Raw genomic sequence first — 54,975 nt, 5'->3', positions numbered from 1 at the left:
ATCGTCGACCTGATCGAGGCGTCGCTCCCCGCCTGATCCCGCTCAGCGGCGGGCGCGGGGCGGAGCACGCCGCCCGTCGCGGCTCAGCGGTCGCGGAGCCCCAGGGCCGAGCGGGCGTCCGCGGGCTCGACGCCCTCGGGGCAGACGATGTCCGAGACGTCGAACGGCGTCGCGCGCGAGAACGGGATCATCTCGATCCCGTCGACGTGGCGCAGCAGCACGAGGCCGCCCTCACCCTCGCGCAGGCTCCGGCGCACCTGGCGCAGGAAGATGCCGGCCATGTCGAGCTCGACGACGAAGGAGCGGCCGCTCACGTCGATCCGGCAGCCGATGACCGGCTGGGAGCCGACGGAGACGGAGTCCGGCACGCGGCGCGGCTCGATCGGCTGCTCCTTGCGGAGCGTCCGCACCGGGGTGAGGGTGGGCAGGCCGGTCGCTCGCGCGGTGTCCGTCATGGTCGTCTCCGTCCGTCGACGTCCGCCGATGGTTCCGGGGACGTCTTCTCGACGGTACTTCGCGTCCCCCGCAGAGGGGACGGGGTTGACGGCCGTGCGATCAGGGGGCAGCGGGGCCCAGGAGCGGCGGAGCTCAGGAGCCCTGGCGCTGCTCCTCGGGCTCCGGCAGGACCGAGAGCTCGCCGTGCATGCTGGCGACGCTGAGCATCTGCTCGATCCACGCGCGGTTGAGCTTGGGCTGGTGCGCCTCGGTGAAGCGGAAGTGCAGCGGCACCGACGGGTGCAGCCAGACGGAGCTCCGGCCGTGTCCGGTGGAGGCGTCCTCCATCCACGAGAGCGAGAAGGCTTCGTTGCGGCGCAGCTTCGAGAGGACGGCGACCTTCAGGTGCGCGAGGACGCGCTCCTCGAATTCGATCTCGAGGTTCTGCGGTCCGTAGATGAGCGTGGCCACGGGCCCCCTTCGTTCATCGGGCCGGCCCTGGCGGACGGCTCCTCGGGGGACGGTATCCGCTCGGACCCCGGTGCGGGGAATCGGGCGGGAGACACGCCGGACCCCCATTGACAGTCCCGCGGACGGGACGTAGCACTGCCGGGCGTGCTGGGCGCCACGTTAGCCGACGCATGTAGCGAGAGTCGATGCTCCGTCGCGGATCTCCCGTCGGCCGGGGCCGGCCCGGGAGCGAGCGCGGGCACCTCCGGCTGCCGGCCGCGCCGCTCAGGATCCCGTCACGGCCCGGCCGGCGCGTCCCACCCCTCCTGCGGAGTCGCGCAGGTGCCGCGGAAGACGTAGTGCGACGGAAGCTTCCGCTGGTGCGAGGACCAGTCGATCGCCGGCCGCCGCTGCTCCGGAGGCAGGTAGCCGAGCCGGTACACCGCCATCAGCTCCAGCTCGTCGGGCACGGCGAGCAGCGACTCGATCCGCGCCCACGCTCCCGGCACCTCCATCGGGAACGACACGAACTGGATCCCCATCCCCAGCTCGACCGTGCTCAGCCAGACGTTCTCCATCGCGGCGCCCATGCTGAACACCGAGTAGAAGGAGGAGAGCTCGCCCGGCCGGTACTCGGAGCGGTCGAGCATCACCCCGAGCAGCAGCGGCGATCCCGCGACGAGCCGGCGGTTCTCCTCGCCGAGCGTCTGCGGGACGCGGAGGGAGTTCATCAGGAACTGCCCGCGCTTCGTGAAGACCTGCTTCGTGAAGGGGCGGAGCGGAGCCGGCAGCTTGTCGAACAGCATCCCGTCGCGCCGCTGCTCCATCTCCTCGCTGCTGAAGCGGAAGTAGGGCTTGTACCGCTCGAAGAACGTGCCGTTCGACATCGCGGTGGTCATGCTCTCGCCGCTGATCGCGGCGATCCGGTCGATCGTCTCGCGCTCCTCGACGAGCACGAACCGCCACGGCTGGCTGTTGAGCTGCGAGGGCGCCCGGCCGGCCACCTCCATCAGGAGCCGCTGGTGCTCCTCGGATACGGGGTCGGGCAGGAACGCGCCGTTGGTGGTCTTCCGGCGCCGGACGACATCGAGGAACTCCATGCCTCGATCCTGCCCCGATCGATCGCGCAGAGGGGGGAGCGGCGGCGGCCAGGGGCGCGCGCGGTAGCATCGAGGGTCCTGTGCAGGCTCGAGGGAAGCGGTGGAACGGTGAAGACGAGGGTCATCTTCTACCTTCTCGGAGGTGTGTTCGTGCTCGGCGCGGGCATCAACTCGGTCGTGGGCAGCGGCTTCTCGGTGCCGAACCTGCTGACGATGCTCTGCGGCGCACTGATCCTCGCGATCGCCGGCTGGCAGGCGCTGCGCTCGTACCGCTCCGACCCCGACCGCGACGTCGAGCCCCCGCGCTAGAAGCCGGGGCGCGTCAGCGCAGGGCTGACCCGGCCCTGAGACGCTGGAGCACTCCTCGGCGCCGCGCCGGCCGCCGCGTCCGCCCGAGAGCGGCGAGCACGAACGGAGCCGCCGCCAGCGCGATCGCCGGGTGCCGACGTCCGTGCGTCCCCGCGAAGGGGATCACCGCCAGCGGGACGGCGGCGGGAGCCAGCGCGGACGCGGCGCGGGTGTCCGACCGTCGCAGCGTCGCCCAGGCCAGAGCGGTGAGCGTCGACGTGCAGATGTAGAGCGCGTGGTGGATCCAGTGCCAGCGGCCCGTGCGGAGAGCGCCGGTGGCGACGGCGGTGCCGAGGGCGCAGTTGGCGGAGTAGCTGACAGCGGCGGCGCGCAGCCAGAGCGGACCGGAAGCGCTCGCCCGCCGCCGCGTCCTCACACCTCGCCCCGCGCGAGCAGCAGCCGGTAGGGCGCCGCGCGCTCGACCCCCCACCCCTCGGGCGCCACCGCGCGCAGCTCGGCGGCGGTGAAGCTGCGCCGCACCGACAGCGACCCGTCGTAGTGGAGGAACGAGCCGGCCGCGATCGGTCGTGTGGCCAGCAGGTAGGCCGTGTAGGCCAGCCGCGAGCGCTCGATGTCGTTGTGGAGGGCGCGCGGGGCCAGGCGCTCACTGTCGGCGAGCAGGTCGGCGAGCGACTCCGGCGACAGGTGGTGCAGCACGTGGTTGGAGGTCACCAGGTCGAAGTGCTCGCCCTCGGCGACCAGGTCGGCGCTGCTCGCGCGGCGGAACTCGACTCCGGGCGGCGCGGGCGTGGACGTGGCGAACGCGGAGGCGCGCTCGTCCGGATCGACGGCGGTGATCGCCAGGCGGAGGCCGTCCTCGTGGGCCCAGCCGGCGAGGGACCGGGCGACGTCGCCGCCTCCCGATCCGATGTCGAGCAGGCGGAACGGCTCGTCGGGCCGCAGCAGCGGACGCAGGCGCGAGCGGTAGAGGCCGCGCCACCCCGAGACCAGCCGGTTCACGGTGCCGAAGCGGGCGTAGGTGGCATCGAGCAGGGTCCGGTCGCAGTCCGGGTCGTCCATCAGCTCCTGCTCGGAGACCTCGCGGTGGCGCAGATCCGGCGCGAGAGGGGCGCGCGGAGTCACTCCCCGCCCCGCTTGGTGAGCAGCGCGAGCTCGACGGTGAGTCCGGGCCCGAACGCCATCGCGCCGATCCGCTCGCCGTCGGCCGCCTCGCCGTGCAGCAGGCGCCGCAGGATGAAGAGGACGGTCGCGCTCGACATGTTGCCGTTGGTCCGCAGCACCTCGCGCGACGGGGCCAGCTGCTCGTCGCTGAGGGCGAGCGAGGCCTGCACCTTGTCGAGGATGCTGCGGCCGCCGGGGTGGATCGCCCAGCGCTGCACGTCGCTCCGCTCGACCTCGGCGCCGGCCAGCAGCGGGGCGACGGCCGCCTCGATGTTCGCTCCGATGATCGAGGGCACGTAGGTGCTCAGCCGCATCGAGAAGCCGTGGTCGCCGATCGTCCACGCCATCTCGGTCTCGCCCTCGTCGGTGAGCGTCGTGGCGAGCGCGTCGAGCTCGAGCACCGGGGTGCCGGGCGCGGCCTCGCGGGCGGTGACGACGGCCGCCGCACCGCCGTCGGCGAAGACGGAGGTCGCGACGATCTGCTCCGGGTCGTTGGAGCTCGTGAGGTGGATGGTGCACAGCTCGACCGCGACGACGAGGACGACCGCCTCCGGGTCGGCCTCGCAGAACTGGCGGGCGGCGCGCAGACCGGGGAAGGCGCCGTAGCAGCCCATGAAGCCGAGGTGGAAGCGCTGCGTCGAGGGCGCGAGGCCGAGGCGGCGGACCAGCTGGTAGTCGGGCCCCGGGGCGTAGAAGCCGGTGCAGGAGACCGTCACCACGTGGGTGACGTCCTCGGGGGTCATCGACGCGGACGAGAGGGCGCGGCGGGCCGCCTCCGTGAAGAGCTCGGGAGCGCGCTCGGTGTAGACGGCGTTGCGCGCGGCCGTCCCCGGGTCGAGCACCAGGCCGCTCCCCGCGTCGTAGAAGACGCTCGCACCCTCGCGCTCGACCCGGTCGAGCTCGTCGACCACCGTGCTGCGGGTGTCGATCCCGGACGCGTCGAAGGCCGCGCCGATCAGGCGGGACCCGAGCCGGGTCATCGCGGGCTGGGACGCGAAGAGGTCGCGCACCTCGGACTGGCGCAGGACCGTGGTCGGCACCGCCGTCTCGATGCTGCGGATGTGGACACTCACCCGCAGGAACCTATCGCGGAATCCTGCGGGTGAGCGGTGCCCTGGAGCGTGATCAGAGGATCGGCTTCCCGCCGGTGACGGCGATCGTCGACCCGCTGATGTAGCTCGCCTCGTCGGAGGCGAGGAGGACGTAGGCGGGGGCCACCTCGGCCGGCTGCCCGGGGCGGCCCAGCGGGACCTGCTCGCCGAACTCGGCGACGGCCTCCTCCGGCATGGTCGAGGGGATGAGCGGCGTCCAGATCGGGCCGGGCGCGACGGAATTGGCGCGGATGCCCTTCTCGCCGAGCGCCTGCGCGAACGAGGCGGTGAGGCTGAGGATCGCCGACTTCGTGGCGGCGTAGGGGAGCAGCTGGTACGACGGCTGGTCGGACTGCACCGAGCTCGTCGCGATGATCGATGCGCCCTCCTTCAGGTGGGGCAGCGCCGACTTCACGAGGTGGAAGTAGGCGCTGATGTTCGTCGCGATCGTGCGGTCCCACTCCTCGTCCGGGATGTCGGTGACGCTCTCGCGGCTCATCTGGAAGGCGGCGTTGCTGACGAGCACCTCGAGGTGGCCGAAGCGCTCGACGGTCTCGGTGACGACGGCGCGGCAGTGCGCCGGGTCCTGCAGGTCGCCGGGGAGGAGCAGCGCCTCGCGGCCGGCCTCCCGGACCCACGTCGCGGTGTCCTCGGCGTCGTCGTGCTCGTCGAGGTACGAGATCGCCACGTCGGCGCCCTCGCGCGCGAACGCGATCGCGACGGCCTTGCCGATGCCGCTGTCGCCGCCCGTGATGAGGGCGACCTTGCCGCTGAGGCGGCCGGTGCCGCGGTAGCTGGTCTCGCCGTGGTCGGCCTTCGGCGTCAGCTCGGCCTCGGTGCCGGGCGGTGTCTGCTCGGGGGATTCCGGAGTCATGACTCTCCCTCTCGTGTCGTCGGTCGGTGCCTCCATGCAAGCGGGTGGGAGGGAGGGGGCGCAGGGGGTTGACGCCCGGACCGCTCCGTCGTGTCGTCAAGCCCGCGACACCGAGGGCTCCCTGGGTCTTGACTGAGCGTGTCGCCCTTCTTCGGGGCGCTCGGCCAGGAGGTTCGACATGAGCACGACAGACAGGGATCCGGCTGACGGCGGACTGCCGCGACGCGCAGAGGGCTCGGCGGCGGGCGGCACGGCGCGCATCGACTCGGCGGGGGACACGGGAGCGGCTGCGGCGACGGACCGCTCCGCGACTCCGGACCGCTCCGCCTCCTCGGACCGTTCCGCCTCGACGGACCGCTCCGCGACTCCGGACCGCTCCGCCTCCTCGGACCGTTCCGCCTCGACGGACCGCTCCGCTTCGACGGACCGATCCGACTCGGCCCACTCGGCTCCCGAGCACCGCGGGCCCGTCGACCCCGACTCCGCCGAGGCGAAGCAGGCCCGTGCGGCTGCGCGCAAGGACATCCACCAGCGCGAGCGCGACCGCTTCGGCGGCTTCAAGATCGGCTGCGCCTTCTTCGGCTGGCTCGCCGCCACCGGACTCGCCGTCCTCCTGACCGCCCTCGTCACCGCGATCGGGGCCGCCGTCATCGGCACCCAGGACGTCACCGGCGACCTCGCGGCCGACCCCGCCGCGTTCGGCTGGGCGGGCGCGATCGCACTGCTGGTCATCCTCCTCGTCGCCTACTACTGCGGCGGCTACGTGGCAGGCCGCATGGCCCGCTTCAGCGGAGCGAAGCAGGGCGTCGGAGTGTGGGCCTGGGCGGTCGTCGTCGCGATCGTCGTGGGCATCGTCTCGGCGATCACCGGCGGCAGCCAGGCGCTCTCCGCGGTGAGCGGCTTCCCGACGATCCCGCTCGACGCCGGCGACGCCACGGCCGCGGCGGTCGTGACGGCGCTCGCCGCCCTGGTCGTCGCGCTGGTCGGCGCCGTGCTCGGCGGTCTCGCCGGCATGCGCTTCCACCGCCGCGTCGACCGCGAGGGCCTCTCCGGCCTCTCCGTCTGACGCTCCCGTCCCTCCTCTCTCCGCGAGACGCCGCTCCGGTACGCCACGCAAGCCGTGCAGCGCACCGGAGGGGCAGCTCCCGGAGGGGAGGTAGGGTCCTTCGCGTGACGGGGGAGCGAGGGACGCGGCTGGCGGGCGAGCTGCGGGAGTGGGACGCGGGCGCGCTCGCGGACCTGCGGGACGAGTACCTGGCGTTCCTCGAGCAGCGCGGCGAGTCGGCGCTCGAGCGCGACGGCGGCCCCGAGCACGTCACGGCGAGCTGCTTCGTGCTCTCGCCGAATCTGGCGCAGGTGCTGCTCTGCTTCCACCGCAAGGGCCGGTTCTGGGTGCAGCTCGGCGGTCATGTCGAGCCCGGTGACGACTCCACGGCCGACGCGGCCCTCCGCGAGGCGCAGGAGGAGAGCGGAGCGGCACGGCTGCAGCCGCTCGGCGTCCTGCCCCTCGACCTCGACCGGCACGCGCTCGGCGACGGCTTCGGCCGCTGCTCCCGCCACTGGGACGTGGGCTACGGTGCGATCGCCGATCCTGACGCTCCGGTGAGCGTCAGCGACGAGAGCGACGACGTGGCCTGGTGGCCGGTCGACGCGCTGCCCGCCGAGGTGCCGCCGGGGTTCGCCGAGCGGCTGGCCGGGGCGCTCGCCGCGGCGCGTCTCCTCCGCGGTGCGGGGTCGCTCGGCGGCTGATCGAGGCCCGCCTCCACCCACTCCGCGTCCCGGCAGCGCGCCTGCGACGAGTCCTCCCCGTGACTCCGGCGCCGTGCGGCACGATGGGGCGATGAGCAGCACCGCTGACCCCGTCGTCGTCCTCGCCGGTGCGAGCGGATTCCTCGGGACGGACCTCACCCGCCGCTTCACGGCAGACGGCTGGACGGTGCGGAGGATCGGCCGCTCCGGGCCGGACGCGCGCTGGGGCGACACCGCCGGCATCACCCGGGTCCTCGACGGTGCGCGCCTCCTGGTGAACCTGGCCGGCAAGAGCGTCGACTGCCGGTACACCGCGGCGAACCGCGCCGAGATCCTCCGCTCGCGCGTGGCGACCACCGCGGAGCTGCACCGCGCGGTCGCGGCGGCCGCGACTCCTCCTCCGGTCTGGATGAACGCGAGCACGGCCACGATCTACCGGCACGAGGAGGAGCGGGCGAACACCGAGGACGAGGGCGTGCTCGGCGAGGGCTTCTCGGTCGACGTGGCGCGGGCGTGGGAGTCGGAGTTCTTCGCCGGGGAGACGCCCGGCGTGCGGCGCGTGGCGCTGCGGATGTCCATCGTGCTCGGAGACGGTCCGGCGACGGCGATCCTGCTGCGGCTGGCGCGGCTCGGGCTCGGCGGTCCGCAGTTCGACGGGCCGTGGCCCTCGACGCGCGCGCGCCGCGAGGCCGGCGTGCACCACGAGCACCGGCGCACCCGCGGCCGTCAGCACTTCAGCTGGATCCACGTGGAGGACGTCCACCGGTCGATCCGCTTCCTCGAGGAGTCGACCCTCGACGGGCCGGTGAACCTCGCGTCGCCGAATCCGAGCGACAACACCGAGCTCTCCCGGCTGCTCCGCGCCGCCGTGGGCCGCCGGATCGGCGTCCCGGCCCCGCGCTTCGTCCTCGAGCCCGCGACGCTCCTGCTCCGCACCGAGTCCGAGCTCCTGCTCAAGTCCCGCTGGGTCGTGCCCGCCCGCCTCGAGGACGCCGGCTTCACCTTCGCGCACCCCCACCTCGCCGAGGCCCTCCGCACCCTGGCCTGACCCGCCCCCCGCGAGGCGACCGACCTCCGCCGCGAGCCCGTGTCGCGGAGGTCCGAGTCCGAGCGCGGATCCACCCCACCCCGGCCACCCTCGAGGCGTCGACCGGAACGCGTGCCGAGCGTTCTGGACGCGCCGACCGCGCCCCGCTCTCCGAGTACCCGGCCGGTCTCTGAGTCGACCGCGCCACGCCGCGCGGGGAGCGGCGTGGCCGACATCACGTCGGAGGTCGCGCTACTGCGCGACCTTCGCCGCGATGTCGCTCCGATACAGCCCGCCGTCGAGGTGGATCAGGTCGAGCGCGCGGTACGCCCGCTCCCGCGCCTCGGCGAAGTCGGCGCCGCGCGCGACGACGTTGAGCACGCGGCCGCCGGTGGCGACGAAGCTCCCGTCGACCAGCTGGGTCGCCGCGTGGGCGATGGTGACGCCGGGGACGTCCGCCGCCGCGTCGAGTCCGGTGATGGTCCGTCCGGTGACGGCGTTCTCGGGGTAGCCCTCGCTCGAGAGGACGACGGTGACGGCGACCTCGTCCGTGAACGCGGGCCACGGGACGGAGGCGAGCGCGCCGGTGGCCGCCGCGTGCAGCAGCGCGGACAGCGGGGAGGCGAGGCGGGGGAGTACGACCTGGGTCTCGGGGTCTCCGAAGCGGGCGTTGAACTCGATCACGCGCAGGCCCGCGTCGGTCACGATGAGGCCGCAGTAGAGGAGTCCGACGAAGGGGGTGCGCTCGCGCTCGAGCTGGCGGATGGTCGGGATGGCGACCGTGTCGATCACCTCGTCGACGAAGGCGCGCTCGCTCTCCCAGCGGTCGGCGAGCCAGGGGAGCGGGGAGTAGGCGCCCATGCCGCCGGTGTTCGGCCCCTCGTCGCCGTCGCCCAGGCGCTTGAAGTCCTGCGCGGGGGAGAGAGGGACGACGTCGTGGCCGTCGGAGAGGAGGAAGAGGGAGACCTCCTGGCCGGCGAGGAACTCCTCGATGAGGACGTCGCCGGACTGCAGCCAGAACTCGGCGTGCGCGATCGCGGCGCTGCGCGACTCCGTCACCAGGACGCCCTTGCCCGCGGCGAGGCCGTCGGCCTTGACGACCGAGGGGAGTCCGTACTCGTCGATGGCGCGGGTGGCGTCGACCAGGGTGGAGACGCGGGTCGCGCGGCCGGTGGGCACGCGGGCCATGTCCATCACGCGCTTCGCGAAGGTCTTCGAGCCCTCGAGTGCGGCGGCGGCCCGGTCGGGGCCGAAGGTGGGGATGCGGCGCTTGCGGAGCGCGTCGGCGACTCCGGCGACCAGGGGCGCCTCGGGGCCGATGACGACGAGCTCGATGCCCTGCTCCACCGCGAAGTCGCTGACCAGCCGGGGGCTGTTCGTGTCGAAGTGGATGACCTCGACGTCACGCGCGATGCCGGCGTTGCCGGGCGCCGCGATGATCTCGTGGTGCTCCTCCTCCGCGAGGAGAGCCGTGATGATGGCGTGCTCACGGGCACCCGAACCGAGGACGAGGATCTTCACCCTGACAGGATAGGGCGCCCCGCCCCGGGGCTGGTCCCTGTGACGTCCTCCTCCGCAGGGCGGCGCTGCGGACGCCGACACGCCGGGCGGAGCCGGCGGGAGGCCTCCGGGAGCGAGCGGCGGCGGCAGGATGGATGCATGGCCAAGGGCAGGATCGACGAGGCGAGCGGGCAGTCCGCGGTGCGGGCGGCGCTCGCCGGAGGAGCGGACCGGAACACGACGGCGACGGCGGTGCGGTTCCTCCTGCAGATCATCGAGACGAACGTCCCCGGACGCAGCGTCGAGGTGCGCGTTCCGCCGTTCGGCGCGGCCCAGTGCGTCGAGGGACCGGGCCACACCCGCGGGACTCCGCCGAACGTGATCGAGATGGACGCGGCGACCTGGCTGCCGCTCGCGACCGGCTCCCTGCCGTGGAGCGAGGGTCTCGCGAGCGGGCGGATCCACGCCTCCGGAGTGCGCGCGGACCTCACGCCGTTCCTCCCCATCCTGCGCGTCGGCTGAGCGTCGGCGAGTTAACTTCTCGTAAACGCGGCGGCGAGCCGTCGTCGGATCGTTTGACCTGGGGTCCGCCGTCGGGTTGTCTGGGAATAACCCCCTCACGCGGCACGAATCCTCTCCGGATCCACCGCTCGATGCTTGGAGTCCCCTTCACGATGCGCAGTACTTCCCCGGGCCGACGCGGCCTCACCCGACTCCTCTCCGCGACCGCCGTCGGCGCCGTCGCCGGAGCGGCCCTCCTCGGCGCCACGCCCGCCGCGGCGGCCGAGGGCGATGTCGCCATCGACATCCTCTCGATCAACGACTTCCACGGGCGGCTCGCCGCCGACCGCGCCGTCGCCGGAGCCGCCGTGCTCGCCGGTGCCGTCGACTCCTACCGCGCCGCCAACCCGAACACGCTGTTCGTCTCGGCCGGCGACAACATCGGCGCCTCGACCTTCGTGTCGAAGGTGCAGGGCGACATCCCCACGCTCGACTCGCTCAACGCGATGGGCCTCGACGTCAGCACGCTGGGCAACCACGAGTTCGACCAGGGCCGCGCCGACGTCGACGGCCGCGTCGTGGACGCTTCGGCGTTCCCGTACGTGAACGCGAACCTCTACGACACCGCGACCGGCGAGCGCGCCTACTCCCCGTACGTGATCACCGAGCAGGACGGCGTCTCCGTCGCCTTCATCGGCGCGATCACCGAGGACCTCGGCAAGCTCGTCAGCCCCGCCACGATCTCGACGCTCTCCATCGAGCCGATCGCCGAGAACGTCAACGAGGTCGCCGCGCAGCTTCAGGACGGCGACGCCGCCAACGACGAGGCCGACGTGGTCGTCCTGCTCCTGCACGAGGGAGCCGACGCCGACGCGGCCGAGCTGAACACTCCGGAGGCGGACCCCAAGTTCGGCGCGATCGTCAACGAGGTCGCCCCGAACGTCGACGCGATCGTCTCGGGCCACAGCCACCAGGAGTACGACGCGGGCATCGACGCGGGCCGGGCCTTCCCGACCGTCGTGTCGCAGACCGGCAGCTACGCCGAGAACATCGGCCGCATGTCCCTGACCGTCGACCCGGCGACCAAGCAGCTCACGTCGCTCACCAGCGAGGTCGTGCCGCTGACGAAGGTCGTCGACGACCCGACCTCCGACGACCCGGCCAAGACGATCGTCGTCGGCGCCTTCGAGCCCGACCCCGAGGTCGAGACCATCGTCGCCGACGCCCAGGCCGTCGCCGTCCGCGAGGGCAGCGTGAAGGTCGGCACCATCACCGAGGACATCTCGCGCGCCTACCGCCCGGACGGCACCACGACCAACCGCGGCTCGGAGTCGACCCTCGGCAACCTCGTCTCGGACGCCCAGCTGTGGGCCACCCGTGAGCTCGGCACGCAGATCGCCTTCTCCAACGCGGGCGGCCTGCGCGACGACCTGTCCTACACCGCGACTCCGGACCAGCCCGGCGACGCGGACGGCGTGGTCACCTACGCCGAGGCCTCCGACGCCCAGCCCTTCGCGAACACCCTGGTGACCCTGCAGCTGACCGGCGAGCAGATCTCCGACCTGCTCGAGGAGCAGTGGGTGGGCAGCTCCAGCCACCCGCAGCTGAACCTCTCCACCTCGAAGGACCTCACCTACGTCTTCGACGCGACGGCGCCGGAGGGCTCGCGCATCTCGCAGGTGTTCTTCCAGAACGAGCCGATCGACCCGGCCGCGACCTTCACCGTCGTGACCAGCAGCTTCCTCGCGAGCGGCGGCGACGGCTTCAGCACCTTCACCGAGGGCACCGGCACGGCCGACTCCGGCCGCATCGACCTGGACGCCTTCGTCGGCTACATCCAGGACCTCGGCACCGTCAGCCCCGACCCCGTGCAGCGCACGATCGGCCTGACCGACAACGTCCCGGACTCGGGCGAGTACGCGGTCGGCGACACGATGACCGTCGACCTCTCCTCGCTCCTGTTCAGCACCGGAGCCGCGGCCGACACCACCGTGACCGCGAGCGTCGACGGCACCGTCGTCGGCACCGCGACGATCGACCCGACCCGGGCCGTCACCGACGACTCGACCGGTCGCGCCTCGTTCTCGGTCCCGATCGACGAGAGCCTGGCGGGCGGCGCGCACACCGCGACGTTCGCGCTCGACACCACCGGCACCGAGATCAGCGTCGGCTTCGCCGTCGCGGCCGGCGCCGGAGCGGGCACCCCGACTCCCGGACCGACCACGGAGCCGACGCCCGCGCCGACCACGCCGCCCACCACGGGCCCCGCGCCGACGCCGACCACTGCTCCGGTCGCCGGCTCGCACCACCTCGCCGAGACCGGAGTGGACGCGACCCCCGCGTTCGCCGCCGGGATCGCCGCTCTGCTGCTCGGTCTGGGCATGACGGTCGCGCGCTTGCGCCGCCGCACCGCCGCGAAGTAGCCGCACCGCACACGACGACGGGCCCTCGACTCCGGTCGGGGGCCCGTCGTCGTGTGCGGGGCGAGCCGATGGTCGACCCCCGGGAGCCGCGGCGGGGAGGCGCTCCCCGAGGAGCGGCACCAGCCCCCGGAGACGCGAGAACGCCGCCTCCCGGTCGGGAGACGGCGTCGGAACGCGATGAGGTGCTGTCGCGGAGCGGCGGGGCTCAGTGCTGCGCGGGGACCTGACGGTAGCCGTCGCGGCTGGCGACGAGCACCGTCGACACCGTGCCCCATGCGGCGAGGCCACTGAGGACGACGAGGATTGCGATGCTCATGAGTGTTCTGCCTTTCGTTGCGGCGGCTTCTGATCCATCCGCCGGGATGCTGTGTACAACGTCCAGTGTCCGGCCTTGTGTTCCGTAGGACAATCGAACTGTTCTTGCCCTGACGTGTAGTTTCTCTACATGGACGTGCGACGGCTGGAACTGCTCCGCGAGCTCTCGATGCGCCGCTCGATCACGGCCGTGGCGGAGGCGACGCACCGCACGCCCTCCGCGGTCTCGCAGCAGCTCAAGGTGCTCGAGCGCGAGGCCGGCGTGCCGCTGATCGAGCGCTCCGGCCGCGGCGTGGTGCTCACGGCGGCGGGACGCGAGCTCGCCCGGAGCGCCACCGAGATCGCGATCGCGCTCGAGCGGGCCGACGCCGTCTGGCAGACGTTCAAGAACAACCCGATCGGCGAGGTCACCATCGCGACCTTCCCCACCGCGGGCCAGATGCTCCTCCCGAACGCGCTGGTCGCGCTCCGCAGCGTCGAGGGACTCGTCGTGCAGTGCGAGGACGCGGACCCCGGCACCGACGAGTTCGCCGACCTGACCGCCGACTTCGACATCGTGCTCGCCCACTCGCCCACCGGCAGAAGCGCCTGGGCCGGTCGCGGCCTCGCGATGGCGGAGCTGATGATCGAGCCCCTCGACATCGGCCTGCCGGCCGGGCACCGCCTCGCGGACCGGGCGACGGTGTCGGCGGCGGATCTGGTCGGCGAGACCTGGATCGGCGTCCCGGACGGGTTCCCGTTCGAGCGCGTGATGCAGGACATCGAGACCGCGTCCGGCGAGGCGGTGCGGGTGGAGCAGCGCTTCGCGTCGACCCGCGTGACGGAGGCGTTCGTCGCGGCGGGCCTGGGCATCGCGGTGCTCCCGCGCTACACGGCGGGCGGCGCGGGAGTGGTGGTGAAGCCGCTCCGCGGGGTGAACTCCGTGCGGCACATCGTCGCGCTGATGCGGCCGGACCGGGCGGAGCGGCTCTCGGTCCGCACCGTCGTCCGCGAGCTGCGCGCGCAGGCGGGCCGGCTCGTGCACGCGCTCTGAGCGATCACGGTGCCGTGCCCTCGCCCGCGCGGGGGAGAATGGAGGCATGAGCGATCCCGCCCGCCCCGAGGTCACCCGCGAAGAGGTCGACGTCCGCCGCTCCCCGCGCGTCTGGCGCATCCTGACCCTCGGCGTCGGGCTCGGAGCGATCGCGGCCTTCGTGCTGACCTTCGCGCTGCCCGAGACTCAGGGCTTCTCCCGCGGGCAGGTCTTCGGCTTCAGCCTGCTGCTCTTCGTGACGCTGTTCGGCGCTCTCGCGGGGCTCGTCGTGGTGCTGCTCGACCGGGTCGTCGGCCGGAAGGTCGTCCGGACCACCGCCGAGCGGATCGTCGAGCGCGAGGACGCGGCCGAGGAGCCCGTGGCCGAGGAGGCCCTGCCCGACGCGCGGACGACGTCCGACGAGGACGACGCGCAGACGGGGTCCGACCGGGTCTAGCCGGCGGAGGCGGGCCGCATTGCGGCCGCGGCACTCCGCCCTGCGCTGAGTGTCCCGCCCGCGGCTCGCGCTCGCGGACGGGACCGCGGCGTCAGCGTCCCCGGCGCGACGAGGAGCGGCGGCTGCTGCTCGGGGTGGACGTCGGGCGCTTGGCGGCGGCGCGCTTGGCCTTCTGCGACTTCGAGATCTTCTTGGCCACGAAGGTGAGCAGGAACGGCAGGATTCGGTAGATCACGGGGACTCCTCGGGTGCATGCGCGCGGGGCCGCGCACCCTCCGATCATGGAGCGGCGCACGGATCCGCGGCACCCGTTGCGCCGCGCCCGGCGCTGTGCAGAGCTCAGCTCAGCTGCGTGCGCTCCACCCAGTCGAGGTACTCCGGGGTGACGGTGCCCGTGACGTACTCGCCGGTGAAGCAGCTGGTCTCGAGGTCGGTGACGTCCGAGCCCTCGAGGATCGCCGCCTTCATGTCGGCGACCTCCTGGTAGATCAGCTGGTCGGCGCCGATCGCCTCCGAGATCTCGGGGATGCGGCGGTTGTGGGCCACGAGCTCCTGGCGCGAGGGCATGTTGATCCCGTACACGTGCGGGTAGCGCACGGGAGGCGCGGCGGACGCGAAGGTGACCGTGTTCGCGCCGGCCGCGCGGGCCATGTCGACGATCTCCTTGGAGGTGGTGCCGCGGACGATCGAGTCGTCGACGATCAGGACGTTCTTGCCCTTGAACTCGCTCGACATCGCGTTGAGCTTCTGACGCACCGACTTCTTGCGGACCGCCTGCCCGGGCATGATGAACGTCCGGCCGACGTAGCGGTTCTTGTAGAAGCCCTCGCGGTACTCGATCCCGAGCTTCTGCGCGACCTGCATCGCGGCGGGGCGGGAGGAGTCGGGGATCGGCATGACGACGTCGATCGCTCCGCCCGGGGTGTACTGCGCGATGGTGCCGGCGAGCCGGTCGCCCAGGCGCAGGCGCGCCTCGTAGACCGAGATGCCGGACATCACGGAGTCGGGGCGGGCGAGGTAGACGTACTCGAACGAGCACGGGATGAGTCGCGGATCCTTCGCGCACTGGCGGCTGGCCATCCGGCCGTCGGGGGTGATGAAGACCGCCTCGCCGGGAGCGACGTCGCGGACGATCTCGAAGCCCTGCGCCTCGAGCACGAGCGACTCGGAGGCGACGACCCAGTCGTCCGGCGCGCCGGTGTTGCTGCGGCGGCCGACGATGAGCGGGCGGATGCCGAAGGGGTCGCGGAACGCCAGCAGCCCGACGCCGGCGATCAGCGCGATGGTGGCGTAGGAGCCCTCGACGCGCTCGTGCACGCGGGCGACGGCGTCGAACACCTCGTCGGCGTCGAGGTCGCGGCCCGACATCGAGGCCTGCAGCTCGTTCGCCAGCACGTTGACCAGCAGCTCCGTGTCGGAGGTGGTGTTGAGGTGGCGGCGGTCGATGCGGAAGAGCTCCTCGGTGAGCTCGCGCGTGTTCGTGAGGTTGCCGTTGTGAACGAGGATGATGCCGTACGGCGCGTTCACGTAGAACGGCTGGGCCTCCTCCTCGCGCTCGGCGTTGCCCTTCGTCGCGTAGCGCACGTGGCCGAGGCCCATGGATCCGAGCAGCGAGCGCATGTCGCGGGTGCGGAACGCCTCGCGGACCTGTCCCGCGGCCTTCTTGATGTGCAGGGTGCTGCCGTCGGCGGTCGCGATGCCGGTCGAGTCCTGGCCGCGGTGCTGCAGGAGGGAGAGGCTGTCGTAGATGGACTGGTTGACCGGTCCGGAGGACACGATCCCAACGATTCCGCACATGCCGGAGGGGCTCCCAAGGGGATAGCAGGGGGGTTTGACGGTCCATCCTGGCACGCGGGGGACTCATCCCCTAATGGTTCGCCGTGGGCGGATCCGTGGTCGCGGGGGTGCTCAGGGCGGCGTCGACCGGCGGATCGGCCGGGCGGTCGGTCGGGGAGCCGCGCGGCCGCTCAGCTGCTCGGAGCCGTCCAGGCTCCGGCGAGGCTGCGGTCCAGGACGCGGCGCCAGCCCTGCGGAGCCGCGGACTCGCGGCTGGTCGTGCCCGCCATCCAGAGCAGGGCCATCAGGTCGTCGTGGGTGAAGTCGGGGGAGAGGGATCCGTCGCGGTGGGCGGCCTCGACGAGATCCCGGCCGAGCTCGATCGAGCGGTCGCAGGCGTCGATGAGGGCGACCGCGTCGGGGAAGCGGCGCAGCATCGCGTCGTTGAGGGCGGGGTCCTCCAGCTGGAGGTCGATCATCCCGGAGACGAAGCGCTCCAGGCGTCCGCGGGAGGACCGCTCGGCGAGAGCGCGCTCGGTCAGGCCCTTCAGCTTCTCGCCGGCGACGGCCGGGATGACGGCGTCGATGAGCTCCTCACGGGAGCCGACGCGGTTGTAGAGGGTGCCGATGCTCACGCCGGCGTGACGGGCGATGTCCTCGAGGGGCGCGGCCAGGCCGCGGGAGCCGAAGACCTCGAGGGCGGCGGCGTGCAGCTTCTCGACGTTCCGCTGCGCGTCCCGGCGCAGGACCTTCTGCTCATCCATGCGATCCTCCCGATGATCTTGAGGCGCCACTCAAGTGATGGTCCAATGAGTCTTGAGGCTGACCTCAACTTAGCAGCCCCGCTCATCGCGCCCCGGTGCGCACGACGACAGGACCTCCCATGCCACTTCTCACCGTCATCGGCGCGGGCCCCGGCCTCGGCCTCGAGATCGCCCGCGTCTTCGGCCGGGCCGGCTTCACCGTCGCCCTCGTCTCGCGGAACCAGGAGAAGCTGGACGGCCTGGCCGCCCGCCTCGCCGAGGAGGGCATCGAGGCGACGGGGTTCGCCGCCGACATCGCGCAGCCCGAGACCCTGACCGCCGCGCTGCGGGCGATCCGTGCCGACCTCGGTCCGATCGACGTCCTCGAGTTCTCCCCCGCCGACTCCGCTCTCACCCCGGTCGGCGTCCTGGACGTCACGCCCGAGAACCTGCAGCCGCAGATCGACTTCTACCTCGGCGGCGCGCTCCGCGCCGTCGGCGAGGTGGTTCCGGACATGATCGCCGCCGGCAGCGGGACGATCCTCGTCACCACCGGCGGCGGCTCCGTCTCCCCGCACGCGGCGCTGGCGAACATCAACATCGCCGCCGCGGGCCTGCGGAACTGGGTCCTCAACCTCCACTCCGCGCTCGAGCCCCGGGGCGTCTACGCCGCCCACGTGGCGATCACCGCGCTCATCGACGGCGGCCACCCGGACGCGGCGGCCGAGGTCATCGCCCGGTCCTACCTCGACCTCCACCGCAGCCGCGACCGCGCCGAGCTGCACTACGTCGCCTGGGACGCGTGACCGAGGGCGCGGAGCGGGAGCCGCCGGTGCGGCGGACCCGGATCCGCGCCGCGGCGGGAGAGGGCAGTCGGTAGGGTCGTCGCGTGAGTGATGAGACGAGCAGCTACGCCCGCGCAGGAGTCGACACGGCGGCGGGGGACCTCGCCGTCGAGCTGATGAAGTCGGCGGTGTCGGCGACGCACGACAGCCGGGTCCTCGGCGGGGTCGGCGGCTTCGCGGGCCTCTACGACGTCTCCTTCCTCCGCGACTTCCGAGCCCCCCTCCTCGCGACCTCGACCGACGGCGTCGGCACCAAGGTCGCGCTCGCCCAGGCGATCGACAAGCACGACACCATCGGGCAGGACCTCGTCGGCATGGTCGTCGACGACATCGTCGTGGTCGGCGCCCGCCCCTTCTTCATGACCGACTACATCGCGTGCGGCAAGGTCGTCCCGGCTCGCATCGCCGACATCGTCGCCGGCATCGCGCGCGCCTGCTCCGAGACGGGCACCGCGCTCGTCGGGGGCGAGACGGCCGAGCACCCGGGCCTGCTCGGACCCGACGACTACGACGTGGCGGGCGCGGCGGTCGGCGCGATCGAGGCCGACCAGGTGCGCGGCGCCGACCGCGTGCGCGACGGCGACGTCGTGGTGGCGATGGCCTCCTCCGGACTGCACTCGAACGGCTACTCGCTCGTGCGCCACATCCTCGCCGAGCGCGGCATCGGCTTCACCGACCGCTCCGAGGAGCTGGGCGGCGTGGTCGGCGAGGTGCTGCTGGAGCCGACCCGCCTCTACACCCGGCCCCTCCTCGACCTGCTCGACGACGCCGAGCTCGGCCCGGCCGTCCACTCCATCAGCCACGTCACCGGCGGCGGGATCGCGGCGAACCTCGCCCGGGTGCTGCCGCGCAGCTCCTGGGTCGAGGTCGAGCGGGCGAGCTGGAGCCCGTCCGACGTGTTCCGCGCGCTCGCCGGGATGTCCGGCGCGACGCTCGAGAGCACCGAGGGCACCTGGAACCTCGGCATCGGCATGTTCGCCGTCGTCGCGGCGGAGGCGGCCGACGGCGTGATCGCGCGCCTCGAGCGCTCGGGCGTCCCGTCGTGGGTCGCGGGCCGCGTCTCGACGGCCGCGCGCGGTTTCGAGGGCTTCGAGCAGGGCGCGAAGGGCGTCGACGGCGGAGCGGTCCGCCTGGTCGGGTCCTACGCGGGCTGATCCCCGGAGGTGCCGCGGATCAGCGCGGTGCGGCGTGCGCGCGCTCCCAGGAGTGCTCGTGCCGGGTCAGCAGCCACGAGCCCGCAGCGCAGAGCGCGCAGGCGGCCGCGGTGGCGAGCAGGGCGGTCGCCCAGGTCGGGGCGTCGCGGCTGACGAGCAGGTTCGCACAGGCGACCAGCACGCCGAGGCCGGCGCCCGCGCTGGTGCCGAGCACGAACGGGCCGTCGCGGCGGCTCGCGACGCGCACCGCGACCATGCCGGCGACCGCTCCCGCGCCTCCGACGACTCCGATGCCCGCGCCGGAGGCCGCTCCCATGAGCAGGCCGAAGCTCACCAGCCCGGGCGGGCCGTCGGCGGCGAGGACGCCGGGCAGGTAGAGGACCAGGGCGACGGCGGCGCCGACCGCGCCGCCCACCAGGATCGCGCCGACCAGCAGGGCGGCGGTGACGTAGCCGACCCGCGCGACAGGCCGCGCGGATCCTCCGGGTTCGAACATTCGCGGCTCCATCGACGCGGCCCGCGGGGCAGCGGGCGGTCCTCGGACAGTACGCCCGAACGCCCCTCGGCGGAACCGCCGTCGGGGATCGGCGGGACTAGCGCCGGAGGGTCTCGCTCGGGAGCTCGCCGAACCGCGTCGCGTAGTGCTGGGCGAAGCGGCCGCCGCTGATGAACCCCCAGCGTGCGGCGACGTCGCCGACCACCAGTGAGCCGGCCGACCCGGACACGAGCTCCTCGTGCGCGCGCTCGAGGCGGACGTCGCGCAGGTAGTGCCGCGGGGTCTCGCCGAAGGCGCGCTGGAACGCCAGCTGCACGCCGCGGACCGTGAGCCCCGCTGCGTCGGCGATGTCGGCCACTCCGAGGGGCAGATCGGCGTTGGCCTGCACGAACTCCACGGCCCGGCGGAGGCGCCGCGCGCTGACCGAGGGCGGCACGGCCGGCAGCGGGGCGATGCGGTGGGCGAAGGTCTGCAGGGCGGCGAGCGCGGCGATGCGGGCGACGCCGTCGCGCTGCAGCACGGTGGGCGTGTGCGCGGAGGCGAGGGTGTCGCGCAGGAGCCGGATCGCCGCCCACCAGGCGGTCGTGTCGCGCGCCACAGGGGCGAACCGCAGCGGGCCGGGCTCGGTGCCGTGCAGCTCCGCGGCGATCGCCTCGAGGTGGGCGGCCTCGAAGTGCACGAGCGCGTCGCGGTACTCGAGGGCCTCGAAGCCGAAGGGCCGGCCGCTCGGGAACATGGCCGGGCGGCCGACGACGAGGCGGTGCTCGTCGCGCCCCAGATCGAGGGAGGCGCGCCCGGCGGTCAGCCAGAGGGCGACGTAGACGTCGCTCGGGGCCACCGTGCCGCGCACCCGGCCCAGGAAGGAGGCGGAGTGGAGGCTGACGGGCCCGGGCCCGGTCGTCGTGTAGCGGAACGCGAACGGCACGACCGAGCGTTCGGCCCGGAAGCCGGAGCCGTTGTACGAGCCGGCGTAGAAGTCGCGCGCCTCGTCGAGGTCGTTCCCGCGACGCTCCGACTGCCACACGGGCAGCCGTGCGGACGGGGAAGTGCTCATTCGGTCAGTGTCCCAGGGGGCACCGACATTCTGCACTCAGTGGCGGAAAGCGGGAGAACGTGCTCAGCCGAGCGACCCGCGCTCCAGGTCGGGTCCCTCACCCGCCGGATCCCCGTCCGCACGCGAAACGGGGCCGCCCCGAGGGAGCGGCCCCGATTCACGGGAGGAGTCACGCACGCTTCTGGTGCGGCTCCTCGACGAGGTCCGTGTCGTCGCCGTCGTCCTCGGCGTCGATCCACTTCGAGTAGTCCGGCTCGTCCGGGTGGCTGAGCTCGCGCTCGAGCGCGCTGTAATCGACCGCCGGGCTGAACGACTTCAGCTCACGGGCGATCTTGGTGTTCTTCGCCTTCTGACGGCCGCGCCCCATGGGTGACCCCCTCACGATGACAGGCCAGACGGGCAGTGAGCCGGCTGGGGAAAAGAGCAGACAGGGAAAGTTGAAATCTACGCGGTAGTTTAGCAGACGGGGGACACGCCACCCCGGGCCTCGATCTGCCGGACGGCCGCCCATCCTCGACCGCGTCAGGAGTACCGTGGACAGCGTCGCCCCACCGCGTCCCGTCGTGGTGATCGGCGCGGGCCAGGCGGGTCTGTCCGTGGCCTACTACCTGCGCCGTCTCGGCCTCGTCCCCGGGCGCGACCTGATCGTCCTCGACCGCGGTCCGGAGCCCGGCGGGGCCTGGCAGTTCCGCTGGGAGGCCCTGCGGCTCGGCTCCGCGCACCGCGTGCACGATCTCCCGGGCATGGAGCGGATGGGGCTGTCGTTCCGCACGGCCGATCACCGGCGACCGGCACGGGACGTGGTCCGCGAGTACTACGGGCGCTACGAGGAGGAGCTCGGTCTCGAGATCCGCCGTCCGGAGTCGGTGCGGCGCGTCACGAGTGCGACGCCGCACGACACGGGGTCGCCGCTCGTCGTCGAGTCCGACCGCGCGGTCGAGCGCGCGAGCCTGCTCGTCAACGCGACCGGCACCTGGGGATCGCCCTTCGTACCGCACTACCCCGGGCGCGACCGCTTCCGCGGCGTGCAGATCGACCCGACCGAGTACGTCCGCGCCGAGGACTTCGCCGGGAAGCAGGTGCTCGTGGTCGGCGGCGGCACCTCGGCGATCGGCTTCCTGCTGGAGCTCGAGCGGGTGGCGCGCTCACTGACGTGGGCGACGCGGCGACCGGTGGTCTACCACGACGGCGAGCAGCTGGCGATGGAGTCGGCGGTGGAGGCGGTGGCCGAGCAGGACCGCGCCGCCCGCGCCGGGCTGCCCCTCCCGAGCATCGTCGGCGGCACGGGCGTGCAGCGCACCCGCCGGGTGGTCGCCGGGATCGAGCGCGGGCTCCTGCACGAGCGGGGGATGTTCTCGTCGATCGAGGAGGAGGGCGTGCGCTGGCCGGACGGCTCCTTCACGCGCGCCGACGCGATCATCTGGGCGACGGGCTTCCGGCCGGAGCTGCGCCACCTCGCTCCGCTCGGGCTGCGCGAGCGCGAGGGCGGCATCGCGGTCGCCGACGGAGCCTCGCTGACGGATCAGCGCGTCTTCTTCGCCGGCTACGGCCCGACGGCCTCGACCATCGGGGCGAACCGCTCGGGCCGGCGCATCGCGCGCGCGGTCGTGGCGCGCCTGCCCTGAGCGCGCCTGCCCTGAGCCGGCCTGATCTGAGCCGGTCCGCCCTGAGCGGCGCGGCGCCTCAGATCCTGCCGTCCCAGTCCACCGGCACCACGGAGCCGCGGTAGCGGATCCCGTCCACGCGGATCGGCCCGGCGAGCGCGGGCGAGAGCGGCGCGACGACCAGGGTGTCGCCTCCGGGAGCGAGCCCCAGCGCCGCCGACAGCACGGCGACGGAGGCGGCCGCCGACCAGGCCTGCGGTCGGCAGGCCGCCGGGTACGGCACCGGCGCGTGCACCTCGGCGGCGGGGTCGCCCGAGTGCAGCTCGGGCATCCGGTAGCCGAAGCCCTCGGCCGCGGCGATCAGTCCGCGCGAGAGGGTCGTCGCCTCCGCCCCGAAGCCCTCCCGGGCGAGCCCGGTGACGGCGATCGCGGTGTCGTGGGCCCAGACGGAGCCGCCGTGGTACGACAGCGGCCAGTAGCCGCCCGAGCCGGTGTCCAGGGTGCGCAGGCCGAAGCCCGAGTCGAGCCCGGGGGAGACCAGCAGCTCGGCGACCCGGGCGGCGTGCTCGGGGGAGAGGATGCCGGTGCCGAGGAGGTGGCCGAGGTTGCTGGTGATCGTGTCGACCGGGCGCCCGGCCGCGTCGAGCGCGATCGCCGGGTAGCCGCCGTCGGCGTCGTCGATCCAGAACGCCTCCGCGAAGCGCGCCTTCAGCGTCGACGCCGCCTCGCGCCACTCCGAGCCGTCACGGCCGAGGTGCTCGAGCAGCGCCGCTCCGCCTGCCATGGCCTCGTGGGCGTAGGCCTGCACCTCGCAGAGCGCGATCGGACCCTCGGCGAGCGTGCCGTTGCGCCACTGGATCGAGCGGCCTGTTCCACGCCGTCTACGAGCACGGCATGACGGGCGTGGCGCGGTCGGAGGACGAGCGGCTGCGAGCCGTCGACGGATCCGCTCGTGCTGTCGTGGACGCCGTCACCGCGGTCTTCGACAGGCACCGGGCCTTCCTCCGTGCGGTGATGGTCGCCTCGTCGAGCGATCGCGCGCTGCTCGAGCGGGGCGCCCAGGAGTCCCGCCGCTTCGCGGACCGGGTGGCGCAGGTGCTCCCGACCGCCGACCCCGAGGCGGGGCGATCGGCCGCTCGGGCGCTCTACGAGGCGAACTCCTTCCGCACGCTGCACGGCGATGCGTTCTGGAGCCCCGGAGGAGAGCATCGAGACGCGTTCATCGATCGGACGACCCGGCTCGTGGACACGATCCTCGGCTGACGCGCTCCTACCGCCGGACCTGGGCAGGCCGTTCGCCGGACCTCGCCGTGCCCCGACGCCCCTCCTGGGCTGCTCGACCGGCAGAGGCCGCTCACGCTGATCGAGCAGCGCGCGCAGCGCGCGTATCGAGATCCGCTTGTGTGCAGCGGATCTCGATACGCCCCTGCGGGGCTGCTCGACCAGCATGCGGGAGTGCCGCCGCTACTTCGCGAGGAACTCCAGGACGACGCGGTTCCACTCCTCCGGGTGGCTCACGGTCACTCCGTGCGGGGCGCCGTGGACGACGTGCAGCTCGGAGCCGGGGATCGCCGCGTGCGTGCGGGCGCCGGAGCCCTCGAACGGGACGGTGCCGTCGCCGTCGCCGTGGATGACGAGCGCGGGCACCGACACGTTGGGCAGGTCCTCGCGGAAGTCGGTGGTCGCGAACGCCGTCATGCAGGCGAGGGCCGCGTGCTTGGCCGACTGCTTCGCCAGAGCGATCGCCTCCTGGCGCTGCTCCTCCGTCACCTTCAGCTCGCCGTCGACCGAGAAGAAGTCGGTGGTGAACTGGTCGTAGAAGTCGTCCTCGCTCTTCGTGAGGCCCGCGGTCATCTGCGCGGCCTGCGCCTTCTCGAGCGGGCCGTCCGGGTTGTCGTCCGTCTTCATCAGGTACGGCGGGACGGCCGAGGCGAAGACGACGCTGTGCAGGCGATCGGCGCCGTACTTCGTGAAGTAGCGGGCGACCTCGCCGCCGCCCATCGAGAAGCCGACCAGGGTGACGTCCTGCAGGTCGAGCTCGGTGAGGAGGGTGTGCAGGTCCTCGGTGAGCGTGTCGTAGCTGTAGCCGGTGAGTGGCTTGTCGCTGCGCCCGAAGCCGCGGCGGTCGTAGGTGACGACGCGGTAGCCGGCCTCGGCGAACGCGGGGACCTGCTCCTTCCACGACTCGCCCGAGAGGGGCCAGCCGTGGATGAGGACCACGGGGCGGCCCGATCCGCCGGTGTCGTCGACGTGCAGGTCCGTGTCCTTGAAGAGTCCGTGGTGGGCGGTGATCTCGGCCATGGCGAGTGCTCCTTCCGGCGCCGACGATCGGCGTCACTCGATGTTCGAGGACGTCCCTGCGAGCGGATGGCCGGGGCGGGGAGGGTTGACAGCTCCCGTCACTCCGCGACGACGGCCGCGGCGAGGCCCCGCAGCGCGGTGTGCAGCCCGGGGCTCATGGGCAGCCCGGCGTCGAGCACCGCGTTCGCGGCGGCGACCAGCACCGGTGCCGCGGGGGAGGAGACCACGGTGAGGCCGGCGGGCGGATCCGCGTCGCCCGAGGGCCGCACGACCAGGACGAGCCGGGAGCTGGGAGCGCTCGTGCTGATCGTCGCTCCCGATCGGGCGGGCAGCACCGCGAGGGTGCCGCGGCCGACGAACTCGCGCTCCTCCCGACTGGCGACGGTGAACGCGCCCTCGAGCGGGAGCAGGAGCACCACCGACCCCGGGTCGGCGCGGGGGCTCGGGCGGAAGTCGATCGTGCCGGCCGTGTGCCAGATCCGCCGGAGGAGCACGCCCTCGGCGGCCGCCTCCTGCCCGGTGACGGCGAACGCGGGGTCGGGCCCGGCCTCGGCGTGGCGGGCCCGCAGCCAGTGCCGGGCGGAGTCGCCGCGGAGGGGCATCGGGCGGATCAGCGGATCGGACACGGCGGCTCCCGAGGAACGCGGACCTGAATCGGCCGAGACAGTGAGGAACCATCATCCTAGGAGCGGCGGGAGGCGTGGTCTCCGGAGTGGCGCGTCCTCACATGCCGATGCCGCCCCGGCCGCGCTGAGCGCGACGCCGGAGCGGCATCCGAAGGGTGGTGCGGACTACTGGAATCCGCCGCCACGGTCCTCCGGGTCCTCGATCGGGTCGGAGTCGGGAGTGTCGATCGAGTAGGTCACGTGGACCGCCTCGCCGACCTCCTTCGCGGAGACGGCGTTGTACACGAGGTGCGTCTCCTGGCCGTCGACGGCGGCGTAGACGTCGACCTCCTTCTCGTAGCCCCCCTCGGTGCTGACGCGGTTCTCGGTCTGGCCGTCGAACGGCCCGCCCTGGAAGAAGGCGAGGTAGCTCTCGCCCTCGGCGAGTGCGCGGATGTCGTTGCTCATGCCCCCAGGTCTACCACTCGGCGCCTCCCCGCCGCTCGGCCTTGCGCTCGGCGGGCGGAGGAGGGCCGGGAGCGGCGGCGGCCGTGCCGCGAGGTGGCACTGCTCGACGGGATCTCTCCCCACGCGCCGTCAGGGCACGAGCCGCTGCGTGATCGAGGCCGTCGGCCCGCTCAGCGCGATCTCGGCGAGCGCGCCGTTGACCAGGGGCATCTGCGGCGGCTGGTGCCCGGTGTCGACGTCGAGGATCACCGGCACACCGAGGTCGCCGAGAGCGCGCCGCACCGCGTCCTCCTGGCTCAGCTCGGGCAGGGACGCGCCCGCGGTCCGGCCGATCAGGACGCCGGTCGCCTGCTCGAACCAGCCCGCGAGCCGGAGCGAGGTGAGCATCCGGAGCACCGAGACGGAGTCGGACCCGGCCGCCTCCAGGTAGACGACGGTGCCCTCCGGCGCGTGCCGGCGAGCGAAGCCCGGAACGTCGCCGTAGGGCGTGCCCGCGAGCAGGGACACCGTCTCGAGGCATCCGCCGATCAAGCGGCCGGACATCGCCGCGTCCGCTGACCCGTCGAGCGAGCGCCAGCGGGTCGGCTCCTCGTAGGCCCGATCGCGGTCGAGCGGCTCGTCCGCCCACGCACCCCACGGACGGCTCCGGCGTCGCGGCGCGGCGTGCTGCGTGAACGCGGCTCCGGGCTCGAGGCCGGCGACCTCCGTCCAGCGGTGGAACCCGACCGGCAGCTCCCACGGCTCGTCCATCAGATTGGCGCCGTGGATCGTCGCGAGCCCGGTCGTCGTCGTCAGGGGCAGGAGCAGCGTCGAGACGTCCGACCAGCCGACGAACCAGGGCCGGGCCTCCGCGAGGGCGTGCCAGTCGAGCCTCTCCAGCAGCTCGACGGCGAGCTCGCCGCCCCACGGAGGACGGACCGCGTCCCCGCTCCGGAAGGCGTCGTGCAGGTCGGCCGCCCGATCCGCGGCGGACGCCGGAGCGAGTCCGCCGAGGAGGGCGTGCGGCCGGACCCGGACGTCGTATCCCGCCGAGCCGAGTCGGCGCGCGGCGTCCTGCAGCCGGTCGTGCAGGTGCGCGGGGACTCCCATCGAGGGCGCGGGCACCTCCACCCGGCCTCCGGCGCGGAGGGGCGCGGGGTACGTGATGCTCGCCATCCGACGACGCTAACGCCCCTCGCGGTGACGGGCTTCGAATGCTCCGTCCGGCGAGTACCTCCGCGCCCTTCCTGCCCCGACTCGCGGGCGGCCGCTGAGCGCGATCGCGAGAGGGGTCGGCGCGAGTGCCGCGCCGCCCACCCACCCACTCGTGCGCAGCGCCGCCCGCCGGGAAGAAAGATGGGGCCAGGAGGCGCACCGGAACGTGACGTCCCGGTCTCGCGCAGGCGTGTCGGCTCCGCTGCTGCCTGCGGCGATCAGCGCCACGCGGCGCCTTCAGCTCGTGAGGCGGCCGATCTCGTCCTCGGAGAGGAGGCGGTCGGAGTAGAGCACGATGCGAGCCGCGGGGTCGGGGCTGTGCGCGTCGGGGCCCTCCCACCTCCGTTCGAGACCGAGTCGAGCGACCGTCCGGTGCGGTCGCTCGTTCCGTTCCGCGACGACCGCGGTCACGGGGAGCTCGGGTCGGAGCCGCCGCGCCCGCGCGATGCCTGCGGAGGCGACCTCCTGGGCGTACCCCCTGCCCCAGTGGTCCGGATGGACGGTGAACGCGACGTTCCAGGCCGTGTCGGCGAGGAGGGTGCATCCGCCGATCCCGATCGCGCCGTCCGCGCCGCCCTCGGGACTCCGCAGCCGGACGACCCAGCTGCTGAGGTCGTCCCGTGCCCACTGCGCCGTCCGGCGGGCGAGCACCGCCCGGGTCTGCTCGAAGGAGTCGTGCCGGAGGAGGGGGTCGCCCGCCGCGATCCGCTCGTCGGAGTACAGCCGCCACAGCTCGTCCAGATCGCCCTCGGCGGGACGGAACAGCCGGAGCCGCTCGGTCGTCTCGTCGGGGCGATCACCGGCGCCGATGCTGCTGCCGCTCGCTCGAGGAGGGACTCGCGACCATCGGGGCGGTCGCCGAGGAGTGAGGCGAGCGCGGTGACCGCGCCTGGACGTCCACCTGCTCAGCTCGTGATCAGGCCGGTGAGGCGGTCGGCGGCGGCTCCGACGGTCGAGACCGCGCTGACCGTGAAGAGGCAGGCGACGCCCCAGAACCAGGTGCGACCGGGTGCCCCGGCGCTGCGCCGCTCGAAGGCGAGCCACCAGGCGCCGACCACCGAGACGCACGCCGCGACCACCGAACCGAGCGCCATGCGGACGTACTCCTCGGGACCGGGGGAGGACCAGGCCGTGGTCGCGAGGACGATGAGCAGCGGGGCCACGATCATCCCCAGTGCGCCGAGCAGCACCGCGTGGAGGTGACTGCGGGGAGGGGCCCCGGCCGTCGTCCTCGCGGTCCGCGTCCGGGTCGTGTCCATGCCCCGTCCCCCGTCGCCGCGGTCCGGTCCGCGCTGCCCCGACGCTATCCGCTCGCCGTCCCGCCGTCACCCCGCACCTCGAAGTGGGCCGCGTGCCCGGGTGGGGTCAGCACCGCGCCGCCCGCGCCGCCCCGGCCGAACGCCGAGAACGTAGGATGTCCGGGATGACGATCGGACGCCGCCTCTTCCTCTCGGGAGCCGCCACGGGAGTCGGGCTCCTGGCTCTCGCGGGCTGCACGCCGTCGCGTCCGACGCCGACCCGCTCCGTCACGAAGGCCCCCGTGCCCACGCCGAGCACCACCGCCGTCCCCGCGCCGGCCGCCTTCGTGCGCTCCGCCTGGGCCGAGGATCCGTACGCGCTCGGCTCCGTCTCCTACCTGCCCGTCGGCGCGACGCCGCAGCACCGCACCGACCTGGGCACCGCGGTCCTCGACCGCGTCTTCCTCGCGGGCGAGGCCACCGACACGGAGGCGCCCGGCACGCTCCAGGGCGCCTGGAGCTCCGGGGTCCGCGCGGCCGCCGAGATCAGCGCCGTCGCCGACGAGGGCGAGCGGATCGCGATCGTCGGGGCCGGTCTCGCCGGAGCGGTCGCCGCGCGGCGCCTGTCCGACGCGGGCTTCGACGTCACCGTGGTGGAGGCGCGCGAGCGCACCGGCGGCCGCATCGCCACCGCGGCTCCGGACGGCTGGCCGATCGCCGTCGAGACCGGAGCCTGGGCCCTCACCGGCGCGGGAGCCGCCCTGCGCGAGAGCATCGCGGACGCGGGCGTGGTCACGACCGCGGTCGACCTCGCCGACGTCCGCTCGAGCGACGCCGACGGCGCGGCCCTCGACACCGGCACCACGGGTGCCGACGCCCTGACCCGTGCTCTCGAGTGGGGAGCGGAGCAGCCGGAGGACCTGGCGCTCGCCGAGTCGTTCGCCGGCTCCGGAGCGCCCGACCCCGCCGAGGCCGAGCCGGGCTCCGGCGACGGCGACGCCGCCCGCGTGGCGGCGCACCTCGCCGGGACGACCGCGCTGCGCACCGGCGCCGCTCCCGAGGAGCTCTCCTCCTGGTACGGACTGGGCGACGCCTCCGCCGCCACGACCGCGGAGGAGCTGAGCGACGACTCCGGCGACGCGCTGCTGACCGACGGGCTCGCGCCCCTGGTCGACACCTTGCTCGCCGACGTCGAGGTCTCGCTGCGCGCCGTGGTGAGCGGCATCGGCTACACGGAGACCGGCGTCAGCATCCGCCTGGGCACCGGCGAGTCGTTCACAGCCGACCGGGTGCTGGTCACCGTGCCGATCGGGGTGCTCCAGACGGACGCGATCGCCTTCGACCCGCCGCTCCCGTTCGCGCAGCGCGCGGCCGTCGCGGCCCTCGGCTCCGGCGTCGTCGAGACGCTGTGGCTGCGCTTCGACGAGGCGTTCTGGGAGGCCGACGCCCCCGCGCGCTGGTCGCTCGTCGGCTCCGAGGCGGGCATCACCGAGTGGCTCAACCTCCAGCCGTCGACCGGCGAGGCGGTGCTCGTCGGGCTGGTCGGAGCGGATCAGGCCCTCTCGCTGCAAGACCTCAGCGACGACGAGCTGGTCACCCTCGCGCAGACGGCGCTCGAGCCGTTCGCCGTCGTCCCCGGCTGACGAGCTCGCGGAGCCGCGCCAGCGGCCCCCGCCACTCCGACGCGTGCGCCGCCCCGAGCGGCCGCACCCGGCTGAGCGCGAGGACGAACGCGGCGATGCCGGAGATCAGGCTCAGCACGATCACGTCGTAGAGCACGAACATCACGGGGCCGTCGACCTGGCCGGGGTCGAGGAAGAAGTACGGGTACCAGCCGATGAGGGCCCCGCGGACCAGGGTGATGACGCCCCAGACGATCGGGAAGCCGAGCACGGTCAGCGCCCCGCGCCAGGCGACCGGGCGGCGGCCGGGTCCGAGGATCCAGTCGAGGATCGCGAGCGTCGGGATCACGAAGTGCAGGAGCGCGCTCGACCAGGGCACGTCGACCCGCACGCCGCGGTTGTTGGCCTCGACCGCGATCAGCCCGAAGACGATCCCCGACACGACCATGTAGGTGAGCACGAGCGCCCGCACGGTGCTGAGCCAGCGCGGCTCCCGCTCGCGCGCGAGGGCGACCAGGCCGGACAGGCCCAGCACCACGACCCCGGCCATGTTCGACTGCGTCGTGAAGTAGGCGAAGAAGTTGTCGATCTGGAACGCGCGGAAGCCCAGGGTGTAGAAGAAGTCGCCGACGAGTCCGACCGCGCCCAGCCCGGCGAGGGCCAGGCGGAGGATCGCGAACGCCTTCCGCACACCCGCTCCGATCCGTCGCCGCTGGGCCCGGAGGGCCGGACTTCCGGACGATTCTACGGTCGCCGCGCTCGGAGCTCCCCGAGCGCGCGGCTCCACCGAGCGGGGGAGGCGGGCCCCGCGGAGGCGATCTAGCGTGGAGGGATGGCGCGCGCACAGCACGGGGAGGGTTCGGGTCGGATGTCGTCGGAGGAGGCGTCCCGGCGCTGGAACGCGGTCACGGGTCCGCTGTTCCTCGCGGCGGGAGCGGTCTTCGCGGTCCTCGGGAATCCGGTCTGGCCGGTGTTCCTCGTCCTGGGGATCACGTTCCTCGGGCTGACCGCCGGCCCCGGGAGGCCGACGCGCCGGAGCGGAGCCCAGGAGCCGGACCGCGATCGGTGACGCGCGCTTCGCGACGCGGACACTCGCCGGTCGCGTTGCCGGGATAGCGTGCGTGTCATGCCCTTCACGCCGAGCCACGCCGTCGTCGCGCTCGCGTTCTCGAACGGCCGGATCCCGGCCGCGGCCGTCGCCATCGGCGCGATGGTCCCGGACATCGGCATGTACATTCCGATCGCCGTCGCCCGCGAGTCCACCCACTCCCTCCTCGGCGTCGTCACCGTCGACCTGCTGCTCGGGATGCTCGGCCTCGCGCTGTGGAGCGCGGTCGTCGCTCCGGCCTGGCGCGACCTCGCGCCCGCGCTGGTCCGCTCGCGCCTGCGTCCCCGGCGCTCGCCGCCCCGCGGGGCCGCCGCATGGATCCGCGTGCTCGTCTTCGCGGCCGCCGGTATCGCGATCGGAGCCGCCAGCCACGTGATGTGGGACGGCTTCACCCACCGGGGCGGCCTCTTCGTCTCGGCGATCCCGCTGCTGCAGCAGGAGCTCGGGCCCTTCCCCGGCTTCCGATGGGCGCAGTACGCGAGCGGCGTGCTCGGGCTGCTCGGGCTCGGGATCGGCGCGGTGGTCTGGTACGTCGGCCGCCGTCCCCGGAAGCTCCGCTCCGACGGCCGGCAGCCGTTGCGCATCGCGGCCGCGGCCGTGGTGCTCGCGGCCGCGGTGGTTCCCGCCGGGATCGTGCTGGCGGGGGCGGGCATCGATCCGCTCGACGCCGCCTACCGGGCGCACGTGGTGCGGGCGGCGATCCTGCTCGTGGGAGGCGGTGCGGCGGCCGCGATCGCCGTCGCGGCGGTCTGGTGGCTCACCGGCCGAGGGGTGCGCGGGGCCGTCGTCTGAGACGACGGAGGACGAGCCTGTCGTCTCAAGGGAGCACGGGCATCCGTCGCGAGGAGGATGCGCCGGTGCATAGCCCACCGATAGCGTCGGACACGGCCCGTTGGGGCGGGCCGCCTTCGGGGGAAGGCACTAAGGGGAAATCGGGGGCTCGCGGCACACGCCGCGGGCCCTCTACCCGTTTCCGGGCCCCGCCGGCTCGGAGCTCGCGTCGCCTCAGCGCCGCTTCGAGCGCGGCCGGTTCTGCGCGGCCGGGCGCTGCGGGATGCGCGGAGCGCCCTCGCCGGCGGCACCCTGGGGGAGCGAGGACGCGGGCGGGATCGGGCGGCGGGTCACCGGGCGCACCGGCTCGCCGCGGCGCGTCTGGCCGGGGATCGGCCGGGAGCGGCGCCCGTAGATGAGCTCGGACGAGTCGAGCAGCCACGGCACCAGCGCCACCGTCACTCCGTGCACCAGCAGGAGCTTCTGGCGGATCCGCCGCGACTTGTGGTTGTGGAGGAACGCCTCCCACCAGTGCCCGACGATGTACTGCGGCATGTAGACCGTCGTGATCTCGGAGCCGTGCTCGAGGCGGTGGGCCTTGATGTACTTGATCAGCGGGTACGAGATGTCGCGGTAGGGCGAGGCCACGCAGCGCAGCGGCACCTCGATGTCCATCTGCGCCCAGTCGGCCTTGAGCTGGGCGGTCTGCGCGTCGTCGATGGAGGAGTGCACCGCCTCCAGCGTCTCGTGCCGCGCCGCGATGGCGTAGTCGAGCGCCTTCAGCGTGGGCTTGTTCATCCGGCCCACCAGCACGATCGCGTGGTCGCCGTTGGCGCCGAAGGTCGTGGTCGGGTCGACCTCGATCTCCTTCTCGACGTCGCGGTAGTAGCGGTAGACGCCGGCCATCAGGACGCCGAGGATCGGCATCACCAGGTAGACGAGCCAGGCGCCGTGGGTGAACTTCGTGATCGTGACGACGACGAGCACCGCGAACGTCAGCGTCGCGCCGAACAGGTTGATGGCCAGGCTCGTGTAGACGGTGCGCGAGCCCTCGCCGTTGCGGATCATCCGGACCCAGTGCTTGACCATGCCCGACTGCCCGAGCGTGAACGAGACGAAGACGCCGATGATGTACAGCTGCACGAGGCTCGTGAGCGAGGCCTGGTAGACGAGCAGGATGATCGCGGCGACGAGCGCCAGGATGATCACTCCGTTGGAGTAGATGAGGCGGTCGCCGCGGGTGTTCAGCGACTTGGGCGCGTAGCCGTCGCGGGCCAGCACGGAGCCCAGCAGCGGGAAGCCGTTGAACGCGGTGTTCGCCGCGAGGAGCAGGACGGCGGCCGTCGCGGCCTGGATGATGAAGAACAGGATCGTGTTGTTGCCGAACGTGGCGGCGGCGACCTGCGCGATCACCGAGCGCTGCGGGGTCGTGGCGCAGTCGGCGAAGCCCACCAGATGGCAGGCGTTCTCGGCGTAGTGCACGTTCGAGAGCAGGGCGAGGGCGGTCAGGCCGACGAAGAGCACGATCGCGATCGTGCCCATCGCGACGAGGGTGCGCTGGGCGTTCTTGACCTTCGGGGCGCGGAACGCGGGCACACCGTTCGAGATGGCCTCGACGCCCGTGAGTGCCGCGCAGCCGCTGGCGAAGGAGCGCAGCAGCAGGAGGACGACGGCCGCCTGCGTGAGCTGCTCGCCCTGCACGGTGAAGCCCGCCGACTCCGCGACCGGGGTGTCGCCGAAGGCGGTGCGGACCAGGCCGACGACGACCATGACGAAGACGCTCGCGACGAAGAGGTACGTCGGGACGGCGAAGGCGCGGCTCGACTCCGAGACGCCGCGGAGGTTCACGGCCGCCAGCAGCACGACGAAGAGGATCGCCAGCTCGACCCGCAGCGGCGCCAGCTCGGGCACCGCGGAGATGATGTTGTCGACTCCGGAGGCGACCGACACGGCCACGGTGAGCACGTAGTCCACGAGGAGGGCGGCGGCGACCGTGAGGCCCGCCGTCTCGCCCAGGTTGGTGCGGGCGACCTCGTAGTCGCCGCCGCCGGACGGGTAGGCCCGGATCAGCTGGCGGTAGCTCAGCACCACCACGACGAGGAGGACGACCACGCATGCGGCCACCCAGGGGGCGAAGGTGAGGAAGGAGAGCCCGCCGAGCAGCAGGATCATCAGCAGCTCCTGCGGCGCGTAGGCCACGGAGGAGAGCGGGTCGCTGGCGAAGATGGGGAGCGCGAGCCGCTTCTGCAGCAGCTGTCCCTCGAGCTTGTCGCTGGGGAGCGGCTCGCCGATGAAGAAGTGCTTGGCGGTGCGCAGCTCGGTCGCGTCGGCCGACGATCCGTCCGCGGCGGACGGGGGGCCCTCGTGTGTCACGAGCGATGACACTACTCCGTACGAGGGGGCAGTCAAGACGGCCGGGAGCGGGCCGAGCGGAGGCTGATCCCGCCCTGTGACCGGGAGTTTCCCGGTGCGGCGGGGAGCGGCGGCCGGCGTGCTCGCGGCCGGCGCCCCGAGCGGGGGGTCAGCGGCCGTCGCGGGTCGCGGCTCCGATCAGGCCGGTGAGGCTGTCGCGGAGCGCGATGAGCTCCTCGAGGGGGACGTCGAGCCGCTCCACGATCTGAGGAGGAACCTGCAGGGCCTGCTCGCGGAGGGCCGCTCCGGAGGGGGTCAGCGCGACGTCGAGTCGGCGCTCGTCGTCGCTGCTCCTGGCGCGCGTGACGTGGCCGCTCGCCTCCAGGCGCTTCACGAGCGGGCTGAGCGTGGCCGGCTCGAGGCGGAGGGCGGAGCCGAGGTCGGCGAGCGAGCGGGGGCTGCGCTCCCAGAGCGCGAGCATCACGAGGTACTGCGGGTGCGTGAGTCCGAGCGGTTCGAGCACGGGGCGGTACAGCCCGATGACGGTGCGCGCCGCGACGGCGAGGGAGAAGCAGACCTGGTTCTGGAGGGCGAGCGGGTCGGTTTCCACGGCGTCATCCTCTCATCGTGCCCTGATGGTTAGTACACTAAGGATATGACGCGGAAGAAGACCGGCTCCCTCTACCAGCGCTTCAACGCGCGGCTGTTCCCCTGGATCGGCCCGCCGCCGCTCGGCCCGTACGACCAGCCCGAGCAGGAGGCGCCCGCGGGGCAGGCGTGCCCGCTCTGCGGCCGGCCGATGTCCGAGCACGTCATCGACCGCTCCGGTCCGCGCACCCAGCTGTACTGCCCGAGCGACCCCTCCTGAGTCGCACGCCCCCGTTCGGGGGTCGGGGGCTTCGGGCGGCGGGGGCGGAGGATGAGCGCATGTCCCGTCTGAGCCCCACCGCCGCCCGCGTCGTCCAGTACAGCCGTTTCGGCGACGCGGACGTCCTCGAGATCGTCGAGGTCGAGCGGCCGAAGCCCGGGGCGGGCGAGGTGCTGGTCGAGGTGCTCTCCGCCGGGGTGAACCACATGGAGGCGTTCATCCGGCAGGGCCAGTTCGACTCCGACCACTCCGCGGCCTTCCCGATGCGCCAGGGCACCGACTTCTCGGGCGTCGTCGTCGCCCTCGGCGAGGGCGTCACCGACATCAAGCTCCGCAGCGACGTGGTCGGCCACGCGCTCGTCGGCTCCCACGCGACCCACGTCGTGGTGCCGCGCCGCAACCTCGTCGCCAAGCCCGCCTCCGTGAGCTGGGAGGTCGGCGGCGCGCTGTTCCTCGCCGGAGTGACCGCGTGGCGCGCGCTGGAGGCCACGCATGTGGGACCCGACGACACCGTCCTCGTCTCCGCGGCGGCCGGAGGAGTCGGCAGTCTCGAGATCCAGCTGGCGAAGCTCCGCGGCGCGACGGTGATCGGCACCTGCGGCGAGCGCAACTTCGACTACCTCCGCCAGATCGGCGTGAAGCCGGTGGTCTACGGCGACGGGATCGCCGACCGCATTCGGGCCGCGGCGCCCGGCGGGGTCACGGTGTTCCTCGACAACTTCGGCGGGGAGAACGACGCCCTCGCCGACGAGCTCGGCATCGCGGCGGGCCGCTTCCACTCCAGCGACGACCGCAAGGAGATCGAGCTGCGCGCCGTCTGGCCCGACGCCGAGACCGCCCAGCGCGACACCGAGATCCTCGGCGAGCTGGTCGGCCTCGTCGGCGAGCAGAAGCTGCGGGTGCTCGTCTCGGGCTTCTACCCCTTCGACCAGGTGCAGGACGCCTTCGACGACCTCGAGAAGCGCCACTCGCGCGGCAAGATCGTCCTCGGCATGAACCCGGTGGACCCGGCGAAGGTCACCAAGGCGCGCGACATCCACGAGGCCGGCCGCTAGCCGCACCCTCCCGGCGGCTGTCCGGGCTGCTCTCCGGGCGGCCACAATGGGGCCGTGGCGCGCGGACGCCCGGGAGGAGTGACGCGATGGAGGAGCCCGTCGTCGCGATCGTCTGGATCGTCTCGTTCGTGGTGGTGACCGTCCTGGTCACCGGGCTGTCGGGGCGGGTGAACTGGTCCGCTCCCGTGGCGCTCGTCGCCGTCGGGGCCCTCGCCTCCTTCGTGCCCGGGATCCCGGAGGTGGTGGTCGAGCCGGACGTGGTGCTGTTCGGGATCCTGCCGCCGCTGCTCTACGCGGCGGCGATCCGCACCTCCGTCCTCGACGTCCGCGCTCGTGGCGACAGCATCCTCCTGCTGTCGGTCGGGCTCGTCGTCTTCACGGTCGCGGTGGTCGGCGCGGTGGCCTGGATGGTCGTCCCGGCGATCACGGTCGCCGCGGCCCTCGCGTTCGGCGCGATCGTGGCGCCCACGGACGCGGTGGCGGTCACGGCGATCGCGGGGCGGCTCCGCCTGCCGCGGCGCATGCTCACGGTGCTCGAGGGCGAGAGCCTCCTCAACGACGCGACCGCGCTGGTGGCGCTGAACGCCTCCCTCCTGGCGATCGTCAGCACGGTCACTCCCGGGCGCATCGCGCTCGACTTCGTGCTGGCCGTGGCAGTGGGCGGCGGAGTCGGGATCGGCATCGCCGTGCTGCTCGGGTTCGTGCGCAAGCAGGTGCAGTCGTCCGTCCTGGACACGAGCCTCTCGCTGGTGACGCCCTACGTCGCGTTCATCCCGGCGCAGCTGCTGCACGGCTCCGGGGTGCTGGCGGTCGTGGTCGCGGGGCTCTACCTGGGCTACCGGGCGCCGGTCATCCAGTCGGCGCAGGCGCGGATCGCGGAGTCGCTCAACTGGCGGACGATCCAGTTCCTGCTCGAGAACGCGGTGTTCCTCTTCATCGGGCTCAGCCTGTCGTCGGTGGTGGAGGCGACGGCCGACTCGGGCATCGGGATCTGGCAGACGGTCGGCATCGGCGCGGCCGTGCTCGCGGCGCTGGTCGGGAGCCGCGTGGCCTGGATGTGCATGACGACGCTGCTGTTCCGGCACGGTCCGCGCCGGCTGCAGCAGCGCGGGTGGACCTGGCCGACCGCGATCGGGGTGTCGTTCGCGGGCATCCGCGGCGTGGTCACCCTCGCCGCCGCGTTCCTCCTGCCCGCGGAGACGCCGCAGCGCGCGTTCCTGCAGTTCCTCGCCTTCATCGTGGTGGCGGGGACGCTCGTCGAGGGGCTCGCGCTCCCGCGGCTCGTCCGCGCCCTGAAGCTCCCGGCCCCGAACGAGATGCAGGAGCACGTCGAGAAGCAGATGCTGCTCGCCGAGGCGCAGGCCGCCGGCCTCGCCCGGCTCGACGCGGAGCCGCAGGACGGAGTGGAGGACCGCGTGCTCGACCGGCTGCGGCGGAACGCGACGTTCCTCGCCGACGCCCTGGAGAACCCTCCGGAGGGCGAGGGCGTGGAGCCGCTCCCGCAGGCCTACAACCGGCTCCGGCGCGTGATGATCGCGGCCGAGCGGGAGGCGGTGCTCCGCGCGCGCTCCGAGGGGCGGTACCAGGAGCCGGCGGTGGTGAGCGCTCTGGCGTTCCTCGACGTAGAGGAGGAGGCGCTGGCGGTCGGGCGGCAGTAGCGCAGGAAGGGCGGGGACCCCGGGCGGGATCCCCGCCCTCCCGGCGGTGAGGTGTCCGGGCTCAGTCCAGGGTGGAGCGGACCGAGGCGCGGGCCTCGTCGAGCGCGGCGCGCAGGGCGTCGACGCTCGCGGTCGTCACGGATCCCGAGGAGGCGGCGGTGCGCAGCTCCGCGCGCAGCTCGTCGCGGAACTCGGTGAGCAGCACCTCGGCGTCGCGCAGGGCGATCCGCGAGGCGGCGCGCGCGTCGGGCGAGGCCGGTGCGGCCTGCTCCGGCGCGGGCTGCTCGGAGGGGGTGCCGGACGTGTCCTGCGGGCGCGGCTCCTCGGCGGAGTGCTCCGGTCGGCGTCCGGGCTCCCGCGAGTCGCGGGCGGCGCTGGCCAGGTCGGCGCGGAGGCTCTTCATCGCCTCCGCGACGCCGAGGCGGACCTCGTCGGCGAGCCGGCGGACGGAGTCGGTGAGCTCCTCCTCGATGTCGCCCAGGTCGGTCGCGCGGTTCGCGAGCTCGGCGCGGCCGGCGTCGGTGATGGAGTAGACCGTCTTGCGGCCGTCGGCCTCCTTCGTGACGAGTCCCTCCTCCTCGAGCTTCGCGAGGCGCGGGTAGACCGTACCGGCGCTGGGCGCGTAGGTGCCGCCGAAGCGCTCGCTGAGCGCCTGGATCAGCTCGTAGCCGTGGCGCGGCGACTCGGCGAGGAGGTTGAGCAGGTAGAGGCGCAGGCGGCCGTGCGCGAAGACGGGGCTCACAGCGAGCTCCCGTCCATCGGGCGGCGGTCGTCGGCGGGGCCGGTGCCGGGAGAGCCCCAGCCCTCGCCCACCGAGGCGGAGGACGCGGCGACGGACCGGCGGACGACGACCACGTCTCCCGAGACGGAGTTGGCGGCGACGTCGACCCACTTCGAGTCGAGCGAGCCCGTGGTCGAGGTGAAGCCCCGGCCGAAGGTGCCCTTGACGACGGAGCCGTCGAGCTGGAGCGTGCCCGAGACGGTGTTGATGCGGTAGCGGGTGCCGAGGCCCTCGTCGACGCGGATCGTGAGGTCGCCGCTGACGGTGTTGGCCTGGATCCGGTCGGGGGTGCCCTCGGCGTCGACGAACACGCTGCCCGAGACGCCGTCGACGGTGAAGCGGGTGAGCTCGCCGGTCGCGGTGACGTCGCCGGAGACGGTGCGCGCGGTGACGCGGCCGGTGTGGCTGCGGACCGAGAGCTCGCCGTGGACGGTGTTCACCTCGATGTCGCCGTGCAGGCCGTCGACGACGATGTCGCCGCCGACCGTCGAGACGCGGGCGTCGCTGTGGAGGCCCGAGACCAGGCCGTCGGCCGAGACGGTGTCGAACTTGAGGTCGACGCCGCGGGGGACGAGGAGGCTGATGTCGGCGCGGTCGCCGCGGCGGCCGAGGCCCTTCACGACGTCGACGATGGTGTCCCAGCGGAGCTGGACGTGGTCGATCTCGAGGCGGTCGCCGTCCATCGAGACCTTGAGCGGGCGGCCGTCGACGCTATGGACCTCCACGCGAGCGGTCGGCTCGTCGTGGGCGATGACGTCGATCTGGCCGCCGACGAGAGCGACCTTGACCGAGCGGACGACGTCGAGGTCGATGACCTTCGTCTCGCCGGCCTGTACGAGCCATTTCTCGAGGGACATGAGCTCCTCCTCCTGCACCGGAGTGCCTTTCTGAAACGCGATACATCGCGAGTGGACGAGAGTCACGATATATCTCGATCGCTGCGGCCGGCAACGGGGCTCGGCCGGTTCCCAGCGTCGAGGGGGCGGGACCGGGGCGGGGCCGAGGCGGGATGACGCCGGGGCCGGAGCCGAGGCCGCCGTCGAGGGGGTGAGGCCGCGGCGGGCGCCGTGGTAGACCGGGCGCATGGACCCGATCGCGGCACTCGAGGAGATCGCAGCACTGCTCGAGCGGGAGCGGGCCTCCCGCTACCGGGCGAAGGCGTTCCGCCGGGCGGCCGCGGTGCTGGAGGGGATGGCGTCCGCCGAGCGGGACGACCTCGCCCTCGTGCGGCGGGCCTCCGGGATCGGCGACACGACCTTCACGGTGATCGAGCAGGCGCGGTCGGGCCGGGTGCCCGACTACCTCGCGGAGCTGCGCGGCTCGGCTCCTCCGCCCGCGAGCGCGCTGCGGGGACGGCTGCGCGGCGATCTCCACAGCCACAGCGAGTGGTCCGACGGGGCGACGCCCGTCCTCGCGATGGTGGACGCGGCCCGCGCGCTCGGCCACGAGTACCTGGCGCTCACCGACCACTCGCCGCGGCTCCGTGTCGCCCACGGTCTCAGCGCGGAGCGGCTGGAGGAGCAGCTGGCCCATCTCGCGGGCCTCGACACCGGGCCCCTGCGCCTGCTCAGCGGGATCGAGGTGGACGTCCTCGAGGACGGCGCGCTCGACCAGACGGACGAGCTGCTGGAACGCCTCGACGTGGTCGTCGCGAGCGCCCACTCGAAGCTGCGGCTGCCCTCCCGCGAGATGACCGCCCGGCTGGTCGCGGCGGCCTCGGATCCGCGGACCGACGTCCTCGGCCACGTCACAGGGCGGCTGGTGTCGGGCGAGCGCGGCACCCGCCCGCCGTCGACCTTCGACGCCCGGGCCGTGTTCCGGGCGTGCGCCGACCACTCCACCGCGGTCGAGATCAACGCCCGCCCCGAGCGCGAGGACCCGCCGGACGAGCTGATCGCGCTCGCGCTCGAGGAGGGCTGCCTGTTCTCGATCGACAGCGACGCGCATGCTCCGGGCCAGCTGGGCCTGCTCGACTACGGAGCCGAGCGGGCGGAGCGTCTCGGCGTCCCGGAGGAGCGGATCGTGACCACCTGGCCGGTCGAGCGGCTCCTGGAGTGGACCCGCGGCTGAGGATCCTCGCGCGTTGCGCAAACGAACTGCGGCCATCACCCCCTTGACAGGAGGCCGTACCGCGGGAGGAGATCCGACGCAAGTGGCGAAATCCCAGCCGCCCACGCGGCATGCTCGGTACCGGTCCGCTCCTCCCGGGCCGCTCCAGCGGTCGGGAGTCGCGCTCCGTCGCACTCTCCACTCCGACAGACCAGGTGAACCATGGCCACGCAGACCGCTCTCGACGCCGTGCGCGCCGCTCCCACTCTGCTCGAGGCCGTCCGGATGGCGGATGAGCTGACGGTCGCCGCGGTGAGCGACGGCGGCGGCCGCGCGGTGCGCCTGCTCACCCGCGCCGCTCTGGACCCCTCGGACCAGCTCACCGCGATCGCGGCCGTGCACTCGCTCGCGCAGGTCTTCGACGAGGAGGCCGACCTCGCGCTGCTGATGCTGCTCGAGGACGAGCGCCCGTACCTCCGCGAGCACGCCGCCTGGGCCTTCGGCGGGCGCCTGCCCCGCCCCGCCGCGCTCGGACCGCTGCTGCGCCTGGTCCGCGACGGCGGCTTCTCCGGCATGCTCGCGCAGCGCACCGTCCTGCTCTGGGCCTCCTCGACCCCCGACCTCGTCGCCGTCGCGCTCGAGGGCGCGCTGCTCGGCGAGCGCGAAGCGGCGGCCCGGGCACGGCTCGTCGAGACCCTGGGCCTCGTGCCCGGTGCGATCGCCGAGCGCACCCTCCTGCACGTGGCCGCCGATCGCGCGGAGGGGCTGGAGGCGCGGGCCGCCGCGACGGACGCGCTCGGCGAGCGCGGCTCCGACGACGCCGAGCTCCTGCTCACCGGCCTGGCCGAGGAGGCGGCGCCCATCGGGCCCCTCGCCCGGCTCGCCCTCGGCGACCTCGCCCCCGCACCGGCCGTGGAGGCCGGACCGACGGTCGCGCAGCTCTTCGTCCACGCCGACATCGACGGCACCCTGACGCGGGTGGGCGCCGGCGACAACGGCGGCATCGCGACCCTGCTGGTGCGCCTGGGCGACTCCCTCGTCGAGCGGGAGGGCATCGACCGGGTGCTCACGCTCTCGCGCGGGACCCCGGCCGAGGCCGAGCGCGCGCTCGGCGAGCTGCCCGACTCCGGCCACGGCTTCGCTCCGGTCCCGTTCGTGGGGCCGCCCGTCGCCATGCCCCAGGCGTGGAGCCGACGCATCACCGCCGAGCGCGGCATCCGCCGGATCCTGCGCGCGGCCGGCCGGGTCGACGTGCTGCACCTGCGGATGGCGGACGTCGGATCGCTCGCGGCGGCCGCGGTCGCCCGGGATCTCGAGATCCCCGTCGTGTTCACCCTCGCTCCGGACCCGCACGCCCTGATCGCGGGCCTGGACGCGTCCGGCGCCCTCACCCGCGCGGACTTCGGCGAGCGCGACGCCGCCGAGCACTTCTGGTTCCGCGTGCGCCTGGTGCAGCGCCTGGCCGCCGACGCCGCGCACACCGTCCTGTTCCCGCGGGAGGAGCTGGCGGCGACCATCCGCGAGCTGATCGGCGTCGACATCACCGCGCACCCGGAGCGGCACACGATCGTCCCGGAGGGGATCGACGTCGGCCTTGTCGAGCGCGGCGAGGCGGCTGCGCGCGCCTCCGCCGCCGGTGAGCCGGTCGCGCTGGACGAGGGCGGAGACCTGGCCTCGCTCGACCTCCTGCTGGAGGAGCTGCCCGAGCACCGCCGCGGCCTCCCGCTGCTGCTCAGCGTGGGCCGCCTGCACCGGGTGAAGGGTATGGCGGCGCTCGCCGAGGCCTGGGCGTCCGACCCCTCGCTCCGGGAGCGCGCCAACCTGCTCCTGGTCGGCGGCGACCTCGCCGACCCGAGTCCCGACGAGCGCGAGCAGCTCGACCGCATCCGCGCCGTCGCGTCCGACGGGCTGCTCCTGGCCGGACACCGCCCGAACGGCACCGTGGCCCGCTGGCTCGGCTCGATCCGGCACGGCCGACCGGGGCTCTCGGCTCCGGGAGGCGCCTACGTCTGCGCGAGCGTCAAGGAGGAGTTCGGCATCGCCCTCCTCGAGGCGCTCTCCGCAGGACTGGTCGTCGTCGCTCCGGCGACAGGCGGGCCCGCGACCTACGTCGAGGAGGGGGAGACCGGCTTCCTGGTCGACACCGCCGACCCCGTGGCACTCGCCGCCGGCGCCGCCGCCGCACTGGATCTCGCAGGAGGGCCTCTCGGCGAGCACGCCGCGGCCCGCGGGCACGCGATGGTCGCCGAGCGCTACACGGTGCAGGCCATGGCTCATGCCCTCTCGGGCGTCTACGCGCACGCGACCGCGGACCAGGAGCGTCCTCTCCGCTCGCCGCTCGTGCTGGGGGCCTCGTGACCCTGCTGATCATCAGCCCCGACTACGCGTCGCACCTGCTGCCGCTGGCGACCCTCGGCACGGCGTGGCAGGAGGCGGGCGAGCGCGTCGTCGTGGCCACCGGCGACGCGACGCGCTCCATCGTCGACGGCTTCGGATTCGAGCACATCGCGCTCCGGCTGGGGCGCGGCTCCAACCCGGGCACGATCCGCGCGGAGGAGCAGGCGCCCGACGAGGGCGCGTCCCTCCGCGGCTTCTTCGACGCCACCCGGCGCGGGATGGTCCCGTCCCTCGCCTACCAGGCGCGGGAACGGCTCACCGACCTGCTCTGGGATCCGTCCGGCGTCGCCGCGCGCCTGCGCGTGATCCTCGACGAGGTGCAGCCCGACGCGATCGTGGTCGACCACCTCGCCTTCACCGCGCGCGTGGCGCTGAAGGCACTCCGCGTGCCCTACGGCGACGTCGTGCTCGGCCACCCCAGCGCGCTCACGGTGCCCGGCGAGGTCTACGGCTTCCCTCCGGTCTGGCCGGACGCCTTCGCTCCGGAGCCGGACGACCTCGATTCGCTCCGCGCCCTCTGCGAGCGTGTGCGCGACTCCTTCACCGCGGAGTGGAACGCCGCCCTCACCACCCTCGACCCCGGGGCGGCGCCCAGCGCCGACGCCTTCGCCGAGAGCGGCGACGTCCTGCTGCTCAACTACCCGGGCGAGCTCCACGACTCGGCCCGCACCGCTCAGCTGCCGCCGCACGCGTTCCTCGGCTCCGCCGTCCGCGAGGAGCCCGATGACGGGGAGGTCGAGGAGTGGCTCGCCGCGTCCGAGGATCCGGTCGTCTACGTGAGCTTCGGCAGCTTCCTCTCGGTGCGCGACGACGTGCTCGCCCGGGTCGTCGAGGCCCTGGCCGGTATCGAGGTCGGGGGCAGGCCCGTCCGCGTGGCTCTCGCCTCCGGCGCGACCGAGCGCTCGGCCCTGGGCGAGGTCCCCGAGGGCTGGCTGGTCCGCGGCTTCCTGCCGCAGGTCGCGCTCCTGCGCCGGGCCGCGCTCGCGGTCAGCCACGGCGGCAACAACAGCGTCACGGAGGCGATGACCGCGGGCGTGCCGCTCGTCGTCCTGCCGTTCTCGACGGACCAGTTCGCGGGGGCGGCCGCGCTCGAGGACGCCGGGTTCGCCGCCGTGCTCGACCCCAATGCGGCCTCCGGGGGAGAGCTCGCGGAGGCTGCGCGGCGGATGCTCGCACTCGACGCTCCCGCCCGGGAACGGCTGACGGCGCTCGCCGAGGCCCTCGCCCGCGAGACGGGACCGCAGCGGGCCCTCTCCGCCCTGAGCGGAGCGACCGTCCAGCGCTAGCCTGGGCCGATGGTCGAGCCGACACCCCGGGACGCGCCCCTGCGCGCCGAGCGGGACGCCGCGCGGGCGGACCCGATGCTGAGTGCTCTCGGACCGTTCGGGCGCTTCGAGGGGATCGTCCCTCCGCTGTTCGAGGCGGTTGTGCGGATCCTGCACCCCTCCGACGACCCGCCCCGGCGGTGGCGCGAGGTCGCCGAGCGGGAGGGGACGCTCCTGCATCCGCTCGCGCAGTGGGACTCGCTCACCGGCGAGCATCCCGACGAGTACGCGGAGCCCCGCCTCGGAGTGCTCCCGCTCGACGAGCTCGCGGCCGTCGCCGCCGTGCTCGCGGAGCACACGAGCGCTCCCGAGGACTGCCTGGCCGTGTTCTGGGAGGGGTTCGGCGTGCTGAGCGGCGGGTCGCGAGTCCTGATCTCCCGCTCGGACGCCTCGGACGAGCTGCCCGAGTGGATGAGCGACACCCGGCCGACCGGCTGGGAGCACCCCGAGACCGCCGCCGCGGCGACGGTAGAGCTGCCGGGGCGGGAGGGGCCTCTGCTCTCGCTCGACGTCAGGGTGCTCGAGGACACCGCGTGGGCGCGCTCGGCGGGCTTCGCCGACGCCTCCGGGCTCGTCGTGCAGACTCCGCTCGCGCTCTGGCCGGAGGACCGGGCCTGGTACCTCGCGAGCGAGGTCGACTTCGACTCGACGCTGATCGGCGGCTCGCGCGCCCTCGTCGACGACCTGCTGCGGCTCTCCGCCGCGGGGCGGATCGAGGCGCTCCTCCTGCCGGATCAGGTGGACCTCACGAGCACCGGTGACCGGCTCGACCCGAGGCGGCGGTGACGGAGTGAGCGACGAGGACGACGAGCGCTGGCTCGTGGTGAAGGGCCGCCGATGGCGGCGCACCGACCCCTCTCTGCCGGAGGACGTGGTCGCCGGCCTCACCTCGCACCTCGGGCGCGGGCGCTCGGGAGTGCGCTCCGCCAGGATGCACGAGGACGCGGAGGCGGAGGCGCTGGCGCGCAGGAGGGTCGGGCTCGCCAAGCACGGGCTGGGCGAGCGCGGACCGGCATGGTGGGACGAGCCCGAGGCCGATCGGCTCGAGCGCGCCCGCGAGGCGCTGCGGGCGCTCGAGGAGCTCGACGCTCCGGAGGACTGACTCGGCTTCTGCATCCCCCGAGCGTGCTCGTCGGGCGAGGCGGGCGGGGAGTGCCCGAGCGGATCCGGGGAGAGCGCGCGGAACCGCGGCCTGTGGAGGAGGACCGCCCCCGCCGAGGCCGCCCGCCGAGCCCGCCCGCCGAGGCCGCGAGCCGAGCCCGCCCGCCCCTAGCGGAACCTCACCACGAAGCCGTCCTCCGGCCCGGTCGGGAAGCTCTGCAGGCTCACGCGCAGATCCTGCCCGTCCTCGACGTCGTACGGGTGCCCCGCGGCCAGGAGCTCCAGCGCCGCGGACAGCAGGTCGACGGTCGCCGGCTCGCCCGGGCACCGGTGGTCGCCTCCGTAGTGCCCGCCGCCCTGGGCGATGAAGCCGTTGCGGTCGACCGGCGACCGGAACCGCTCCGGATCGAAGCGGCCCGGCGCCTCCCAGTGCGAGCCGTGGTCCGTCGCGTAGAGGTCGAGCAGCATCCACTGCCCTGCGGGAAGCGTCTCGCCGCGGAAGTCCAGCTCCCGGCGGGCCCTTCCTCCGACCATCGGGAAGAACGGGTAGAAGCGCCGCACCTCGTTCGCGAACGCGACGCGCTCCTCCTGGTCGGCGAGCCGCTCCCGCCACTCCGGATGCCGGTGCAGCGCGAGCGCCGCCAGGACCACGAAGCGCCCCACCGCGACCGTGGGCCGCAGCAGGTTGATCAGCTCCACCGCGGCGACCTCGACGGGGAGGAGGCCGCCGTCCTCCTTCTCGTGCGCGATCCGGTGCAGGGGAGTCGGGGAGGGTCCGGCCGTCCGGTTCGCCTCGATCAGGCCGCGCGCCCACCGCTCGGTCGAGCGGCGGCGGAGTCGCGCGGCCCAGTTGGGCGGGCCGAAGCGCCCGGCGTTGTCGATCATCGCCCGGAGCTCGTCCGTGCGCCGCAGCACCTCCTCCTCGTCGGCCTCGATGCCGGCCCACGACAGGACCGCGCGGCCCAGGACCTCCGCGGCGACGTCCTGGAGGCGGACCCGCTCGCCCGTCAGCCGGGCGGCGGACGCCTGCCACTCCCGCGCGAAGGCCGAGACCAGCCTCGACCGCTGCTCGGGCGTCTCCACCAGATCCAGGAACATGCGCTTCCGCCGCCGGTGCGGCTCGTCCTCGAGGGTCTGCACGCTGCCCTCGTCCTGCAGGAGGTGCAGCACCGAGCCGGGCAGCGCGCCCTCGCGGTCGAAGCGCCCGCCCTCGTAGAAGAAGCGCGCCGCCTCGATGCCGCGCGCCATGATCACGGGCCGTCCGAGGATCCGGGTGCGGAACGCGTCCGCGCCCACGTCGTCGAAGCGCCGCGTCCCGAAGAAGTAGCCGTCGGCGAGGACGGCCGCGCTGCTGTCGACCGCGGGGAGGACGGGGATCGAGGCGGCGATCAGCCGGCCGATCCCTCGGTGTCGTCGCCCTCGGCCTGCGAGGGCTTGTCGACGCCCGCGTCGTCGACGTGGTCGTGGTTCTGCGGGTTCTCCTGCGGCTGCTCGGTCCGGTCGGTCATGGTGCTCCTCTCGCGTCGGCGCGGTGCGCGCCTCGCGGCCACGGTAGGAAGAGCGTGGCGGACCCGGGTACCCCGTTGACTCGCGGGGGAGGGGCGGGCAGACTCCGCCGCCCTCAGCGCCTCCGCAGGAGGACCGGCGCGGTCGCCCAGACCACGGCGAGCAGCAGCAGCACGCCTCCGCCCGCCCAGAGGCCTGCCGGCCCGCCCAGCACTACGTCGAACACGAAGCCCACGACTCCGACGAACAGCAGCGATCCCGCCGCGAGGCACACCGTGACCACCCGGTTGCCGAACCGCACCAGCTCGGCCTTCCTCCGCCGCTGGAACAGCAGCCGGTGGGCGATGACGGGCGCCAGCGCCAGGATCGTGACGCACGCGGCGAGCAGGACGAGCACGAGGTAGAGCGCCACGTCGGGCGGCGCGAGGTCGGCGAAGCGCTGCTGGAAGCACAGCGTCAGCAGGAAGCCGCCCAGGATCTGCGTGCCGGTCTGCACGACCCGCAGCTCCTGCAGGATCTCGTTCCAGTTGCGGTCGGATCGCTCCTCCACCGTCTCGTCGCGACCGGAGTCGGGGGCGGAGGGGTCGACGGGTCGGTCGCTCATGGGACGAGGGTAGAGCTCAGGCGAGCAGGGACTCCGCCAGCGAGATCGCCCCGCGCACCCCGGACTCGTCGCCGAGGGCCGGGCGCACGATGCGGATCCGCCCGCCGCCCGTCCCCGTCGCTCCGGGCGCGCCCATCAGCCGCTCGACCTCGGCCTCGACCGCGGGGACGAGCCCCGGCGTCTTCGACACGCCTCCGCCGACGACCGCGAGCCGCACGCCCGCGACGTAGGCGAGCGTCGTGACGAGCTGCGCGAGGTAGTAGGAGCTGAAGCGGAGGTTGGCGGCCGCCTCCTCGGGGCCGAGGCGGGAGCCGTCGACGCCCCAGCGCGCCGAGATCGCGGGACCGGCGACCAGGCCCTCGAGGCAGTCGCCGTGGAACGGGCAGGTGCCGGCGAAGCCGTCCTCGGGGTGGCGGCGGGGCAGAAGGTGCGCGACCTCGGGCCAGCCGCTGCCGGCGAGGAGCCGTCCGCCCGCGATCACGCCGCCGCCGACTCCGGTGCCGACGGTCAGGTAGACGAAGTCGTCGACTCCGGTTCCGGCGCCCCAGCGGGCCTCGCCCAGGGCGGCTCCATTGACGTCGGTGACCAGCGCGAGCCGCGCGCCCGGTGCGGCCGAGCCGATCGGGCCGAGGACGTCGGTGCCTTCCCAGCCGAGCTTCGGCGTGGAGGTGAGGTGTCCGTAGGTCGGCGAGCCGGGGTCGATGTCGAGCGGGCCGAAGGAGGCGACGCCGACCGCGGCGACGGTGCCGTCGACTCCGTGGCCGCTGACGAAGCCGGCCAGATCGGCGAGAGTCTCGGCGGGCCCGCGGGTCGGCAGGGTCGTCGTCGCGAGGATCCGCTCGGGATCAGCGGCGTCGGCGACCGCCGCGACGACCTTCGTGCCCCCGGTCTCGATGCCGACGAGGAGGGGACGGTCGGCGGTGGCGCTCATGGATCTCCAGGGCTCGTGCGGTGCGTCTCGGGTCTCAGCAGGCGGACAGCGAGCGCACCTGCGCCGACAGGGTCAGGGGGCTGCCGAGGAGCAGCACCTGATCGAGGTCGTGGCCCTGCATCTTCACACGGGTGCTGCGCGGCAGGCAGGTCGGCTCGCTGAGGTAGAGCGGGGCGCCCTGCTTCGCGGCGACCGGGCCGACGGCCAGCGCGTCGGCGAAGCCGGTGGCGGTCGCGAGGTAGACGGTGTCGCCCAGCTCGGACGGCGGGAAGACGTCGTTGAGGCGTCGGCTGGTGTCGTGGCGGTCCGTCCCGGCGATGCGCGACACGGTGCCGGCGATCTTCGCGGCGCGCAGGTCTGCCTCGACGGCGGTCGAGATCGACGGCGCACCGCCGAGCAGCTGCACGGAGGAGGGGTCGAGTCCGGCGAGGGTGTCACGGGTCGGCTGGTCGAGGCGCGAGCGGGCGCCGTCGACGAGGAGGACGGGCTCGGCGCGGCGGCCGGCGATCGGCGCGACCGAGAGGGCGTCCGGGAAGTTGGTGCCGGTCGCGACGAAGACGTTCTCGTAGCTGCCGTCCGGGAAGGCGTCCTCGACGATCCGGCGTGAGGTGTCGTAGCGGTCGACGCCCTCGATGCGCTCGGTCGGGATCCCGAGGGCCTTCACCTGCTGGAGCACCGACTCGCTCACGGAGAGGGCGCTGCCGACCACGACGATCCGCTGCGGGGCGAGGCGGCGCAGCTCGGCCGCCACCACGGCGGGCAGGACGCTCGGGTCGGTGAGCAGGAGGGCGCCGCCCTGCTTCGCGGCGGCGGGGCCGGCGCTCAGCGCGTCCGGCCAGTTCGCTCCGCTGGCGAGGTAGACGACGGGGGCGCCGTCGGCGAATCCGGAGGCGGTCACCGCGACGGCGGTCGCGTACCGGTCGGTCCCGGCGAGGCGGGCGACGTCGGAGGAGTAGGCGGACGGGAAGAAGTCGATGCCGCTGCGGCCGCCCGGCGGCACGGAGACGACCGCGCGCTCGTCGAGGCGGGCCAGGCGCGAGAAATACTGGTCGTCGTAGGCGGGGTACCCCGGCTCCACGAGGCGCAGGAGGTAGTCGCCGGCGGGCAGGGCGAGGTCGCCCGTGTCCCACGCGCGGGCGGCGCCGGGGGCTCCGGTGACGGGGACGGTGTCGAGCAGCGAGTACGTCCCTCCGTCGACCCACCAGGCCTGCACGTCGAAGGAGGGGGAGGAGACGCCCGGGACCGCGTCGGCGGTGACCGATCCGGACAGCTCGGCGCTGCGCAGGAGGGAGATGGCGACGGACTCGTCGGTCCCCCGGGTCGTCCTCGCGGCCTCGGCGACCGGGGTGTCGCCGAACCAGGTCGGGTACCAGTCGTCGCTGCCGATCAGGTTCGCGCGGACGGTGAGGGGCTCGCCGCCGGGAACGGGGAGGGAGAAGTCCGCGCCCGTGTTCGCCTGGGCGACCACGTCCCCTTCGGCGTCCTCGACCTGGACGTAGAAGTACGGGTTCTCGGGGGCGGGGTGCTCCTCATCGGCGTCGCGGAGCGCGATGGTGCCGGACAGGACGACCTCGGCGGCCGCCTCCTGCGCGGCGCTCGCGCCCGGGAGATCGGGGGCGGCGACGGCCGGACCGGCGGCGAGGCCGGCCAGCAGGAGAGCGGAGACGCCGATCGCGGCGAGGGGGCGTGCGGGCACGGCGGGCCTTTCGGCAGGATCCGCGGGAGGCCGCGGCGGACACGGTGTCTGAATGCTAGCCGCCGCCCGCCTCCGGGCGAGGGCGGGTGTCGGCGGGATGGGCCCCCGTCCGGGGGACGGTGGTGGTGGATTCCCGGGGCCACCGGAGGAGTCCGCGCGAGCAGGCTCCCCCGGCGGCCCGGGTCGGATCCCCTACTTGACGACCGCTGCGGTGGTGGCGGAGGTGCGCGTCGCCGTTGTGTAGTCGGCCTTCTTGCCGGTGACGGTCACCGTGATCTTCTTCCCCACCGTGGCGCTGGTCGGCTTGTAGGTGGCGGAGGTCGCCCCGGAGATCGCGGTGCCGTTCGCCTTCCACTGGTAGGTGAGGGCCACCGGCGAGGGACCCCACGTGCCCGGCTTGGCGGTCAGGGTGGAGCCGACCTTCGCGGTGCCGGTGATCGTCGGGGTCGCGGCGGAGAGGGTGCCCGCCACCACGGCGCTCGTCTTCGCGGAGGTCTTCGTCACAGCGGTGAATCCGGACTTCGACCCCGTGACCGTCACGGTGATCGTCTTCCCGAGAGTGGCGCCGGTCGGCGTGTACGTCGCGGACGTCGCCCCGCTCAGAGCGGTGCCGTTCGCCTTCCACTGGTAGGCGAGGGCGACGGGGGAGGGACCCCAGGTGCCGGGCTTCGCGGTGAGGGTCGAGCCGACCTTCGCCGTGCCGCTGATGGTCGGCGTCGCGGCGGTGATCGCGCCGCCGGTCACGGCAGCGGTCCCGGAGGAGACCCGCGTGGTCGAGACGTAGCCCGACTTCGAGCCCGTGACGGCGACGGTGATCACCCTGCCCGCGTCGCCCGCGACCGGACGGTACGTGGTGCCGGTCGCCCCGCTGATCGCGGTGCCGTTCGCGCGCCACTGGTACGCGAGTGCCACGGGGGAGGGACCCCAGGTGCCGGCGCTCGCCGTGAGCGTCGAGCCGACTGCGGCGGTGCCGGTGACGGTCGGAGTCGCGGCGGTGAGGGCGGTGCCGCCGATGCGCACGACGGTCGAGATGGCCTCGCTCTCGCCTCCGGCGTTGATCGCGCTGACGCTCATCGTGTAGGTGGCGCCCGCCGCCAGGTGCGTGAACGTGAAGGAGCGGGCGGTGGCGGCGACCGTCGTCGACCACGGACCGGCGCCCGCGTTGTCGACGCCGTTGCGCGAGACGCGGTAGCCGGTGATCGCCGGGTTGCCGGCCGACTCCGGAGGCGCCCAGGAGATCGTCGCGGATCGCACGCTGTCGTTCGTGGTGCCGGCGACGCGCGTGGGAACGGAGGGGGCGACGTAGGGGTCGGCGGTCTGGACGAAGGTCGTCGGGGAACTGGTGCCGAGCGCGTTGATGGCCTGGACGGTGAAGGTGTAGGACGTGTTGGGCCGGAGGTTCGTGAAGGTCTGCGAGCGGCGGTCGGCCGAGACGACGGTCGACCAGGGGCCGCTGCCGGCCGCGTCGGTGCCGTTGCGGCTGACTCTGTAGCCCGTGATGGGGCTGCCGCCGTCGTAGTACGGGGCGTCCCACTGGACCGTGATGGAGGTGCCGGAGGAGTCGGCGTACACGCCGCCAGGCGAATAGGGCGCCGAGATGTCGGCGCCGAAGGTGGCGCAAGAGGCGGGAGAGTCCGCATAGGTGTTGTGGTCTCCCCCTTCGTACGACTCCTCGCTCTCAGAGGCCGCCCAGAGGCAGAAGACGTACCGGTGGTGGGGCAGGTACGGGAAGTCGTAGGAGGTGTCTGAAAATGGAAGGCTGCCATCAAAGTAGCCGTGGTCGGTCGGGTCGTCGGATGACGCCAAGTCGTTGATGGTGTAGCGGTACTCGTCGAAGTTGCAGGCCTGGCCATTGACCGACGGTCGTGCCCATCGGGCGGAAGCCAGATACGTGGACGCGTCCGCTGCAACGCTCAAATCTCCCGGTGCGGGGACGTCCCAGAAGTGCAAGAACGAGGCTTCGCTCGGCGAGCTCTGCGTCGACGACGCAACGAGCGGCAGGCCGTCGGTGCCGCCCGCGAAGGGCGCCCGGAGGTCGGTCACGCTCGACACCTCGAAGGCATAGTTCTTCTGCGAGCGGGGGAGGTTGATCGTGGCGGTCGTGGTCTTCCCGGTCTCGACGAGGCTCACCGAATAGGACTTCCCGTAGTTGTCTTCGTAGTAGTAGGCCGAGTAGCGGGCGGACACGTGGATCCGATATCCGGCCGTCGCCGACGCGGACGGCGTCCAGGAGACGGTGACCGCATCGGTGCAGTCGTTGTCGGTCACGGTCACGTTCGTCGGCGCAGCCGGCGATCCCGCGGCCTGGGCCGGGGTCGCGACGAAGAGGGAGAGGAGCAGGGCGAGGAAAAGGGAGACGCTGAGGGTCTTCGTTCGCATGGAGGAGGGCATCCGGATTCGTCGGAGCGAGAAGGCCGACGACTGTCGGGCCGGAGGGATCGTCCCATGCCGCTTATCGCTGCACTAAGTCCCCCATTCAGGGCGGAATTCGACGGATTCGACAGATGTCATCAGCGCGATGACAAGAGAGAGGGATAAGGCCTTCTCGCCGAGAGGCGCAACGTCGTTGCTCCGAAAGTCCCTGCCTCAGGGCGGGGAAGAGGATCCGCGGCGGCATCACAGTGCCCCGCGCGAGAGCCGCGGTGGTTTCCCGCGCCGCACCCACCGTTCACGCGCGTTCCGTGCGCCCCACGGCGAGAACCGCACGATCGGCGCGTGCAAGACTGGGCGTGAGCGTGCTCCATCCCGCTGCGTCACGCGCGGGGCACGGAGCCACTGGACCCGGTCCGCTCATCCGCATCCTTTCGCAGGAGGACTCGAATGACCGATACCGCCGTGCTCGCCGAGGCACCCGCCCGAACCCCCGTCGCGAAGACGATCCTGATGTGCCGTCCCGAGCACTTCACCGTCGTCTACCGCATCAATCCGTGGATGGACCCGCAGGTCCCCACCGACACCTCCCTCGCCGTCCGGCAGTGGCAGACCCTCCACGACACCTACGCCGACCTCGGCTTCACGATCGAGCTGATCGAGCCCGAGGCCGGACTGCCGGACATGGTCTACGCAGCCAACGGCGGATTCGTGATCGACGGCATCGCCTACGGTGCCTCCTTCACCTACCCCGAGCGCCAGCCCGAGGGCCCGGCGTACATGGACTGGTTCCGCTCGGCCGGCTTCGACGTCCGCGTCCCCGAGGAGGTCAACGAGGGCGAGGGCGACTTCCTCCTCGTCGGCGAGCGGATCCTCGCCGGCACGGGCTTCCGCTCCGCCTCCGACTCGCACGCCGAGGTCGCCCGCGTCTTCGGCCGCGAGGTCGTCACGCTCGAGCTCGTGAACCCGTCGTTCTACCACCTCGACACCGCGATCGCCGTGCTCGACGACACGAACATCGCCTACCTTCCGAGCGCGTTCAGCGAGGAGGGCAACCGCACCCTCCGCGAGCTCTACCCCGACGCGATCCTCGTCTCGGAGGAGGACGCGTCCGTGCTCGGGCTGAACTCCTTCTCCGACGGCCTCAACGTCGTCATCGCGTCCCGTGCGACGGGCTTCGAGCGCCAGCTGCGCGAGCGCGGCTACAACCCGATCGGCGTCGACCTGTCCGAGCTGCTGCTCGGCGGCGGCGGCGTGAAGTGCTGCACGCTCGAGCTGCGCCGCTGACCCACTCCCCGTGGTCGGCGACCAGCAGCGCCGACCCACCCTCCACTGTCCACGATCCGTCGCACTCGACGCCGAGTGCGACGACTCCTGGAGAGTCGATCGTCCCCTCAGGAGGAACGACATGAGCATCACCGACACCGACACCGCCCGCTCCGCCGCCCTCATCGCCGCGGAGGAGGAGCACGCCGCCCACAACTACCACCCGCTGCCCGTCGTCGCGGCCACCGGCGACGGCGCCTGGATCACCGACGTCGAGGGCGTCCGCTACCTCGACTGCCTCGCCGCCTACTCCGCCGTGAACTTCGGCCACTCGCACCCGGTGCTGCTGGAGGCGGCCCGCGAGCAGCTCGGCCGCGTCACCCTGACCAGCCGCGCGTTCCACAACGACCGCCTCGGCCCGTTCGTCACGGCGCTCGCCGCGCTCGCCGGCAAGGACATGGTCCTGCCGATGAACACGGGCGCGGAGGCGGTCGAGTCGGGCATCAAGGTCGCCCGCGCCTGGGGCTACCGGGTCAAGGGCGTCGCTCCGGGCCGGGCGAACATCATCGTCGCGGCGGGCAACTTCCACGGTCGCACGACCACGATCATCTCGTTCAGCGACGACGCGGAGGCGCGCGACGGCTTCGCTCCGTTCACGCCCGGATTCCGCACGGTCCCGTTCGGCGACGCGGAAGCCCTCGAGGCCGCGATCGATGACGACACCGTGGCGGTGCTGATCGAGCCGATCCAGGGCGAGGCGGGCATCGTCGTGCCGCCGGCCGACTACCTCCCGGCCGTCCGCGAGATCACCGCGCGCCGCAACGTCCTCTTCATCGCGGATGAGATCCAGTCCGGCCTCGGCCGCACCGGCGCCACCTTCGCCTGCGACCTGGTCGGAGTCGTCCCCGACGTCTACCTGCTCGGCAAGGCGCTCGGCGGCGGCATCGTCCCCGTCTCGGCCGTGGTCGCGGACGCCGACGTGCTCGGCGTCCTGCAGCCGGGCCAGCACGGCTCCACCTTCGGAGGCAACCCGCTCGCCGCCGCCGTCGGCCTCGCGGTCGTCGAGATGCTCGCGACCGGCGAGTACCAGGCCCTCGCCCGCGAGCGCGGCGCCCAGCTGCACGCCCGCCTCGAGGCGCTGATCGGCCGCGGAGTGGTCGCCGTCCGCGGCGCCGGACTCTGGGCCGGCATCGACATCGACCCGGGGCTCGCCTCGGGCCGCGCCGTCTGCGAGGCCCTGATGGCCCGCGGAGTGCTGGCCAAGGACACCCACGGCTCGACGATCCGCCTGGCGCCGCCGCTCGTGGTCACCGCCGCCGAGATCGACTTCGCCGTCGACGAGCTGGAGGCCGTGCTCGAGTCGCTGCGCTGAGGCGCACCGTCCTCCCTCCGCGAGGTGCCGCTCCGGTCCGCGACACGCTGTGTCCGGCGTGCCCGAACGGCATCCCGCGGGAGGGGGAGGGACGTGTTGAGACGGGACGTCTCGATGTCGCGGCAGGCCGTCGCCGCTCTGCGATACTCGCGCGATGAGCACACCTCTCCCGCCGGTGATCGACATCGCCTTCGACTGACCGCGGCGGAGGGCGAGGATGCCCAGGACGACGGCGGCGATCCCGACGAGTGCTCCGAAGAC

The 54,975-nt window shown here is 73.4% G+C and carries 57 protein-coding genes (1 of these 57 only partly in view); 26 read left to right on the top strand and 31 right to left on the bottom strand.

The window, feature by feature from the left end:
- A protein-coding gene (locus C5C99_RS10255) for a glutathione peroxidase (protein WP_244229546.1) crosses the window boundary here: on the top strand, positions 1-36 show its 3' end. 450 nt of this gene lie to the left of the window's left edge; the window shows 36 of its 486 coding nt (coding positions 451-486); its start codon lies off the left edge, out of view; the stop codon is at positions 34-36.
- 47 nt (positions 37-83) lie between these two features.
- Here the strand turns inward: C5C99_RS10255 and C5C99_RS10250 are convergent, their stop codons facing one another.
- From C5C99_RS10250 to C5C99_RS10240, 3 genes are all read right to left on the bottom strand, one after another.
- Positions 84-455 carry a hypothetical protein gene (locus C5C99_RS10250; protein ID WP_104223778.1) on the bottom strand — a complete coding sequence of 124 codons (372 nt, stop codon included), beginning with the start codon at positions 453-455 and terminating at the stop codon, positions 84-86.
- Positions 456-588: 133 nt separating this feature from the next.
- Positions 589-906, bottom strand: a complete 318-nt coding sequence (locus C5C99_RS10245; protein ID WP_244229547.1) for a hypothetical protein — start codon at positions 904-906, stop codon at positions 589-591.
- A gap of 275 nt (positions 907-1,181) precedes the next feature.
- A complete protein-coding gene (locus tag C5C99_RS10240; protein WP_104340043.1) occupies positions 1,182-1,985 on the bottom strand; it encodes a nitroreductase family protein in 804 nt (267 codons plus the stop codon).
- Between the two features lie 108 nt (positions 1,986-2,093).
- On the opposite strand from C5C99_RS10240, the gene C5C99_RS10235 reads away from it, so the two are divergent.
- Positions 2,094-2,294 carry a hypothetical protein gene (locus C5C99_RS10235; RefSeq protein WP_104223776.1) on the top strand — a complete coding sequence of 67 codons (201 nt, stop codon included), beginning with the start codon at positions 2,094-2,096 and terminating at the stop codon, positions 2,292-2,294.
- Positions 2,295-2,307: 13 nt separating this feature from the next.
- Here C5C99_RS10235 and C5C99_RS10230 read toward each other — a convergent pair whose 3' ends face one another.
- From C5C99_RS10230 to C5C99_RS10215, 4 genes are read right to left on the bottom strand one after another with little or no spacing between them, the layout of a single operon-like run.
- Positions 2,308-2,709, bottom strand: coding sequence for a hypothetical protein (locus C5C99_RS10230; protein WP_104288445.1), 402 nt, complete (start codon positions 2,707-2,709; stop codon positions 2,308-2,310).
- Positions 2,706-3,416: a class I SAM-dependent methyltransferase gene (locus C5C99_RS10225; protein ID WP_258063679.1), complete on the bottom strand. Its 711-nt coding sequence runs from the start codon at positions 3,414-3,416 to the stop codon at positions 2,706-2,708. The genes C5C99_RS10230 and C5C99_RS10225 overlap by 4 nt, the downstream gene beginning before the upstream one ends.
- Positions 3,413-4,528 (bottom strand): type III polyketide synthase, encoded by a 1,116-nt coding sequence (locus C5C99_RS10220; RefSeq protein WP_104288444.1) that lies wholly within the window; start codon positions 4,526-4,528, stop codon positions 3,413-3,415. The genes C5C99_RS10225 and C5C99_RS10220 overlap by 4 nt, the downstream gene beginning before the upstream one ends.
- A 52-nt stretch (positions 4,529-4,580) precedes the next feature.
- Entirely contained in the window at positions 4,581-5,420 is an 840-nt protein-coding gene (locus tag C5C99_RS10215; protein WP_104247379.1) for an SDR family oxidoreductase, read from the bottom strand.
- A 178-nt stretch (positions 5,421-5,598) separates the two neighbouring features.
- On the opposite strand from C5C99_RS10215, the gene C5C99_RS10210 reads away from it, so the two are divergent.
- The 3 genes from C5C99_RS10210 to C5C99_RS10200 all read left to right on the top strand — a co-directional run bounded on the left by C5C99_RS10210 (position 5,599) and on the right by C5C99_RS10200 (position 8,217).
- Positions 5,599-6,486 carry a hypothetical protein gene (locus tag C5C99_RS10210; RefSeq protein ID WP_181074583.1) on the top strand — a complete coding sequence of 296 codons (888 nt, stop codon included), beginning with the start codon at positions 5,599-5,601 and terminating at the stop codon, positions 6,484-6,486.
- 104 nt (positions 6,487-6,590) lie between these two features.
- Entirely contained in the window at positions 6,591-7,169 is a 579-nt protein-coding gene (locus C5C99_RS10205) for an NUDIX hydrolase (RefSeq protein ID WP_258063678.1), read from the top strand.
- 91 nt (positions 7,170-7,260) lie between these two features.
- Positions 7,261-8,217 (top strand): epimerase, encoded by a 957-nt coding sequence (locus tag C5C99_RS10200; RefSeq protein WP_104269334.1) that lies wholly within the window; start codon positions 7,261-7,263, stop codon positions 8,215-8,217.
- A 231-nt stretch (positions 8,218-8,448) separates the two neighbouring features.
- On the opposite strand, the gene purD is transcribed toward C5C99_RS10200, so the two are convergent.
- Positions 8,449-9,717, bottom strand: coding sequence for a phosphoribosylamine--glycine ligase (gene purD, locus C5C99_RS10195; RefSeq protein WP_104340042.1), 1,269 nt, complete (start codon positions 9,715-9,717; stop codon positions 8,449-8,451).
- A 138-nt stretch (positions 9,718-9,855) separates the two neighbouring features.
- Between purD and C5C99_RS10190 the strand changes: the two genes are divergently transcribed.
- The 4 genes from C5C99_RS10190 (at position 9,856) to C5C99_RS10175 (ending at position 14,404) form a co-directional block, all read left to right on the top strand.
- Positions 9,856-10,218: a sterol carrier family protein gene (locus tag C5C99_RS10190; protein ID WP_104223770.1), complete on the top strand. Its 363-nt coding sequence runs from the start codon at positions 9,856-9,858 to the stop codon at positions 10,216-10,218.
- 152 nt (positions 10,219-10,370) lie between these two features.
- Positions 10,371-12,620 carry a bifunctional UDP-sugar hydrolase/5'-nucleotidase gene (locus C5C99_RS10185; RefSeq protein WP_181074582.1) on the top strand — a complete coding sequence of 750 codons (2,250 nt, stop codon included), beginning with the start codon at positions 10,371-10,373 and terminating at the stop codon, positions 12,618-12,620.
- Positions 12,621-13,065: 445 nt separating this feature from the next.
- On the top strand, positions 13,066-13,968 hold the full coding sequence (locus tag C5C99_RS10180) for a LysR family transcriptional regulator (RefSeq protein WP_104223768.1): 903 nt from the start codon (positions 13,066-13,068) through the stop codon (positions 13,966-13,968).
- Positions 13,969-14,014: 46 nt separating this feature from the next.
- Positions 14,015-14,404 (top strand): hypothetical protein, encoded by a 390-nt coding sequence (locus C5C99_RS10175; protein ID WP_104273201.1) that lies wholly within the window; start codon positions 14,015-14,017, stop codon positions 14,402-14,404.
- A 91-nt stretch (positions 14,405-14,495) separates the two neighbouring features.
- On the opposite strand, the gene C5C99_RS17135 is transcribed toward C5C99_RS10175, so the two are convergent.
- The 3 genes from C5C99_RS17135 to C5C99_RS10165 all read right to left on the bottom strand — a co-directional run bounded on the left by C5C99_RS17135 (position 14,496) and on the right by C5C99_RS10165 (position 16,944).
- Positions 14,496-14,639, bottom strand: coding sequence for a hypothetical protein (locus tag C5C99_RS17135; protein WP_159940146.1), 144 nt, complete (start codon positions 14,637-14,639; stop codon positions 14,496-14,498).
- Positions 14,640-14,743: 104 nt separating this feature from the next.
- Positions 14,744-16,201 carry an amidophosphoribosyltransferase gene (gene purF / locus C5C99_RS10170; RefSeq protein WP_104247384.1) on the bottom strand — a complete coding sequence of 486 codons (1,458 nt, stop codon included), beginning with the start codon at positions 16,199-16,201 and terminating at the stop codon, positions 14,744-14,746.
- Between the two features lie 170 nt (positions 16,202-16,371).
- The gene (locus C5C99_RS10165; RefSeq protein WP_104297496.1) at positions 16,372-16,944 is read right to left on the bottom strand and encodes a TetR/AcrR family transcriptional regulator; all 573 of its coding nucleotides are present in this window, start codon (positions 16,942-16,944) and stop codon (positions 16,372-16,374) included.
- Between the two features lie 119 nt (positions 16,945-17,063).
- Here C5C99_RS10165 and C5C99_RS10160 point away from each other — a divergent pair, with 119 nt between their 5' ends.
- Complete coding sequence (locus C5C99_RS10160) at positions 17,064-17,729, top strand: SDR family NAD(P)-dependent oxidoreductase (protein ID WP_104256047.1); 666 nt, start codon at positions 17,064-17,066, stop codon at positions 17,727-17,729.
- 83 nt (positions 17,730-17,812) lie between these two features.
- Entirely contained in the window at positions 17,813-18,922 is a 1,110-nt protein-coding gene (gene purM / locus C5C99_RS10155) for a phosphoribosylformylglycinamidine cyclo-ligase (protein ID WP_104340040.1), read from the top strand.
- Between the two features lie 19 nt (positions 18,923-18,941).
- On the opposite strand, the gene C5C99_RS10150 is transcribed toward purM, so the two are convergent.
- From C5C99_RS10150 to C5C99_RS10140, 3 genes are all read right to left on the bottom strand, one after another.
- A complete protein-coding gene (locus tag C5C99_RS10150) occupies positions 18,942-19,418 on the bottom strand; it encodes a hypothetical protein (protein WP_104256048.1) in 477 nt (158 codons plus the stop codon).
- Positions 19,419-19,515: 97 nt separating this feature from the next.
- Positions 19,516-20,472 carry an AraC family transcriptional regulator gene (locus C5C99_RS10145; protein WP_104288438.1) on the bottom strand — a complete coding sequence of 319 codons (957 nt, stop codon included), beginning with the start codon at positions 20,470-20,472 and terminating at the stop codon, positions 19,516-19,518.
- A 169-nt stretch (positions 20,473-20,641) separates the two neighbouring features.
- Positions 20,642-20,839, bottom strand: coding sequence for a DUF3073 domain-containing protein (locus tag C5C99_RS10140; protein ID WP_097167615.1), 198 nt, complete (start codon positions 20,837-20,839; stop codon positions 20,642-20,644).
- A 166-nt stretch (positions 20,840-21,005) separates the two neighbouring features.
- Between C5C99_RS10140 and C5C99_RS10135 the strand changes: the two genes are divergently transcribed.
- Positions 21,006-22,097: an FAD-dependent oxidoreductase gene (locus C5C99_RS10135; RefSeq protein WP_104257889.1), complete on the top strand. Its 1,092-nt coding sequence runs from the start codon at positions 21,006-21,008 to the stop codon at positions 22,095-22,097.
- Between the two features lie 58 nt (positions 22,098-22,155).
- On the opposite strand, the gene C5C99_RS10130 is transcribed toward C5C99_RS10135, so the two are convergent.
- Positions 22,156-22,884 (bottom strand): hypothetical protein, encoded by a 729-nt coding sequence (locus tag C5C99_RS10130; protein WP_308471807.1) that lies wholly within the window; start codon positions 22,882-22,884, stop codon positions 22,156-22,158.
- Between the two features lie 86 nt (positions 22,885-22,970).
- On the opposite strand from C5C99_RS10130, the gene C5C99_RS10125 reads away from it, so the two are divergent.
- Positions 22,971-23,339: a hypothetical protein gene (locus C5C99_RS10125; protein WP_104333886.1), complete on the top strand. Its 369-nt coding sequence runs from the start codon at positions 22,971-22,973 to the stop codon at positions 23,337-23,339.
- A 201-nt stretch (positions 23,340-23,540) separates the two neighbouring features.
- Here C5C99_RS10125 and C5C99_RS10120 read toward each other — a convergent pair whose 3' ends face one another.
- The 6 genes from C5C99_RS10120 to C5C99_RS17535 form a co-directional block, all read right to left on the bottom strand.
- On the bottom strand, positions 23,541-24,377 hold the full coding sequence (locus C5C99_RS10120; protein WP_104327896.1) for an alpha/beta fold hydrolase: 837 nt from the start codon (positions 24,375-24,377) through the stop codon (positions 23,541-23,543).
- Positions 24,378-24,475: 98 nt separating this feature from the next.
- Positions 24,476-25,003, bottom strand: a complete 528-nt coding sequence (locus tag C5C99_RS10115; protein WP_104256055.1) for a hypothetical protein — start codon at positions 25,001-25,003, stop codon at positions 24,476-24,478.
- 165 nt (positions 25,004-25,168) lie between these two features.
- A complete protein-coding gene (locus C5C99_RS10110) occupies positions 25,169-25,450 on the bottom strand; it encodes an oligoribonuclease (RefSeq protein WP_104223758.1) in 282 nt (93 codons plus the stop codon).
- A 129-nt stretch (positions 25,451-25,579) separates the two neighbouring features.
- A complete protein-coding gene (locus C5C99_RS10105) occupies positions 25,580-26,605 on the bottom strand; it encodes an LD-carboxypeptidase (RefSeq protein ID WP_104340039.1) in 1,026 nt (341 codons plus the stop codon).
- A 276-nt stretch (positions 26,606-26,881) separates the two neighbouring features.
- The gene (locus tag C5C99_RS10100) at positions 26,882-27,409 is read right to left on the bottom strand and encodes a GNAT family N-acetyltransferase (RefSeq protein ID WP_258063681.1); all 528 of its coding nucleotides are present in this window, start codon (positions 27,407-27,409) and stop codon (positions 26,882-26,884) included.
- Between the two features lie 140 nt (positions 27,410-27,549).
- Complete coding sequence (locus tag C5C99_RS17535; RefSeq protein WP_258063677.1) at positions 27,550-27,903, bottom strand: hypothetical protein; 354 nt, start codon at positions 27,901-27,903, stop codon at positions 27,550-27,552.
- Between the two features lie 164 nt (positions 27,904-28,067).
- On the opposite strand from C5C99_RS17535, the gene C5C99_RS10095 reads away from it, so the two are divergent.
- Entirely contained in the window at positions 28,068-29,525 is a 1,458-nt protein-coding gene (locus C5C99_RS10095) for an NAD(P)/FAD-dependent oxidoreductase (protein WP_181074580.1), read from the top strand.
- On the opposite strand, the gene C5C99_RS10090 is transcribed toward C5C99_RS10095, so the two are convergent.
- The gene (locus C5C99_RS10090) at positions 29,476-30,195 is read right to left on the bottom strand and encodes a Pr6Pr family membrane protein (protein ID WP_104233845.1); all 720 of its coding nucleotides are present in this window, start codon (positions 30,193-30,195) and stop codon (positions 29,476-29,478) included. The genes C5C99_RS10095 and C5C99_RS10090 overlap by 50 nt on opposite strands.
- A gap of 141 nt (positions 30,196-30,336) precedes the next feature.
- Between C5C99_RS10090 and C5C99_RS10085 the strand changes: the two genes are divergently transcribed.
- Together C5C99_RS10085 and C5C99_RS10080 are read left to right on the top strand one after the other, a co-directional pair.
- Positions 30,337-30,573 (top strand): hypothetical protein, encoded by a 237-nt coding sequence (locus tag C5C99_RS10085; protein ID WP_146085498.1) that lies wholly within the window; start codon positions 30,337-30,339, stop codon positions 30,571-30,573.
- Between the two features lie 57 nt (positions 30,574-30,630).
- A complete protein-coding gene (locus C5C99_RS10080; RefSeq protein ID WP_104340037.1) occupies positions 30,631-31,404 on the top strand; it encodes a DUF4184 family protein in 774 nt (257 codons plus the stop codon).
- A 213-nt stretch (positions 31,405-31,617) separates the two neighbouring features.
- Here the strand turns inward: C5C99_RS10080 and C5C99_RS10075 are convergent, their stop codons facing one another.
- Both C5C99_RS10075 and C5C99_RS10070 read right to left on the bottom strand, forming a co-directional pair.
- Entirely contained in the window at positions 31,618-33,756 is a 2,139-nt protein-coding gene (locus C5C99_RS10075) for an APC family permease (RefSeq protein ID WP_374952928.1), read from the bottom strand.
- 148 nt (positions 33,757-33,904) lie between these two features.
- The gene (locus C5C99_RS10070; protein ID WP_104263100.1) at positions 33,905-34,345 is read right to left on the bottom strand and encodes a MarR family winged helix-turn-helix transcriptional regulator; all 441 of its coding nucleotides are present in this window, start codon (positions 34,343-34,345) and stop codon (positions 33,905-33,907) included.
- A 45-nt stretch (positions 34,346-34,390) separates the two neighbouring features.
- Between C5C99_RS10070 and C5C99_RS10065 the strand changes: the two genes are divergently transcribed.
- From C5C99_RS10065 to C5C99_RS10055, 3 genes are all read left to right on the top strand, one after another.
- Positions 34,391-34,603, top strand: coding sequence for a hypothetical protein (locus C5C99_RS10065; RefSeq protein ID WP_104223750.1), 213 nt, complete (start codon positions 34,391-34,393; stop codon positions 34,601-34,603).
- Positions 34,604-34,662: 59 nt separating this feature from the next.
- The gene (locus C5C99_RS10060; RefSeq protein ID WP_104223749.1) at positions 34,663-35,658 is read left to right on the top strand and encodes an NADP-dependent oxidoreductase; all 996 of its coding nucleotides are present in this window, start codon (positions 34,663-34,665) and stop codon (positions 35,656-35,658) included.
- A gap of 86 nt (positions 35,659-35,744) precedes the next feature.
- On the top strand, positions 35,745-37,316 hold the full coding sequence (locus C5C99_RS10055; protein ID WP_104340036.1) for a sodium:proton antiporter: 1,572 nt from the start codon (positions 35,745-35,747) through the stop codon (positions 37,314-37,316).
- A 61-nt stretch (positions 37,317-37,377) separates the two neighbouring features.
- On the opposite strand, the gene C5C99_RS10050 is transcribed toward C5C99_RS10055, so the two are convergent.
- Both C5C99_RS10050 and C5C99_RS10045 read right to left on the bottom strand, forming a co-directional pair.
- Positions 37,378-38,058, bottom strand: a complete 681-nt coding sequence (locus C5C99_RS10050; RefSeq protein ID WP_104340035.1) for a PadR family transcriptional regulator — start codon at positions 38,056-38,058, stop codon at positions 37,378-37,380.
- Positions 38,055-38,954, bottom strand: a complete 900-nt coding sequence (locus tag C5C99_RS10045; protein WP_258063676.1) for a DUF4097 family beta strand repeat-containing protein — start codon at positions 38,952-38,954, stop codon at positions 38,055-38,057. Before C5C99_RS10045 ends, C5C99_RS10050 begins: the two co-directional genes overlap by 4 nt.
- Positions 38,955-39,180: 226 nt before the next feature.
- Here C5C99_RS10045 and C5C99_RS10040 point away from each other — a divergent pair, with 226 nt between their 5' ends.
- The 5 genes from C5C99_RS10040 to C5C99_RS10020 all read left to right on the top strand — a co-directional run bounded on the left by C5C99_RS10040 (position 39,181) and on the right by C5C99_RS10020 (position 44,970).
- Positions 39,181-40,167 (top strand): PHP domain-containing protein, encoded by a 987-nt coding sequence (locus C5C99_RS10040; RefSeq protein WP_104340034.1) that lies wholly within the window; start codon positions 39,181-39,183, stop codon positions 40,165-40,167.
- A 201-nt stretch (positions 40,168-40,368) separates the two neighbouring features.
- Entirely contained in the window at positions 40,369-42,504 is a 2,136-nt protein-coding gene (locus C5C99_RS10035) for a glycosyltransferase (RefSeq protein ID WP_104340033.1), read from the top strand.
- Positions 42,501-43,829, top strand: coding sequence for a glycosyltransferase (locus tag C5C99_RS10030; RefSeq protein ID WP_104340032.1), 1,329 nt, complete (start codon positions 42,501-42,503; stop codon positions 43,827-43,829). Before C5C99_RS10035 ends, C5C99_RS10030 begins: the two co-directional genes overlap by 4 nt.
- Before the next feature lie 9 nt (positions 43,830-43,838).
- On the top strand, positions 43,839-44,654 hold the full coding sequence (locus tag C5C99_RS10025; protein ID WP_104340031.1) for a hypothetical protein: 816 nt from the start codon (positions 43,839-43,841) through the stop codon (positions 44,652-44,654).
- Positions 44,626-44,970: a biopolymer transporter Tol gene (locus tag C5C99_RS10020; RefSeq protein ID WP_374953735.1), complete on the top strand. Its 345-nt coding sequence runs from the start codon at positions 44,626-44,628 to the stop codon at positions 44,968-44,970. The genes C5C99_RS10025 and C5C99_RS10020 overlap by 29 nt, the downstream gene beginning before the upstream one ends.
- 167 nt (positions 44,971-45,137) lie before the next feature.
- On the opposite strand, the gene C5C99_RS10015 is transcribed toward C5C99_RS10020, so the two are convergent.
- From C5C99_RS10015 to C5C99_RS09995, 5 genes are all read right to left on the bottom strand, one after another.
- Positions 45,138-46,265 carry a cytochrome P450 gene (locus tag C5C99_RS10015; RefSeq protein ID WP_104267860.1) on the bottom strand — a complete coding sequence of 376 codons (1,128 nt, stop codon included), beginning with the start codon at positions 46,263-46,265 and terminating at the stop codon, positions 45,138-45,140.
- Between the two features lie 325 nt (positions 46,266-46,590).
- Positions 46,591-47,079, bottom strand: a complete 489-nt coding sequence (locus tag C5C99_RS10010) for a DUF6328 family protein (RefSeq protein WP_104223741.1) — start codon at positions 47,077-47,079, stop codon at positions 46,591-46,593.
- A gap of 16 nt (positions 47,080-47,095) precedes the next feature.
- The gene (locus tag C5C99_RS10005) at positions 47,096-48,010 is read right to left on the bottom strand and encodes an ROK family protein (RefSeq protein WP_104223740.1); all 915 of its coding nucleotides are present in this window, start codon (positions 48,008-48,010) and stop codon (positions 47,096-47,098) included.
- A gap of 34 nt (positions 48,011-48,044) precedes the next feature.
- Positions 48,045-49,706 (bottom strand): cell wall-binding repeat-containing protein, encoded by a 1,662-nt coding sequence (locus C5C99_RS10000; RefSeq protein ID WP_104273211.1) that lies wholly within the window; start codon positions 49,704-49,706, stop codon positions 48,045-48,047.
- 192 nt (positions 49,707-49,898) lie between these two features.
- Complete coding sequence (locus C5C99_RS09995; RefSeq protein ID WP_181074579.1) at positions 49,899-52,085, bottom strand: fibronectin type III domain-containing protein; 2,187 nt, start codon at positions 52,083-52,085, stop codon at positions 49,899-49,901.
- 441 nt (positions 52,086-52,526) lie between these two features.
- Here C5C99_RS09995 and ddaH point away from each other — a divergent pair, with 441 nt between their 5' ends.
- Together ddaH and rocD are read left to right on the top strand one after the other, a co-directional pair.
- On the top strand, positions 52,527-53,363 hold the full coding sequence (ddaH, locus tag C5C99_RS09990) for a dimethylargininase (RefSeq protein WP_104260862.1): 837 nt from the start codon (positions 52,527-52,529) through the stop codon (positions 53,361-53,363).
- Between the two features lie 121 nt (positions 53,364-53,484).
- Positions 53,485-54,714: an ornithine--oxo-acid transaminase gene (rocD, locus tag C5C99_RS09985; RefSeq protein ID WP_181069123.1), complete on the top strand. Its 1,230-nt coding sequence runs from the start codon at positions 53,485-53,487 to the stop codon at positions 54,712-54,714.
- Positions 54,715-54,975: the final 261 nt, after the last annotated feature.

Origin of the sequence: Rathayibacter sp. AY1C4 (genome assembly GCF_002932195.1) — a bacterium.
GTDB lineage: Bacteria > Actinomycetota > Actinomycetes > Actinomycetales > Microbacteriaceae > Rathayibacter.
This window is presented reverse-complemented; position numbering and strand designations above follow the sequence as displayed.

Excerpts from the sequence above, each read along its gene's own strand:
- ddaH (WP_104260862.1), top strand. The coding sequence starts at position 52,527 with ATGACCGATACCGCCGTGCTCGCCGAGGCACCCGCCCGAACCCCCGTC.
- C5C99_RS10105 (WP_104340039.1), bottom strand. The coding sequence starts at position 26,605 with ATGGCGAGCATCACGTACCCCGCGCCCCTCCGCGCCGGAGGCCGGGTG.
- C5C99_RS10200 (WP_104269334.1), top strand. The coding sequence starts at position 7,261 with ATGAGCAGCACCGCTGACCCCGTCGTCGTCCTCGCCGGTGCGAGCGGA.
- C5C99_RS10040 (WP_104340034.1), top strand. The coding sequence starts at position 39,181 with ATGGACCCGATCGCGGCACTCGAGGAGATCGCAGCACTGCTCGAGCGG.
- C5C99_RS10095 (WP_181074580.1), top strand. The coding sequence starts at position 28,068 with ATGACGATCGGACGCCGCCTCTTCCTCTCGGGAGCCGCCACGGGAGTC.
- C5C99_RS10180 (WP_104223768.1), top strand. The coding sequence starts at position 13,066 with ATGGACGTGCGACGGCTGGAACTGCTCCGCGAGCTCTCGATGCGCCGC.
- C5C99_RS10240 (WP_104340043.1), bottom strand. The coding sequence starts at position 1,985 with ATGGAGTTCCTCGATGTCGTCCGGCGCCGGAAGACCACCAACGGCGCG.
- C5C99_RS10150 (WP_104256048.1), bottom strand. The coding sequence starts at position 19,418 with ATGTTCGAACCCGGAGGATCCGCGCGGCCTGTCGCGCGGGTCGGCTAC.
- C5C99_RS10055 (WP_104340036.1), top strand. The coding sequence starts at position 35,745 with ATGGAGGAGCCCGTCGTCGCGATCGTCTGGATCGTCTCGTTCGTGGTG.
- C5C99_RS17535 (WP_258063677.1), bottom strand. The coding sequence starts at position 27,903 with ATGGACACGACCCGGACGCGGACCGCGAGGACGACGGCCGGGGCCCCT.
- C5C99_RS10110 (WP_104223758.1), bottom strand. The coding sequence starts at position 25,450 with ATGAGCAACGACATCCGCGCACTCGCCGAGGGCGAGAGCTACCTCGCC.
- C5C99_RS10065 (WP_104223750.1), top strand. The coding sequence starts at position 34,391 with ATGACGCGGAAGAAGACCGGCTCCCTCTACCAGCGCTTCAACGCGCGG.
- C5C99_RS10125 (WP_104333886.1), top strand. The coding sequence starts at position 22,971 with ATGACGGGCGTGGCGCGGTCGGAGGACGAGCGGCTGCGAGCCGTCGAC.
- C5C99_RS10165 (WP_104297496.1), bottom strand. The coding sequence starts at position 16,944 with ATGGATGAGCAGAAGGTCCTGCGCCGGGACGCGCAGCGGAACGTCGAG.
- C5C99_RS10120 (WP_104327896.1), bottom strand. The coding sequence starts at position 24,377 with ATGGCCGAGATCACCGCCCACCACGGACTCTTCAAGGACACGGACCTG.
- C5C99_RS10085 (WP_146085498.1), top strand. The coding sequence starts at position 30,337 with ATGGCGCGCGCACAGCACGGGGAGGGTTCGGGTCGGATGTCGTCGGAG.
- C5C99_RS10215 (WP_104247379.1), bottom strand. The coding sequence starts at position 5,420 with ATGACTCCGGAATCCCCCGAGCAGACACCGCCCGGCACCGAGGCCGAG.
- rocD (WP_181069123.1), top strand. The coding sequence starts at position 53,485 with ATGAGCATCACCGACACCGACACCGCCCGCTCCGCCGCCCTCATCGCC.
- C5C99_RS09995 (WP_181074579.1), bottom strand. The coding sequence starts at position 52,085 with ATGCGAACGAAGACCCTCAGCGTCTCCCTTTTCCTCGCCCTGCTCCTC.
- C5C99_RS10035 (WP_104340033.1), top strand. The coding sequence starts at position 40,369 with ATGGCCACGCAGACCGCTCTCGACGCCGTGCGCGCCGCTCCCACTCTG.
- C5C99_RS10010 (WP_104223741.1), bottom strand. The coding sequence starts at position 47,079 with ATGAGCGACCGACCCGTCGACCCCTCCGCCCCCGACTCCGGTCGCGAC.
- C5C99_RS10140 (WP_097167615.1), bottom strand. The coding sequence starts at position 20,839 with ATGGGGCGCGGCCGTCAGAAGGCGAAGAACACCAAGATCGCCCGTGAG.
- C5C99_RS10250 (WP_104223778.1), bottom strand. The coding sequence starts at position 455 with ATGACGGACACCGCGCGAGCGACCGGCCTGCCCACCCTCACCCCGGTG.
- C5C99_RS10025 (WP_104340031.1), top strand. The coding sequence starts at position 43,839 with ATGGTCGAGCCGACACCCCGGGACGCGCCCCTGCGCGCCGAGCGGGAC.
- C5C99_RS10080 (WP_104340037.1), top strand. The coding sequence starts at position 30,631 with ATGCCCTTCACGCCGAGCCACGCCGTCGTCGCGCTCGCGTTCTCGAAC.
- C5C99_RS10185 (WP_181074582.1), top strand. The coding sequence starts at position 10,371 with ATGCGCAGTACTTCCCCGGGCCGACGCGGCCTCACCCGACTCCTCTCC.
- C5C99_RS10045 (WP_258063676.1), bottom strand. The coding sequence starts at position 38,954 with ATGTCCCTCGAGAAATGGCTCGTACAGGCCGGCGAGACGAAGGTCATC.
- C5C99_RS10210 (WP_181074583.1), top strand. The coding sequence starts at position 5,599 with ATGAGCACGACAGACAGGGATCCGGCTGACGGCGGACTGCCGCGACGC.
- C5C99_RS10005 (WP_104223740.1), bottom strand. The coding sequence starts at position 48,010 with ATGAGCGCCACCGCCGACCGTCCCCTCCTCGTCGGCATCGAGACCGGG.
- C5C99_RS10060 (WP_104223749.1), top strand. The coding sequence starts at position 34,663 with ATGTCCCGTCTGAGCCCCACCGCCGCCCGCGTCGTCCAGTACAGCCGT.
- C5C99_RS10190 (WP_104223770.1), top strand. The coding sequence starts at position 9,856 with ATGGCCAAGGGCAGGATCGACGAGGCGAGCGGGCAGTCCGCGGTGCGG.
- C5C99_RS10145 (WP_104288438.1), bottom strand. The coding sequence starts at position 20,472 with ATGAGCACTTCCCCGTCCGCACGGCTGCCCGTGTGGCAGTCGGAGCGT.
- C5C99_RS10160 (WP_104256047.1), top strand. The coding sequence starts at position 17,064 with ATGCCACTTCTCACCGTCATCGGCGCGGGCCCCGGCCTCGGCCTCGAG.
- C5C99_RS10175 (WP_104273201.1), top strand. The coding sequence starts at position 14,015 with ATGAGCGATCCCGCCCGCCCCGAGGTCACCCGCGAAGAGGTCGACGTC.
- purF (WP_104247384.1), bottom strand. The coding sequence starts at position 16,201 with ATGTGCGGAATCGTTGGGATCGTGTCCTCCGGACCGGTCAACCAGTCC.